This window comes from Polynucleobacter sp. Nonnen-W13 (assembly GCF_018881735.1).
Lineage (GTDB): Bacteria > Pseudomonadota > Gammaproteobacteria > Burkholderiales > Burkholderiaceae > Polynucleobacter.
Genome location: NZ_JACVPU010000003.1, coordinates 1 through 57,230, shown reverse-complemented (window position 1 = coordinate 57,230; position 57,230 = coordinate 1). Strand labels below are relative to the sequence as shown.

The 57,230-nt window shown below is 47.4% G+C and carries 51 protein-coding genes and 1 tRNA gene (1 of these 52 running past the window's edge); 27 read left to right on the top strand and 25 right to left on the bottom strand.

Translation table 11 applies throughout. The annotated features are described in order from the left end of the window. A protein-coding gene (locus ICN27_RS08860; RefSeq protein WP_215308363.1) for a DUF3579 domain-containing protein crosses the window boundary here: on the bottom strand, positions 1-284 show its 5' portion. 31 nt of this gene lie to the left of the window's left edge; 284 of the gene's 315 nt are visible here — the first part of the coding sequence; the start codon lies at positions 282-284; the stop codon falls past the left edge of the window. A gap of 152 nt (positions 285-436) precedes the next feature. Between ICN27_RS08860 and argF the strand changes: the two genes are divergently transcribed. The 4 genes from argF to ICN27_RS08840 all read left to right on the top strand — a co-directional run bounded on the left by argF (position 437) and on the right by ICN27_RS08840 (position 3,837). After that, a complete protein-coding gene (gene argF, locus ICN27_RS08855) occupies positions 437-1,384 on the top strand; it encodes an ornithine carbamoyltransferase (RefSeq protein WP_216269768.1) in 948 nt (315 codons plus the stop codon). A 58-nt stretch (positions 1,385-1,442) separates the two neighbouring features. After that, positions 1,443-2,672 (top strand): argininosuccinate synthase, encoded by a 1,230-nt coding sequence (locus tag ICN27_RS08850; RefSeq protein WP_216269767.1) that lies wholly within the window; start codon positions 1,443-1,445, stop codon positions 2,670-2,672. Positions 2,673-2,717: 45 nt separating this feature from the next. Beyond that, positions 2,718-3,023, top strand: a complete 306-nt coding sequence (locus ICN27_RS08845; RefSeq protein WP_215308360.1) for a pyrimidine/purine nucleoside phosphorylase — start codon at positions 2,718-2,720, stop codon at positions 3,021-3,023. A gap of 73 nt (positions 3,024-3,096) precedes the next feature. Beyond that, positions 3,097-3,837 carry a hypothetical protein gene (locus tag ICN27_RS08840; RefSeq protein ID WP_216269766.1) on the top strand — a complete coding sequence of 247 codons (741 nt, stop codon included), beginning with the start codon at positions 3,097-3,099 and terminating at the stop codon, positions 3,835-3,837. A 4-nt stretch (positions 3,838-3,841) separates the two neighbouring features. On the opposite strand, the gene ICN27_RS08835 is transcribed toward ICN27_RS08840, so the two are convergent. Beyond that, positions 3,842-4,282: a DUF192 domain-containing protein gene (locus tag ICN27_RS08835; protein WP_216269765.1), complete on the bottom strand. Its 441-nt coding sequence runs from the start codon at positions 4,280-4,282 to the stop codon at positions 3,842-3,844. Between the two features lie 136 nt (positions 4,283-4,418). Next, a complete protein-coding gene (locus ICN27_RS08830) occupies positions 4,419-4,622 on the bottom strand; it encodes a cold-shock protein (RefSeq protein ID WP_011903586.1) in 204 nt (67 codons plus the stop codon). A 276-nt stretch (positions 4,623-4,898) separates the two neighbouring features. On the opposite strand from ICN27_RS08830, the gene clpS reads away from it, so the two are divergent. Beyond that, positions 4,899-5,255, top strand: coding sequence for an ATP-dependent Clp protease adapter ClpS (clpS, locus tag ICN27_RS08825; protein ID WP_046331280.1), 357 nt, complete (start codon positions 4,899-4,901; stop codon positions 5,253-5,255). Next, entirely contained in the window at positions 5,252-7,558 is a 2,307-nt protein-coding gene (gene clpA / locus ICN27_RS08820) for an ATP-dependent Clp protease ATP-binding subunit ClpA (protein ID WP_215308358.1), read from the top strand. Before clpS ends, clpA begins: the two co-directional genes overlap by 4 nt. A gap of 58 nt (positions 7,559-7,616) precedes the next feature. Here the strand turns inward: clpA and dut are convergent, their stop codons facing one another. Genes dut through ICN27_RS08795 form a run of 5 tightly spaced genes read right to left on the bottom strand, consistent with a single transcriptional unit; the run spans position 7,617 to position 13,636 of the window. Further along, on the bottom strand, positions 7,617-8,066 hold the full coding sequence (gene dut, locus ICN27_RS08815) for a dUTP diphosphatase (protein ID WP_216269764.1): 450 nt from the start codon (positions 8,064-8,066) through the stop codon (positions 7,617-7,619). A 19-nt stretch (positions 8,067-8,085) separates the two neighbouring features. Continuing rightward, on the bottom strand, positions 8,086-9,297 hold the full coding sequence (gene coaBC, locus ICN27_RS08810) for a bifunctional phosphopantothenoylcysteine decarboxylase/phosphopantothenate--cysteine ligase CoaBC (protein ID WP_216269763.1): 1,212 nt from the start codon (positions 9,295-9,297) through the stop codon (positions 8,086-8,088). A 9-nt stretch (positions 9,298-9,306) separates the two neighbouring features. After that, positions 9,307-9,801 carry a signal peptidase II gene (gene lspA, locus ICN27_RS08805; RefSeq protein ID WP_046330735.1) on the bottom strand — a complete coding sequence of 165 codons (495 nt, stop codon included), beginning with the start codon at positions 9,799-9,801 and terminating at the stop codon, positions 9,307-9,309. 30 nt (positions 9,802-9,831) lie between these two features. Then, entirely contained in the window at positions 9,832-12,711 is a 2,880-nt protein-coding gene (gene ileS / locus ICN27_RS08800; protein WP_370624507.1) for an isoleucine--tRNA ligase, read from the bottom strand. Next, a complete protein-coding gene (locus tag ICN27_RS08795; RefSeq protein WP_216269761.1) occupies positions 12,686-13,636 on the bottom strand; it encodes a bifunctional riboflavin kinase/FAD synthetase in 951 nt (316 codons plus the stop codon). The genes ileS and ICN27_RS08795 overlap by 26 nt, the downstream gene beginning before the upstream one ends. Positions 13,637-13,687: 51 nt before the next feature. Here ICN27_RS08795 and purN point away from each other — a divergent pair, with 51 nt between their 5' ends. Genes purN through ICN27_RS08780 form a run of 3 tightly spaced genes read left to right on the top strand, consistent with a single transcriptional unit; the run spans position 13,688 to position 17,125 of the window. Next, complete coding sequence (gene purN, locus ICN27_RS08790) at positions 13,688-14,317, top strand: phosphoribosylglycinamide formyltransferase (protein WP_216269760.1); 630 nt, start codon at positions 13,688-13,690, stop codon at positions 14,315-14,317. Beyond that, positions 14,314-15,891: an RsmB/NOP family class I SAM-dependent RNA methyltransferase gene (locus tag ICN27_RS08785; protein ID WP_216269759.1), complete on the top strand. Its 1,578-nt coding sequence runs from the start codon at positions 14,314-14,316 to the stop codon at positions 15,889-15,891. Before purN ends, ICN27_RS08785 begins: the two co-directional genes overlap by 4 nt. 40 nt (positions 15,892-15,931) lie before the next feature. Then, on the top strand, positions 15,932-17,125 hold the full coding sequence (locus ICN27_RS08780; RefSeq protein WP_215308351.1) for a fatty acid desaturase: 1,194 nt from the start codon (positions 15,932-15,934) through the stop codon (positions 17,123-17,125). A 76-nt stretch (positions 17,126-17,201) separates the two neighbouring features. Here ICN27_RS08780 and rpmG read toward each other — a convergent pair whose 3' ends face one another. The 3 genes from rpmG to radC form a co-directional block, all read right to left on the bottom strand. Next, positions 17,202-17,369: a 50S ribosomal protein L33 gene (gene rpmG / locus ICN27_RS08775; RefSeq protein WP_015421876.1), complete on the bottom strand. Its 168-nt coding sequence runs from the start codon at positions 17,367-17,369 to the stop codon at positions 17,202-17,204. 11 nt (positions 17,370-17,380) lie between these two features. Then, on the bottom strand, positions 17,381-17,614 hold the full coding sequence (gene rpmB, locus ICN27_RS08770; protein WP_011903570.1) for a 50S ribosomal protein L28: 234 nt from the start codon (positions 17,612-17,614) through the stop codon (positions 17,381-17,383). 144 nt (positions 17,615-17,758) lie between these two features. Continuing rightward, entirely contained in the window at positions 17,759-18,454 is a 696-nt protein-coding gene (gene radC / locus ICN27_RS08765) for a DNA repair protein RadC (protein WP_370624501.1), read from the bottom strand. Between the two features lie 30 nt (positions 18,455-18,484). Between radC and ICN27_RS08760 the strand changes: the two genes are divergently transcribed. Beyond that, positions 18,485-18,931, top strand: coding sequence for a peptidylprolyl isomerase (locus tag ICN27_RS08760; RefSeq protein WP_215308349.1), 447 nt, complete (start codon positions 18,485-18,487; stop codon positions 18,929-18,931). Positions 18,932-18,934: 3 nt separating this feature from the next. After that, positions 18,935-19,900, top strand: coding sequence for a 4-hydroxy-3-methylbut-2-enyl diphosphate reductase (ispH, locus tag ICN27_RS08755; RefSeq protein WP_216269758.1), 966 nt, complete (start codon positions 18,935-18,937; stop codon positions 19,898-19,900). Between the two features lie 85 nt (positions 19,901-19,985). On the opposite strand, the gene ICN27_RS08750 is transcribed toward ispH, so the two are convergent. Together ICN27_RS08750 and ICN27_RS08745 are read right to left on the bottom strand one after the other, a co-directional pair. After that, on the bottom strand, positions 19,986-21,179 hold the full coding sequence (locus tag ICN27_RS08750) for an acetylornithine transaminase (RefSeq protein ID WP_216269757.1): 1,194 nt from the start codon (positions 21,177-21,179) through the stop codon (positions 19,986-19,988). Positions 21,180-21,230: 51 nt separating this feature from the next. Further along, complete coding sequence (locus tag ICN27_RS08745) at positions 21,231-22,271, bottom strand: 2Fe-2S iron-sulfur cluster-binding protein (protein ID WP_216269756.1); 1,041 nt, start codon at positions 22,269-22,271, stop codon at positions 21,231-21,233. A gap of 36 nt (positions 22,272-22,307) precedes the next feature. Between ICN27_RS08745 and ICN27_RS08740 the strand changes: the two genes are divergently transcribed. Then, positions 22,308-23,195, top strand: coding sequence for an SDR family oxidoreductase (locus tag ICN27_RS08740; RefSeq protein WP_216269755.1), 888 nt, complete (start codon positions 22,308-22,310; stop codon positions 23,193-23,195). On the opposite strand, the gene ICN27_RS08735 is transcribed toward ICN27_RS08740, so the two are convergent. The 3 genes from ICN27_RS08735 to ICN27_RS08725 all read right to left on the bottom strand — a co-directional run bounded on the left by ICN27_RS08735 (position 23,176) and on the right by ICN27_RS08725 (position 27,015). Beyond that, a complete protein-coding gene (locus tag ICN27_RS08735) occupies positions 23,176-24,948 on the bottom strand; it encodes a glutamine--tRNA ligase/YqeY domain fusion protein (RefSeq protein WP_216269754.1) in 1,773 nt (590 codons plus the stop codon). The two genes, ICN27_RS08740 and ICN27_RS08735, sit on opposite strands and share 20 nt — an antisense overlap. 84 nt (positions 24,949-25,032) lie before the next feature. After that, positions 25,033-26,535 carry a tripartite tricarboxylate transporter permease gene (locus ICN27_RS08730; protein WP_216269753.1) on the bottom strand — a complete coding sequence of 501 codons (1,503 nt, stop codon included), beginning with the start codon at positions 26,533-26,535 and terminating at the stop codon, positions 25,033-25,035. 18 nt (positions 26,536-26,553) lie between these two features. Beyond that, entirely contained in the window at positions 26,554-27,015 is a 462-nt protein-coding gene (locus ICN27_RS08725; RefSeq protein ID WP_216269752.1) for a tripartite tricarboxylate transporter TctB family protein, read from the bottom strand. Between the two features lie 123 nt (positions 27,016-27,138). On the opposite strand from ICN27_RS08725, the gene alaS reads away from it, so the two are divergent. Both alaS and ICN27_RS08715 read left to right on the top strand, forming a co-directional pair. After that, a complete protein-coding gene (alaS, locus tag ICN27_RS08720; RefSeq protein WP_216269751.1) occupies positions 27,139-29,763 on the top strand; it encodes an alanine--tRNA ligase in 2,625 nt (874 codons plus the stop codon). A gap of 8 nt (positions 29,764-29,771) precedes the next feature. After that, the gene (locus ICN27_RS08715) at positions 29,772-29,999 is read left to right on the top strand and encodes a sulfurtransferase TusA family protein (protein WP_215298710.1); all 228 of its coding nucleotides are present in this window, start codon (positions 29,772-29,774) and stop codon (positions 29,997-29,999) included. Between the two features lie 89 nt (positions 30,000-30,088). On the opposite strand, the gene galU is transcribed toward ICN27_RS08715, so the two are convergent. Continuing rightward, positions 30,089-30,973, bottom strand: a complete 885-nt coding sequence (galU, locus tag ICN27_RS08710; protein WP_216267574.1) for a UTP--glucose-1-phosphate uridylyltransferase GalU — start codon at positions 30,971-30,973, stop codon at positions 30,089-30,091. A 28-nt stretch (positions 30,974-31,001) separates the two neighbouring features. Continuing rightward, on the bottom strand, positions 31,002-33,902 hold the full coding sequence (locus tag ICN27_RS08705) for a valine--tRNA ligase (protein WP_216269750.1): 2,901 nt from the start codon (positions 33,900-33,902) through the stop codon (positions 31,002-31,004). 24 nt (positions 33,903-33,926) lie between these two features. Here ICN27_RS08705 and ICN27_RS08700 point away from each other — a divergent pair, with 24 nt between their 5' ends. After that, complete coding sequence (locus ICN27_RS08700; RefSeq protein WP_216269749.1) at positions 33,927-36,278, top strand: UvrD-helicase domain-containing protein; 2,352 nt, start codon at positions 33,927-33,929, stop codon at positions 36,276-36,278. On the opposite strand, the gene ICN27_RS08695 is transcribed toward ICN27_RS08700, so the two are convergent. Genes ICN27_RS08695 through ICN27_RS08685 form a run of 3 tightly spaced genes read right to left on the bottom strand, consistent with a single transcriptional unit; the run spans position 36,275 to position 38,448 of the window. Continuing rightward, entirely contained in the window at positions 36,275-37,057 is a 783-nt protein-coding gene (locus tag ICN27_RS08695; protein WP_216269748.1) for a BPSS1780 family membrane protein, read from the bottom strand. The two genes, ICN27_RS08700 and ICN27_RS08695, sit on opposite strands and share 4 nt — an antisense overlap. Then, positions 37,054-38,031, bottom strand: a complete 978-nt coding sequence (locus tag ICN27_RS08690; RefSeq protein ID WP_216269747.1) for a homoserine kinase — start codon at positions 38,029-38,031, stop codon at positions 37,054-37,056. Before ICN27_RS08690 ends, ICN27_RS08695 begins: the two co-directional genes overlap by 4 nt. A gap of 9 nt (positions 38,032-38,040) precedes the next feature. Continuing rightward, positions 38,041-38,448, bottom strand: a complete 408-nt coding sequence (locus ICN27_RS08685; RefSeq protein ID WP_255535098.1) for a hypothetical protein — start codon at positions 38,446-38,448, stop codon at positions 38,041-38,043. A gap of 81 nt (positions 38,449-38,529) precedes the next feature. On the opposite strand from ICN27_RS08685, the gene polA reads away from it, so the two are divergent. The 3 genes from polA to ICN27_RS08670 are packed head-to-tail and all read left to right on the top strand — an operon-like array spanning position 38,530 to position 43,047. Beyond that, on the top strand, positions 38,530-41,355 hold the full coding sequence (gene polA / locus ICN27_RS08680) for a DNA polymerase I (protein WP_216269746.1): 2,826 nt from the start codon (positions 38,530-38,532) through the stop codon (positions 41,353-41,355). Between the two features lie 16 nt (positions 41,356-41,371). Next, positions 41,372-42,268, top strand: a complete 897-nt coding sequence (locus ICN27_RS08675) for a dienelactone hydrolase family protein (RefSeq protein ID WP_215308335.1) — start codon at positions 41,372-41,374, stop codon at positions 42,266-42,268. Between the two features lie 5 nt (positions 42,269-42,273). Further along, complete coding sequence (locus tag ICN27_RS08670; RefSeq protein WP_216269745.1) at positions 42,274-43,047, top strand: ZIP family metal transporter; 774 nt, start codon at positions 42,274-42,276, stop codon at positions 43,045-43,047. Here ICN27_RS08670 and ICN27_RS08665 read toward each other — a convergent pair. Both ICN27_RS08665 and ICN27_RS08660 read right to left on the bottom strand, forming a co-directional pair. After that, complete coding sequence (locus ICN27_RS08665) at positions 43,044-43,874, bottom strand: sulfurtransferase (protein WP_216269744.1); 831 nt, start codon at positions 43,872-43,874, stop codon at positions 43,044-43,046. The genes ICN27_RS08670 and ICN27_RS08665 overlap by 4 nt on opposite strands. Positions 43,875-43,912: 38 nt before the next feature. Continuing rightward, the gene (locus ICN27_RS08660; protein ID WP_215308332.1) at positions 43,913-45,019 is read right to left on the bottom strand and encodes an aromatic ring-hydroxylating dioxygenase subunit alpha; all 1,107 of its coding nucleotides are present in this window, start codon (positions 45,017-45,019) and stop codon (positions 43,913-43,915) included. A 162-nt stretch (positions 45,020-45,181) separates the two neighbouring features. Between ICN27_RS08660 and xseB the strand changes: the two genes are divergently transcribed. From xseB to folE2, 4 genes are read left to right on the top strand one after another with little or no spacing between them, the layout of a single operon-like run. Continuing rightward, the gene (xseB, locus tag ICN27_RS08655; RefSeq protein ID WP_215308331.1) at positions 45,182-45,415 is read left to right on the top strand and encodes an exodeoxyribonuclease VII small subunit; all 234 of its coding nucleotides are present in this window, start codon (positions 45,182-45,184) and stop codon (positions 45,413-45,415) included. Positions 45,416-45,437: 22 nt separating this feature from the next. Next, complete coding sequence (locus ICN27_RS08650) at positions 45,438-46,340, top strand: polyprenyl synthetase family protein (RefSeq protein WP_215308330.1); 903 nt, start codon at positions 45,438-45,440, stop codon at positions 46,338-46,340. Between the two features lie 16 nt (positions 46,341-46,356). Further along, on the top strand, positions 46,357-48,261 hold the full coding sequence (dxs, locus tag ICN27_RS08645) for a 1-deoxy-D-xylulose-5-phosphate synthase (protein WP_216269743.1): 1,905 nt from the start codon (positions 46,357-46,359) through the stop codon (positions 48,259-48,261). Positions 48,262-48,286: 25 nt separating this feature from the next. Continuing rightward, positions 48,287-49,114, top strand: a complete 828-nt coding sequence (gene folE2, locus ICN27_RS08640) for a GTP cyclohydrolase FolE2 (protein ID WP_216269742.1) — start codon at positions 48,287-48,289, stop codon at positions 49,112-49,114. Between the two features lie 16 nt (positions 49,115-49,130). Here the strand turns inward: folE2 and tsaD are convergent, their stop codons facing one another. After that, positions 49,131-50,204, bottom strand: a complete 1,074-nt coding sequence (tsaD, locus tag ICN27_RS08635; RefSeq protein WP_216269741.1) for a tRNA (adenosine(37)-N6)-threonylcarbamoyltransferase complex transferase subunit TsaD — start codon at positions 50,202-50,204, stop codon at positions 49,131-49,133. A gap of 76 nt (positions 50,205-50,280) precedes the next feature. On the opposite strand from tsaD, the gene rpsU reads away from it, so the two are divergent. The 5 genes from rpsU to ICN27_RS08610 all read left to right on the top strand — a co-directional run bounded on the left by rpsU (position 50,281) and on the right by ICN27_RS08610 (position 55,901). Then, positions 50,281-50,493 (top strand): 30S ribosomal protein S21, encoded by a 213-nt coding sequence (gene rpsU / locus ICN27_RS08630; protein WP_011903537.1) that lies wholly within the window; start codon positions 50,281-50,283, stop codon positions 50,491-50,493. 118 nt (positions 50,494-50,611) lie between these two features. Next, positions 50,612-51,058, top strand: coding sequence for a GatB/YqeY domain-containing protein (locus tag ICN27_RS08625; protein WP_216269740.1), 447 nt, complete (start codon positions 50,612-50,614; stop codon positions 51,056-51,058). 29 nt (positions 51,059-51,087) lie between these two features. Continuing rightward, entirely contained in the window at positions 51,088-53,037 is a 1,950-nt protein-coding gene (dnaG, locus tag ICN27_RS08620; protein WP_216269739.1) for a DNA primase, read from the top strand. Between the two features lie 224 nt (positions 53,038-53,261). Next, a complete protein-coding gene (gene rpoD, locus ICN27_RS08615; RefSeq protein ID WP_216269738.1) occupies positions 53,262-55,811 on the top strand; it encodes an RNA polymerase sigma factor RpoD in 2,550 nt (849 codons plus the stop codon). Between the two features lie 13 nt (positions 55,812-55,824). Further along, positions 55,825-55,901, top strand: a tRNA-Ile gene (locus tag ICN27_RS08610). Positions 55,902-55,972: 71 nt separating this feature from the next. Here the strand turns inward: ICN27_RS08610 and ICN27_RS08605 are convergent. Further along, positions 55,973-57,154 (bottom strand): integrase core domain-containing protein, encoded by a 1,182-nt coding sequence (locus ICN27_RS08605; protein ID WP_216268528.1) that lies wholly within the window; start codon positions 57,152-57,154, stop codon positions 55,973-55,975. Positions 57,155-57,230: the final 76 nt, after the last annotated feature.

The window sequence follows — 57,230 nt, the reverse complement described above, 5'->3', positions numbered from 1 at the left end:
TCGCAGGCTTCTTCGATTGGCAGGCAATTGTCTTTGGCAAAGTTGATGACAAAGTCGAGCGCTCTCGGATCGAGGTCTCTTAGCCTGGTATCAATTACAACGCATGTTACTTTTGCAATAACCACTGGTCTGGCATAAGGTGAGTAAGAGAAGCGGGGGTCGCCAGCATCGCCTGGTGGGCGAAAAGTGGCCATCACTCCGCAAAGTCGTTCGGCCCAGTCACTGGGCCGAAAAGGTTTGCCAGAGGTTGTAATGCCTTGAATGAAAAGCTTTTTGTGGTTCAAGTTGGCGTAGAAATCGTAGTAAGGAATCGGTGTTACTTAGACCTTAGCTTAACAGTCTGCGAAGGTCTTAAGATGACTTTAGGAACTATTTTCGTGCAGTTCGATGCCCCAAACAAAAAATGCAAGCTAAAACTCTAGTAGAAAGCTCAACAATGACATCTTTGGCAAAGCCCCAAGTGCCTGGCCAGGTTAAGCATTACTTGCAGTTTGCTGACCTGACGCGCGCAGAATACGATTACCTCCTCAAGCGCTCTGCTTGGCTTAAGACGAAGTTCAAAAGTTACGAGACTTGGCATCCCTTACATGATCGCACTCTAGCAATGATCTTTGAGAAGCATTCGACTCGTACCCGCCTTTCTTTTGAGGCGGGCATACACCAGCTTGGTGGCCATGCCGTATACCTCAATACCCGAGATACCCAGTTGGGTCGTGGTGAGCCTGTAGAGGACGCTGCGCAGGTGATTTCTAGGATGACGGACATCATCATGATTCGTACCTTTGGCCAAGAGATTATTGAGCGCTTCGCAGCAAATTCTCGTGTGCCCGTAATCAACGGCCTGACCAATGAGTACCATCCTTGCCAAGTATTGGCTGATATCTTTACTTTTGTAGAGGCCCGCGGTCCGATTCAGGGGAAAATAGTTGCTTGGGTAGGCGATGCCAACAACATGGCCTATACCTGGATTCAGGCGGCGGAATGTTTGGATTTTCAAATTCGCTTCTCCGCTCCTAGTGGTTATCAGTTAGATAGTTCCAGATTGACCGAGAAGGCTTTAAAGCATCTGACGATTTGCGCTGATCCAAAGGAAGCTTGTAAAGGTGCCGATTTGGTCACCACTGATGTATGGACTAGCATGGGCTACGAGGATGAAAATACTTCTCGTATGACTGCTTTTAAAGACTGGATGGTCGATGAAGAGTTAATGGCATTGGCAAAACCAGATGCCTTGTTCATGCATTGCTTGCCAGCGCATCGTGGTGAAGAGGTTTCTGCAGAAGTGATTGATGGTCCTCAAAGCATCGTTTGGGAAGAGGCTGAAAATCGTTTGCATGTTCAAAAAGCCTTGATGGAGTATTTACTCTGCGGCCGTTTGGACTAAGTGTTTAAGTAATTTATCTTGGTTCTTTATTGATTCATTTTTTGATTGAATAGAAATTATGTCTGATATTAAAAAAGTAGTTTTAGCGTATTCCGGCGGTCTTGATACCAGTGTGATTCTCAAATGGCTTCAAGATACCTATCAATGTGAGATCGTTACTTTCACAGCTGACTTAGGTCAGGGTGAAGAGTTGGAGCCGGCACGCGCCAAAGCGCTGCAGTTTGGCATCAAGCCAGAAAATATTTTTATCGACGACTTGCGTGAAGAGTTTGTACGTGACTTTGTGTTTCCCATGTTCCGCGCCAATACGATTTACGAAGGCGAGTACCTTTTGGGTACCTCCATCGCGCGTCCATTGATTGCTAAGCGTCAAATTGAAATTGCTAGCGCGACTGGTGCGGACTCTGTATCGCATGGCGCTACTGGTAAAGGTAATGACCAAGTACGTTTTGAGTTGGGCTATTACGCACTCGAGCCTGGAATTAAGGTAATTGCACCATGGCGCGAGTGGGATTTACTCTCCCGAGAAAAATTGATGGCCTATGCAGAAAAGCATGGCATCCCAGTAGAAATGAAGCATAAGCAAGGTGGCTCACCGTATTCCATGGATGCCAATTTATTGCACATCAGCTACGAAGGTCGTCATCTTGAGAACCCGAATGCTGAAGCGGAAGAATCCATGTGGCGTTGGACGGTCTCTCCAGAGAAGGCTCCAGACGCCCCAGAAATTATTGAAATTGAATTCCGTGCTGGTGATGCAGTGGCGATTAATGGTAAAGCTTATAAACCACATGAGTTGCTTGCTGAACTCAATCGTATTGGTGGCATGCATGGCATTGGTCGTCTTGACTTAGTTGAGAACCGCTTTGTAGGCATGAAGAGCCGTGGCTGCTATGAAACCCCTGGCGGCACTATCTTGTTGAAAGCGCACCGCGGTATTGAGAGTATTACTTTGGACCGTGAAGTCGCTCACCTCAAAGATGATCTCATGCCCCGTTACGCAAGCCTCATTTACAACGGCCTGTGGTGGGCACCAGAGCGCCTAGCTCTGCAAACCTTGATCGATCACACGCAACAAATGGTTAACGGGGTTGTGCGACTGAAGCTCTACAAGGGATCCGTCTCTGTCATATCACGCGATTCAGCGAATACTTTGTTTGATCAGACAATCGCCACCTTTGATGATGATGGTGGTGCGTACAACCAAGCCGATGCGGGTGGATTTATTAAGCTCAATGCTTTGCGTATGCGAATTGCTGAAACTGCAAGACGTAAGCGTGCTAAATAATCAAGATAAACAACAAACTAGTAATTCAGATTAGAAAGAATAAAGATGCAATTTGATCAAGTTTCTGTAGGCAAAAAAGCCAATGTATTTTTCGATGGTAAGTGCGTATCTCATACTGTGACTTTGCCAAATGGCGTTCGTAAATCAGTTGGCGTGGTATTGCCAAGCACTTTACGTTTTGACCTCAGCACAAAGGAAGTTATGGAAGTAGTTGATGGTAATGCGTTTGTCAGTATTAACGGCGCCCCAGAGGTCGAGTTCAAAGCGGGTCAAAGCTGGGAAGTGGAAAAAGGTGGTTATTTCATCATTCGTGCCGAGTCTCCAGTTCATTATGTTTGTCATTTCGAATAAAGCCACATTGGTTAAAAGTAGAAAAACCACCCACGGGTGGTTTTTTCATTTGGATCGGTGTAAAAAAGAGAATATGAAACTAGCTCAAATCGTCCTTTTCACGGGGATTGCATTGTCTAATTTGGTGAGCGCACAAGTTTTTGACGTTCCGTACAAGGATGATCCGCCTACAAGAACGCTGCTGGTGCCGGCACCAAATGCAAAGGCGGTAGTCCTATTATTTCCTGGTGGCGGTGGCATGTTGCGCCTTCAGAATGATGGATCCAGTACCAACTTCCACACTTTCGTGCGCTCAAAGAATTTATGGATTCAATACGGAATAGACGCCGTATTAGTTGATACCCCCTATGACTTGGGCGGGGGAATGAGAAACTCCAGATCTATTCGCGATCACCAGCAAAGAATTTTGAATGTTGTGCAATATTACAAAGAGAGGCTTAATTTGCCTATTTGGATTTTTGGGCACAGCATGGGAACCGTGAGTGTTACTGAGTTTGCAAATGGTGGAAAAGATCAGGCTGGGCTAATTTCTGGAGTGATTATTGCTGGTACTTATCGATCGGCTTCTATTGACTCAGATGTGGCTATGCCGGTACAAGCTATTCATCATGTAGACGACGGCTGTGCAAACACGCCTTTTTCTGCCTCAGAAGGAATTATTAAAAATAGGTCTGGCAAATCTCGATCCCAGTTTGTTGCGATGGAGGGTGGTGTGAGCGAGGGCGATGTCTGTGGCTCAAAGGCCTATCACGGGTTTAATGAGAAAGAGTCTGAGTTTATTAAGACTGCCGCCCAATTTATTCTCAAGAACTAGTGCCTCACCTCCTGGGTAAGCCTTGAATGACTGTGCCAGGCACGATCACTCTCTCAGAGAACCACTGCTTATTCATCTCAAGTGCATAACGTACTGCTGCCTTAGGGCAATGGTTGTTGGTAGTCTCAGCTTGCATCTCTTCGATATTCACAATCTTGCCATCATCAGCAATAAAGGCAATCGATAGAGGAATCTTTGTGTTGTTCATCCAGAAGCAATGTCCTGCTTTTTGCTCAAAGATAAAAAGCATGCCAGAGTTCGTGGGCATACTAGTACGATTCATGAGCCCGACCTCGCGTGCTTTGGGTGTATCAGCTAACTCTGCCTGAATACGATAGATCCCAGTTTTGAGTTCAACTGTAGGTAGGCCGACATTCTGTTGTGCAAACAATGGTGCTGAAAAGACCCCAGCTGTCGCCGTAAGAGAAAAAATGAATTGTTTCATATGGGGTAAATGCATGGTGTTCTGAGTGTACTTGGTGGGTGAGGGTCATTCTAAGGCAGGGCTGGCAAGACAAGAAAATGCAGGCGAAAAAAAACCCAGGAACAAGTCCTGGGTTTTAGTAATGATCTAAAGCAGATTAAGCTGCTTGGATATTAGTAGCTTGTTTGCCCTTAGGACCTTGGGTAATATCAAACGTTACCTTTTGGTTTTCCTTGAGTGTTTTAAACCCAGGCATTGTGATTGCGCTGAAATGCGCAAACAACTCTTCTTCACCATCATCAGGTTTGATAAAGCCAAAACCTTTTGCATCATTGAACCACTTAACAATTCCGGTCGCCATGCGAACTCCATTACATAAACTTAAAACAACCGTGATGAGGGTGAATACTTTTTAATCAGTCTCGCTCTACAACACGCCTAAATAGGACTTCAAATGAAGCCTACCCCCTGATTGTTTGCCCTTTATGGTGGGGTGTCAAGGGGGTGGGTAAATATAGTTACTATTTAACCCCCCTTTTTTTATCGAAAAATGCCCCAATATAGTGTTTAAGGCACTTTCTGGATGGTTTTTATGCAACAAAGCCACCAAATCCTAATTTTCACATCTGTGTTTAGAATGTTTCATATGAGTCGTACAACGAAAAATCCAACGGTTGGCAATCCAAACAACCCCCACATTGAAGACACTATTCTTCTCGAAAAGCAGGCCGAGAAACTAAAGTCGCCTTCGATGTATAAAGTTTTACTATTAAATGACGATTACACCCCAATGGAATTTGTGGTGATGGTCATTCAGGAGTATTTTAATAAGGATCATGAGACAGCTACACGGATCATGTTGCAGGTTCATTTGGTTGGGAAAGGCATTTGCGGTTTATTTACACGTGATGTTGCAGCAACAAAAGTGCATCAAGTTATCGAGCTCTCCCGCGAAGCGGGTCACCCACTACAGTGCACTATGGAGGAAGCATGATTGCCCAGGAATTAGAAGTAAGTTTGCACATGGCGTTTGTTGATGCGCGAGCTTCAAGACATGAATTTATTACGGTAGAGCATTTGCTTGCCGCGTTACTAGACAACGCGACTGCAGTGGAGGTTTTAAAAGCCTGCGCTGTCAATATTGCTGAGCTTCGTGCCCAGCTCAAAAATTTTATTAACGACAACACGCCCGTAGTTCCGGGTAATGATGAAGTCGATACCCAGCCAACTCTGGGTTTTCAGCGCGTGATCCAACGCGCCATCATGCATGTGCAATCCACCTCCAATGGGAAGAAGGAAGTTACGGGGGCGAATGTTCTAGTGGCTATCTTTGGTGAAAAAGATTCTCATGCGGTGTATTTCTTGCAGCAGCAAGGGGTCACTCGTTTGGATGTGGTGAACTTTATTAGCCACGGCGTACGTAAAGATCAAGTTGAGAGCGTTAAGCCTGCTGAGGCAAGCCAAGAGACCGAGGATGCATCGTCTGGCGGCAAGGAGAGTCCTTTAGAGCAATACACTCAGAACCTCAATGTGCTGGCTAAGCAGGGCAAGATTGATCCGCTGATTGGCCGCGATAGTGAAGTCGAGCGCGTGATTCAGGTGCTCTGCCGTCGTCGTAAAAACAATCCGCTATTGGTAGGCGAGGCAGGCGTAGGTAAGACTGCGATTGCTGAAGGCTTAGCTTGGAGAATTGTGAAGGGTGATGTCCCTGAGATCTTGGCTGATGCCACAGTCTATTCATTAGATATGGGCGCGCTTTTAGCAGGCACTAAGTACCGTGGAGATTTTGAGCAACGCTTGAAGAGTGTTCTGAAGTCTTTAAAAGACAGCGCCCATGGCGTTCTATTTATTGATGAGATTCACACCTTAATTGGTGCGGGTGCTGCATCTGGCGGTACATTGGATGCGAGCAATTTATTAAAGCCTGCGCTCTCGAATGGCCAGCTCAAGTGTATCGGTGCAACTACCTTTACTGAGTACCGAGGCATTTTCGAAAAAGATGCGGCTCTGTCGCGTCGCTTCCAGAAAGTGGATGTGGTTGAGCCAACTGTCGATCAGACCGTGCAAATTTTGCGTGGTTTGAAGTCACGCTTCGAAGAACACCACGGTGTTAAGTACGCCTCTGCTGCATTGGTAGCCGCAGCTGAATTGTCTTCACGTTATATCAATGATCGTCATTTACCAGATAAAGCAATTGATGTGATTGATGAGGCTGGTGCTGCACAGCGCATTCTGCCCAAGTCTAAGCAAAAGAAAACCATTGGTCGCCCGGAGATTGAAGAGATCGTCGCAAAAATCGCTCGTATACCGCCACAATCTGTAACGGTGGATGATCGTAGCAAGCTACAAACATTAGATCGGGATATTAAGAGCGTGGTGTTTGGTCAAGATCCTGCCATTGAGGCCCTAGCGAGCGCAATCAAAATGACTCGTGCCGGTCTTGGCAAAATCGATAGACCGATTGGATCATTCCTATTCTCCGGCCCAACTGGGGTTGGTAAAACGGAAGTTGCCAAACAGCTCGCTTACATCTTGGGCATCGAGCTCCTGCGCTTTGATATGTCGGAGTACATGGAGCGTCATGCGGTTAGTCGTTTAATTGGCGCGCCTCCAGGATATGTAGGCTTTGATCAAGGTGGCTTGCTAACTGAGGCCGTAAACAAGAAGCCGCATTGCGTCCTCTTGCTTGATGAGGTTGAAAAAGCACATCCAGATATTTTCAATATTCTCTTGCAGGTCATGGATCATGGCACTCTCACGGACAACAATGGTCGTAAGACGGATTTCCGTAATGTCATCATCATCATGACAACCAATGCTGGTGCTGAAGCAATGCAGAAGTCCACCATCGGCTTTACTAATGCGCGTGAGTCCGGTGATGAGATGGCGGATATTAAAAAGTTCTTCACGCCAGAATTCCGTAATCGTTTGGATGCGATTGTTTCCTTCAAGGCGCTCGATGAGACCATCATTATGCGTGTGGTGGATAAATTCCTGATGCAGCTAGAGGAACAACTCCATGAGAAGAAGGTGGATGCTACATTTAGCCCAGCATTGCGTGCGCATTTAGCTAAACATGGCTTTGATCCGCTCATGGGTGCAAGACCAATGCAGCGAATCATTCAAGACACGGTACGCAAAGCACTTGCCGATGAATTGCTATTCGGTAAATTGGCCCAGGGCGGTCATGTGGATGTCGATATTGATGCTGATGGCAAAGTTCAACTTCAGTTTGATGCCCCAGTTGTTCCGGGTAAACGGCCAAAAGCTGATGTAGCCCCAGTCGAGGAGATTTAAGGAAAATAAAAAACCACCTAAGGGTGGTTTTTTATTAGCTAACTCCAAAAAATCTAAATCAACTGCGACCTGTACTTCCAAACCCACCAGCCCCACGACTACTCTCAGTGAACTCCTCAACGACCTTGAGCTCTACCTGTTGAACTGGCATCACTACCAGTTGCGCTAAGCGCTCCATGGGCTCTAATTTGAATGCGGTAGAGCCACGATTCCAAGTGCTCACCATCAGTTGACCTTGGTAATCCGAATCGATCAGTCCCACTAAATTACCGAGAACGATCCCATGCTTATGGCCAAGACCAGAGCGCGGCAAAATGAATGCGGCATAGCGTGGATCTTCTACATAAATCGCTAAACCCGTTGGGACAAGGACTGTTTGTCCAGCAGCAATTTCAATGACTTCATCAATGCAGGCGCGCAGATCTAATCCAGCGCTTCCAGGGGTTCCATATGCAGGCAATTGATCGCGCATGCGCTCATCGAGAATTTTGACTTGAAGTTGTTGCATAGAATTTCCTAAAACGAGATTAAATTTTCTTGGCGACTAACTGAATCAGCTGACGTGCAAGCTGAAGCTTTTCGGCCTTGGCCATTTTCTTGCTACTACCTTCATCAACGATGAGTAGTTGGTTAAGATCACTGCCAAAGGTATCTGGACCAATATTACCGACGATCATCGGAATGCCTTTGCGTTTGCGCTTTTCTTCTGCATGCTTTTGGAGTTCAGTAGACTCGGCTGCAAAGCCAACGCAGTATGGGCGCAACTTACCGCCTTTGGTTTTGACCGTTTTAGCTACATCAGCAAGAATATCTGGGTTGGTCACAAATTCTAAATTCGGGGCCTGCTTGGCTTGACGCTTCATTTTTTCTTTAGCTGGCTTAGCAATTCCCCAGTCAGCCACTGCAGCAACCGCAAAGAAGACATCACAGTCACTAGATTGCATTGTGGCCGTATGCATTTCTTTGGCGCTGACTACATTAGTGCGGGTAATTTTTCCAGTTGAGGCTAATGGTGTGGTGAGATCACATGGGCCTGCTATTAAGTGCACTTCTGCACCAGATTCAACAGCTGCGCGGGCAATTGCAAAACCCATCTTGCCTGAGCTACGGTTAGTGATGCCGCGCACCGGGTCAATCGCTTCAAAAGTGGGTCCAGCCGTAATCAGTATTCGCTTACCGAGGAGCGGTTTCTTTTGAAAAAAGGCTATGAGTTGCTCGGTAATTTCTGCAGGCTCAAGCATGCGCCCAAAGCCGACTTCACCACACGCCTGGAATCCGCTGGCTGGGCCTAGTAATGTGACTTTGTCAGCAATGAGCCGTTCTGCACTTCTATGTGTGGCCGCATGCTCCCACATTTGCTTGTTCATGGCAGGAGCCAAGAGAAGCGGACAATCTCTTGCCAGGCATAAGGTGCTGAGCAAATCATCAGCCAAGCCGAGCGAGAGCTTAGCCATCAGATCTGCACTTGCTGGCGCAATCAAAATTGCATCTGCAGCCCTAGAGAGTTCAATATGTGCCATGTTGTTGGCAATACTGCTATCCCATTGGCTTGTGAATATAGGATTGCCTGTGAGTGCCTGCATGGTGACGGGCGTAACAAATTGCTGAGCAGCTTCTGTCATTACCACTTGGACGCTGGCACCTTCTTGTATCAACTGACGTGCTAGCTCTGCAGACTTATAGGCCGCAATACCACCAGAAATGCCGAGAACGATTTTCTTATTTAAAAGTGATTGCATTACGCCAGCTTAAAGGGATTGGGGGTTTTTGCCAAATGACTTACGTAACTCGCCCCAAATGATGAGGGCTGCACCGATACAAATGGCGCTATCGGCAATATTGAAGGCTGGCCAATGCCAGTTAGCGTAATGTAGGTCAATGAAATCTACTACTGCGCCATACATGATGCGGTCTAAGACGTTCCCTAGTGCACCTCCCAGAATGAGGCTAAGAGCCCAGCAAAGCATCTTGTCACCCAAGCTCTTTCGTAGTAGCCAAAGAATGTAAGCGGATGCCGCTAAGCCCAGGACTGTAAAGAACCACCGTTGCCATCCAGAGCTTTGCGCTAAAAATGAAAACGCTGCACCTGGGTTAAACAGCAACAACCAGTTCATAAATGGCAAAACAGGTTCAGGAACGCCCAGCTGTAAATTACTCAAGGCAGACCATTTACTCAGTTGGTCTAGCAAGAGCGTAACAATTGCAATTGCTAGATAACGGAGAAAAGAGAGGTTTGTGCTCATGGTGTAGTGGCGATCTTTTTACTATATTGATTATGCAAAAAGGCGGGATTCACCGCTTCCGAAAAGATTGCTGATGCAGCGACCACATAACTCCGGATGTTCAGTGTTGAGGCCAATATCTTGAGTGTGATGCCAGCAACGACCACATTTCTTGTATTGACTACCGCGAACAAGCACCTCGAGGCCTGCATTGCTGAGTTCTAGATTGGCACTAGAGGTGATGGTCACAAAACGCAGATCGTCTTCGAGAGAATGCAGAATTGCAAAATCGATATCACCTACCTTAATGGTGAGTTCAGCTTGCAGAGATGAGCCTATATTACCGGCTTCACGCTCAATCTCAATGGCTTTAGTTACCTCAGAGCGGATTTCTCGAACACGATTCCATTTGGCAAGGAGTTCAGTAGTCTGGGTAATTTCTGGGAAAGCGCCGAACTCTTCCATGAAGATAGACTCTTTGGCTTTTTCATTCATATCATGTGGAAATGATAGCCAAGCCTCTTCAGCCGTAAACGAGAGAAAAGGAGCCAGCCATTTGAGTAGGTTACGGGTGATGTGGAAGAGGGCGTTTTGCGCTGCACGCCGCTCTTTCGAATCCGGCGCACTCGTATAGAGGCGATCTTTCAGAATATCTAAGTAGAAGCCACCTAAATCTTCTGAGCAGAAAGTCAACATGCGCGCTACAACAGGTTGGAACTCATAAGCCTTGTAGTGGGCTTGAACATCTTGCTGTAACTGATTGGCGAGTGCAACAGCGTAGCGATCAATTTCTAGCCATTCACTTGCAGGCATCGCATGCTTGCTTGGATCAAAGTCAGATAGGTTGGCTAATAAAAAGCGCAATGTATTACGAATACGGCGGTAACTTTCCACTACACGTTTCAGAATTTCATCGGAGATGGTCATCTCACCAGAGTAGTCAGTAGAAGCTACCCACAAACGAATAATCTCCGCACCTAACTTATCAGCAACTTGTTGCGGAGCAATCACGTTACCTACAGACTTACTCATCTTGCGGCCTTGGCCATCAACCGTGAAGCCGTGCGTAAGAAGTGCTTTGTAGGGTGGCTTGCCATCTAGCATGGCGCCAGTGAGTAAAGAGGAGTGGAACCAGCCGCGATGTTGATCTGAGCCCTCTAAATAAAGGTCGGCTAAACGACCCTCTGCATTTTCAGATTCTGGGCGATAGAGTTCCGCACGATGCGAGCCACGAATAACGTGCCAATGCGTAGTACCAGAATCAAACCATACATCCAAGGTGTCACGATTCTTTTCATATTGAACAGCTTCTTCACCAAGTAGTTCGGCTACTTCAAGTTTTTGCCAAGCTTCAATACCTTCTTTTTCAACACGCTTTGCAATTTCCTCAAGCAGCTCTACCGTACGAGGATGAGGCTCACCACTTTCCTTGTGAACAAAGAAAGCCATTGGTACGCCCCATTGGCGTTGACGAGATAGTGTCCAATCAGGACGGTTAGCAATCATGCTGTTCAGGCGTTGCTTACCCCATGCCGGGAAGAACTCAGTGCTTTCAATGCCGGCTAAGGCTAATTCACGCAGACTGGCTTTGCCATCAGATGGTTTTTTATCCATGCTCGCAAACCACTGCGAGGTCGCACGATAAATAATCGGCGACTTATGACGCCAGCAATGCATGTAAGAGTGGGTATAGGTCTTATCTCGCAAGAGGCTGCCTGCTTCACGCATGGCCTCCACAATCTTGGGATTGGCTTTCCAAATATATTCATTGGCAAAGAGAGGGAGCCAAGAGGCATAAACACCATTGCCCATGACAGGGTTCAAGATATCTTTATCAGCCAAGTGGTTTGCTTTGCAAGACTTAAAGTCTTCCTCGCCATAGGCTGGTGCAGAGTGCACTACGCCAGTACCAGTATCTAAGGTGACGTATTGGGCAGGGTAGATTGGCGAGAGGCGTTTGTATCCTTCATGCAATGAAGCTAGTGGATGCCAGAAAGAAATATTTGCCAGCTGACTACCTAAGCAAGTGGCAATTACTTTTCCTTCAAGTCCAAAATCTTCTAGGCAAGTTTCTACTCGGTCTTCTGCCAAGATGAGCAATTTATCGCTAGCGTCTACTAAGGCATAGCTGAGTTCGGGATGAACATTCAGTGCTTGATTGGAGGGGATAGTCCAAGGTGTTGTTGTCCAAATCACAATCATTCCAGGCTTGACTGGAATCTCAGCAAGGCCAAATGCTTTGGCGAGTTGTGGGCGTTGCGCATCATCAAAAGCAAATCCCACATCTACTGTTGGGTCAGTCTTGTCTTGGTATTCCACTTCAGCTTCAGCTAATGCGGAGCCGCAATCGAAACACCAGTTCACTGGTTTGAGGCCACGAAAAACATAGCCTTTGTCCCAGATCTTCCCGAGTGCACGAATTTCATCAGCCTCATTGCGGTAGTTCATGGTGAGATAAGGATTATTCCAGTCACCCAAAACGCCTAAACGCTCAAAGTCGACTTTTTGCTTGTCCACCTGCACTTTTGCATATGCGCGTGCTTTAGCTTGTACTTCAGCTGTCGGTAGATTCTTGCCAAACTGCTTTTCAATCTGAATCTCAATTGGCATACCATGGCAATCCCAGCCAGGAACGTATGCAGAGTCATAGCCCATTAACCAGCGGGACTTTACGATCATGTCCTTAAGAATCTTATTTACTGCATGACCAATATGAATGTCACCGTTTGCATAGGGAGGGCCATCATGCAAAATAAATTTTGGCTGATGAGAATGCGCTGCACGAATCTTCTCGTAGAGTTTATTTTTCTGCCACTTTGCAACCCATTGCGGTTCACGTTTTGGCAAATCTCCTCGCATCGGAAACGATGTTTCTAGAAGATTAACGGGATAAGAGTTTTCTTTTTCAGACATAAGATTTTTTCTTGAAATAATTTCTAGCATGCGCTGCATCAGATGCAATCGCTTTGGTAAGTGTATCGAGGTCAGAATACTTTGCCTCATCACGAATTTTTTCTAAGAGCTCCACGGTAATAATTTTTCCGTAGACATTTGCGTTGTAATCAAAGATGTGAGTCTCAAGTAATACACGACCTTCATCTTCAACCGTTGGTCTCACACCGAGACTGGCTACAGCAGGCAGTGGCTTATCTCCAAGCCCCAAGACTTGGGCAGTAAAGATGCCAGAGCAGGCGGGCTTGCGGTGATGCAGGTGATTGGCAACAGCGAGATTTAATGTTGGGAATCCTAAAGTACGACCCAGCTTTTGCCCATGAATGACGTGACCGGAGATGCCGTAAGGACGACCTAATAATGTATGAGCTTGATCCATATCTCCGTTAGCCAAGGCATTGCGTAACGCAGAGCTAGAAATTCTTTCGCCATCTTCTTGCACGGTGTGAATGCTAGAAACTTCAAAACCCAATTGTTCACCTGCTGCTCTGAGACTTGCAAAGTTGCCGGCACGTTTTGCGCCATAGCAAAAATCGTCCCCGATCAAAATCCATTTGGCATTGAGTTGCTTGACAATAATCTCAGAAACAAATTCTTCGGGAGTGAGGCGAGCAAATGCGGAATTAAAGTGCTCCACTACTACGCGATCGATACCAATGCCGGCAAAGGCAGCAAGCTTGTCCCGCAAATTCAAAATTCGTGGCGGCGCTTGTTCTGGAGAAAAGAATTCCTTGGGATGTGGTTCAAAGGTCATGACACAGCTAACTAAACCACGCTCTTGCGCGCCATCCTTCAGCTTCTTGAGGAGGGCGTGATGACCCCTGTGCACGCCATCGAAATTACCAATGGTTAAGGCACAAGCCGGTCCTGCAGAAAACTGGGTGGGGCCGCGGAATACGTTCACTAAATCGCTTTCAGGGTCGCTTTCGGGGTAACCATCAATTATATTGTGGGCATGCCATCTATCGTCACCTTAATCTCAGGCCGCGGATCTAATTTCGAGGCTATCGTCAAAACAGCTCAAAAAGAGCGGTGGTCGGTTACTTTTACCGGGGTAATTGCCAACCACTCTGCTGCCAAAGGCCTTGATTTTGCTCGCTCTCAGGGCATTCCGGCCTTTGCCATTGAACATCGCGAACACGCTACTCGCGAATCCTTTGATGCCGCTCTCATGGCAAAAATCGATGAATTAGGGGCTGATTTAGTGGTTCTAGCGGGTTTTATGAGAATTCTGACCCCGGGCTTTATTCGCCATTTCGAGGGTCGTCTGATTAATATTCACCCAGCTTTGCTGCCAGCTTTCCCAGGATTGCATACTCATGAACGGGCATTGGAGGCTGGGGTGGCTGAACATGGTGCCAGCGTGCATTTTGTTACCGAGGGCGTGGATGAGGGCCCTATTATCTGCCAAGCCTCAGTTCCTGTGCTTCCCGGCGATGATGCGGATAGCTTAGCAGCGCGAGTTTTGGCTGCGGAGCATCAGATTTACCCACGGGCCGTAAAATGGTTCCTAGATGGACGATTGCGAATAGAAGGTAATCAAGTTCAGGTTAAACCACCGGAGTCGCAATTAATAAAATTATGAGTAAAGAACGTTCATCTCGCGCAGCTAGCGCTGGCAGTAAATCTGGATCAAGATCTGGGTCACGCTTAGGTCCACAAAAAAGTTATGCCGCTAAATCTAAAGATCCATTACGTCGCCCAGAGCGTCGTAATGCGAGTGGCAACATCATTGCACCAGAAGGTCAAAAAAACTTTTCTAATGCCAAGGCTCTACCTCAGCATGCGATTCATTTGGAGCGCCTGCTTCCAGAGCTCCTCAATTTTGAGCAACCGGCCGATCGTGTAGTAAGTCGCTATTTCCGCTCAGAGCCTCAGCTGGGTAATCGTGATCGCGCCTTGATTGCTGAGAGTGCTTTTGCCATCCTGCGTCGGAAGAATGAGTTCTCACAATTTGCTTCAAGTGGCGAGGGTTCTCAGGCTAGACGCTTAGCCCTATTGGGTTTGCTGTCTGCTCTTTCTGAAGGCGGCCTGGGCTCTGCTAACCGTGCAGAGAGCGCTATTGCTGACTTAGCTCATGTGTTGAAAACAGGTGAATACGAATGGTTGCAGCGTTTTGCAACGGTTGATCCAGCGGCACTCAATTCCTTGGTTCGTAATAATTTGCCTGAATGGCTTTGGGATGCATTTGGAAAGTACCCCGGCGAAGAATCACGTGAAGCATTAGCTAAATCACTCATGCATCCAGCCCTTTTGGATTTACGTGCGAACACCATGAAAACGACTCGCGAGCAATTGCTGGCCGAGATGAATGCTTTAGGTGGTCGATATCAAGCTATTCCAACTCCGTACGCACCAGATGGTATTCGCATTATGGGTAAGCCTGCTTTGCAAAATACCGTTAGCTTTAAGGCGGGAATGTTTGAGGTTCAAGATGAAGGTAGTCAGCTATTGGCTTACTTACTGGCACCTAAGCGTGGCGAGATGGTGGTGGACTTTTGCGCCGGCGCCGGCGGCAAGACTTTGGCTATTGGGGCAATCATGCGCTCCACAGGCCGTCTGTATGCTCTCGATACATCCGAACGTCGCTTAGCTAATTTAAAGCCTAGACAAGCCCGTAGTGGCCTGTCTAATGTGCATCCTGTCTGGATTGATAGTGAGAATGATTCCAAGATCAAGCGCTTGGCTGGAAAGATTGATCGCGTCTTAGTGGATGCTCCTTGCAGTGGCATGGGTACATTGCGACGCAACCCAGATCTCAAATGGCGCCAGACCCCAGAAGGCGTCTTGGAGCTGAATCAAAAGCAGATGAATATTTTGGCCTCTGCAAGCCGTTTACTTAAACCCGGTGGCCGCTTGGTTTATGCCACCTGCAGCCTGTTGCCACAAGAAAACCAGCAAATTGCAGAGGATTTCTTGGTAAAGCATCCTAATTTTGAAGTGGTTCCTGCAGCTGAAGTTCTTAAAGCATTATTTCCAAAGGATAAAATGCCTTTGGGTTGCAGTCCTGACAACCCGTGGTGGCAGTTATGGCCACATATTCATGGAACTGATGGCTTCTTTGGGGCTGTTTTTCAGAAGAAAGTAGCTATTTCAGCGCTAACTGTCGATAAAGATGACGAAAAGTCGGTAAAAGTCAAAAGCAAGAAAGCTGATTAAGAACTAAAATAAGGGTTTAGATCTCTTTGGGGATACCCTTTTGAACACAGTTTCTGGCTTTGATTTATTCCTTAATTGGCTTTCCAATGGCTATTTAAATTGGGCTTGGTGGCAAATCCTTGTGTTTACTTTGATTGCCACCCACATCACCATTGCTGCAGTGACTATTTTTCTGCATCGCTGCCAAGCGCACCGCGCTTTGGAGCTGCATCCGATTGCATCCCATTTTTTCCGTTTTTGGCTTTGGCTAACAACTGGCATGGTAACCAAAGAGTGGGCAGCGATTCATCGCAAGCATCATGCCAAATGTGAGACTGTGGATGATCCACATAGTCCGCAAATTTTGGGTATCAATACTGTGCTTTCTCGTGGCGCTGAGTTATACAAAAAAGAGTCACACAATCAAGAGACCTTAGACAAGTTTGGCCACGGTACTCCAGATGATTGGCTTGAACACAACCTCTATGCAAAGTATTCATGGCAAGGTGTGGCCTTGATGTTGATTATCGACGTACTCTTGTTCGGTGCCATTGGCTTGACTGTGTGGGCGGTGCAGATGTTGTGGATTCCCATTACTGCCGCTGGAATCATTAACGGTATTGGCCACTTCTGGGGTTACCGTAATTACGATTGCGAAGATGCCTCAAGAAACATTTTGCCTTGGGGTATTTTGATTGGCGGAGAAGAGTTGCATAACAACCACCATACCTTCGCCACAAGCGCTAAGCTCTCGAGTAAATGGTATGAGTTTGATATTGGTTGGATGTACATTCAAATCATGAGTGCCGTTGGCCTGGCCAAGGTGAAAAAGACTTCTCCAAAGCCGGTGCTGAGCAATTTACGTCCTGCAGATCAGAGCACACTCGAAGCCGTCATTGCCAACCGTTATGAAATCATGGCCCGCTATAGCAAGACCTTGAGTAATTTCTTTAGTAATGAAGTCCAGCATATGCAGGTATTGGCCGCTCACTTAAAAGACGCGCGCACTTGGTTGGGTAAGGATGAATCTCGTTTAACTACCGAAGAAAAAATGAAGCTTGAAGAGTTGATGGCAACCAATATTCAGCTACGAAAGATGGTTGAGATGCGCCGTGACTTGCAAGCGATTTGGAGTCGCTCTAATGCCACAGGTGATCAACTGTTAGCTCAATTGCATGTTTGGTGTCAGCGCGCTGAGGAGAGTGGTTTATCGAGTCTGCGCGACTTCTCTTTGAGATTGCGTCGCTACGCCTAGTGGAAAATTAAAGGCAATAAAAAACCCGCTGTAGTAGCGGGTTTTTTATTGCCGAAATAAATATCAAATCGATTAATTACTTCAGCTTGGTTTCTTTGTAAGCAACGTGCTTACGAATGGTTGGATCGAATTTCATGATCTCCATTTTCTCAGGCTTTGTACGCTTATTTTTTGATGTTGTATAGAAGTGACCAGTACCAGCTGATGACTCTAATTTAATTTTTTCTCTGCCGCCTTTAGCCATTTGTGCGCTCCTTAAATTTCGCCACGTGCACGCAGATCAGACAGCACAGCATCAATGCCGTTTTTGTCGATAACGCGCAAACCAGCATTGGTTAAGCGCAAGCTAATCCAACGGTTTTCAGATTCAACCCAGAAACGACGGTTTTGCAAATTCGGCAAAAAGCGACGCTTCGTTTTATTGTTTGCATGGGATACATTGTTGCCAACCATCGGCTTCTTCCCAGTGACTTGGCAAACTTTTGCCATGACATAACTCCATTAATTGCGAAAAAAGAAGATTGTATCAGTCTCCAGCTACTTTGATCTACCCCTTATTGGCTTTAGTTTTGAGGGTGAGGAAAAATAGTTGCTAATACTGGGCACAATATACCATTAAGTTAGTGATCACTTCTATTTATCATCATTTTTCATAAGACCCTCATCAGAAAATGAGAAAAAACCGCCATCGCTCACAATGCAGTGATCAAGCAGGGGGATATCTATCAACTGCAAGGCTTTTGCCAGTGTCTTGGTTAATTCTTGATCAGCAATGCTCGGTCGTGGGTTTCCACTGGGGTGGTTATGTGCCACGATCAGGGCGCTAGCATTCCTGGCAAGGGCCTCCTTGAGGATTTCTCGCGGGTAGACGGCAGTGTGGCTTAGAGAGCCTCTAAAGAGCTCCTGGCATTCAATCAGGCGTAAGCGGGAGTCAAGGTATAGGCACAGGAAGACTTCGTGTGGCAGGCGCCCAAACCTAGCCTGCAAGAACTCGCGGACATAGCTTGGAGACGTAAGGACGGGTTCCTGGGAGAGGGTTTCCTCAAGGCTACGCTTGACAAGCTCATGGGCCGCTTGGATTTGTGACCACTTAGAAATGCCCATGCCATGAATCTGGGTTAATTCTTCAGGGGTGCAGGACATTAGACGCGGCAAATTGCCGAAATGGTGGAGAAGGTCCTCAGCTAGGGCTACGGCAGTTTTACCTTTGATGCCAACACGCAGAAAGATCGCAAGTAACTCGGCATCGCTCAGGGCTGCCGCACCAAGAGCACGCAGTTTTTCGCGAGGTTGCTCTATTTTTGGCCATTCCGTAATCGGCAAGTGCACGCTCCGGTCGGGCCTAGATACAATTACCTTATGACTAAGCTTACGGTTTTGCCCAATTCCTTTCTGACCCTCAACTATCGGCTGACTTTGCCGAGCGGGGATGACTACATCAATACTTTTATCGATCGCCCTGCGACGGTGTTGATGGGTTCTGGACAATTTGCGCCTTGTTTTGAAAAGGTATTAATCGGACTGGCTGTGGGTGATAAGAAGAGCGCCCTATTGCCGCCAGAAGAAAGTTTTGGTGAGCGCAAAGAAGAATTAATTCAGTGGGTTTCTCTGAATGCACTTAAAGAGGGTCGGGATGAAGATGTGGAATTTAATCCTGGTGATGTCATTGAATTTAATGCGCCAGGTGGCGCTCAATACGCGGGTGTATTGCAATCGATTAATGAAGAGGGTGCTTGGTTTGATTTCAATCACCCGCTTGCTGGAAGACCTGTTACCTTCGAAGCTCAAATTGTTGCGATTTTGTAGCCTATGAATAAGCAAACCATTACACCAACAGCCGCAGAAAGCGCTGCTGAAATTTTGATGGCGCAGCCCCGTGGCTTTTGTGCGGGTGTTGATCGTGCAATCAATATTGTGAATGAAGCGCTGACACGCTTTGGTGCACCAATTTATGTGCGTCATGAAATTGTTCACAATGCTTATGTCGTGAACGAGCTGCGTGAAAAGGGCGCTGTGTTTGTGGAAGAGTTGCATGAAGTTCCTAAAGGCGGCATTGTGGTGTTTAGTGCCCACGGCGTCTCTCAAGAAGTTCGGCAAGATGCTGAGGCGCGTGGCTTGCAGGTATATGACGCAACTTGCCCTTTGGTTACAAAGGTACATGTTGAGGTCATCAAGATGTGCAAGGATGGATTTACAGTGTTGATGATTGGCCATGCGGGGCACCCGGAGGTCGAGGGGACGATGGGGCAGGTTAAGGAAGGTGTTCATCTGATTGAGAAAGTAGCAGATATTGCTAAGTTGCCTTTTACTGAGAATGAAAAAATTGCCTTTGTCACGCAAACGACACTCTCCGTCGATGAGACCAAAGAAATTGTTGATGCCTTAATTCAAAAATTCCCGAATATTGTGCAACCCCGCAAGCAAGATATTTGTTATGCCACTCAAAATCGCCAAGATGCTGTGAAATTTATGGCTCCTCAGGTTGAGGTAGTTATTGTGGTCGGAAGTAAGGCAAGCTCCAACTCGAATCGCTTGCGTGAATTAGCTGAAAAACTGGGTGTACCGGCCTACATGGTCGATGCGCCAGAGCAGCTGCAGGCCGAATGGTTTGTAGGTAAGAGGCGCGTAGGCCTCACCGCAGGCGCATCAGCCCCCGAAAGCCTAGCCCTCTCGATTGTGGCAAAGATTCAAGAATTTGGGCCGCGCAGTATTCGTAACCTGGAAGGCGTGGTGGAGGATGTCACGTTCTCGCTGCCAAAAAATTTAGTTGGCTAGCAAGTGGCGCCATTGTTAGAGTGATTGCTGCAATAAAAGATAAAGGGGCTTAGAGCCCCTTTATTACATTCAATCAAAGTATTGTTTAGCGTACTTGCTTGAGTAACTCCCTTAAAATATTGCACATCTGACGGATTTCATCATCAGTAACATTGAGTGCTGGCATAAAGCGTAGCAAATTAGGTCTCGGTGAATTAATTAATAAGCCCTCTGGAGTTCTATCGCGAGCTAGTTCAACCAGCTTCCCGCCGATATCACTACTCAACATCAGGGCGCGCAACAACCCCTCACCGCGCTCGCCATCCAGATTAAATTCTGCGGAGATGGCAAGGAGTTCTTTGCTTAGCAGTTCACCCTTGGCACGCACAGACTCTAGAAAGCCTGGTGCCAATAATTGCTCGATCACACTGATCCCTACTGCGACCATCAATGGATTGCCGTTATAGGTGCCGCCCTGATCGCCAGGCACAAAACAAGCAACCGCATCGGTTGCCATCAGTGCGGCTAATGGCACGCCACCACCAATGCCCTTGCCCAAGGTCATGATGTCTGGTTCGATACCGTAGTGCTGATAAGCAAAGAGGGTGCCAGTTCGGCCACAGCCGGCTTGGACTTCGTCGACGATTAACAGAATATTATTTTCTTTAGTGAATTTACGCAGGCCTTGCATAAATTCTTTGGTAGTGGGAATGACGCCACCTTCACCTTGTACTGGCTCAAGCATGACTGCAACTGTTTTATCGGTTACCAGTTTTTTGACAGAATCTAAGTCATTTAAATCGGCTTTAAGAAAGCCGGGAACTTGTGGGGCAAACATAGTGTCCCAGCCTGGTTTGCCAGATGCGCTCATCGTTGCTAAGGTACGACCATGAAAGCTGTGGTCAAAAGTAATGATTTCAAAGGCGCCTGATTTATTCAGTTGCCCCCATTTGCGCGCCAACTTGATGGCGCCTTCATTAGCCTCAGCTCCACTATTGGCGAAAAATACTTTGTTAAAGCAACTGTTTTCAGTCAGAAGATTCGATAAGCGAATCATTGGCTCGTTATAAAAAGCAGGACTCGGATTAATGAGCTTCTTTGCTTGTGTGTTGAGCGCTTCAATCATGCCAGGGTTGCTATGGCCGAGACAGTTCACTGCCCAGCCTTGCAAGAAATCTAAATAACGCTTGCCGTTGTTATCAGTCAGCCATGAGCCTTTACCCTCAACCATAGTCAACTCTGGTCGCGGGGTAATAAACATCACTGAGTGGGCATCTACGGATTGGGCTGGCTTATTCATATCGTATGCAAAGTGAAATCAAATGAGGTTTCTATTATCGCGCTTAGCAGATTAGTTTGTCGCAAGATCAGCAGCGCTGGTAAAGGAGTCTGCAAAAAATTCCTCTTCGGGCAGACTGCACTGGGATGCAAAGTCCTGGCGAGCCGCATTGACCATCATAGGAGCGCCGCAGGCATAGACCTGGTAAGGGCTCATATTGAGATGGTCGGCCATCACGGCTTGGTGTACAAAGCCTGTGCGCCCAGTCCATTGATCCTCCGGTAGGGCATCCGAAATGACTGGGATGTATTTGAAGTTTGGAATATCTTTTGCCCATGACTGGCAGAGCTGATTGAGGTAGAGATCACTTGGGCGCCGCCCACCCCAATACAGATGAATTGGGCGCTGGATTTTTTTGAGCCGCATTTGCTCGACAATGGATTTAATCGGCGCAAAGCCTGTACCTGCTGCAACAAAGATGATGGGTTTCTTAGAATCTTCTCTTAAAAAGAAGCTGCCCAATGGACCTTCAAAACGCAGAATATCTTTCTCTTTTAAAGCGGGGTCTTTTGCACCAAAGACTTGGTCGGTGAAGAGTCCGCCTGGCAAGTGGCGAATATGCAATTCAAGGGGGCCTTCTTGATCGGGTGCACTGGCAATAGAGTAGGCGCGGCGCTGCCCATCCTTGAGAAGAAATTCTAAGTACTGTCCGGCTAAAAATTGAAAGCGCTCAGCAGCGGGTAATTGCAATTGAAGAATGGCCACATCTGCGCTCGGTTTTACGATAGTGTTGACGCGACAAGGTACTTTCCGAATGGCGATATCACCAGTACCCTGAACTTCACGAGCTTCAATGAGAAGGTCGGATTTGGGGTGGGCGCAGCAAAACAAGGTGCCACCGGCAGCTTCATCGGTTGGACTTAGGGCAGTAGCACTATGTTGGCCATGTTCTACCTGACCTTCCAGAATCTTGCCTTTACAGGATCCGCAGGCACCATTTTTACACCCGTAGGGCAGGGTGATGCCCTGTTGTAATGCTGCTTCTAGAAGGGTTTCATCCTTTTGTACAGTAAATTGTTTGCCGCTCGCCTTGAGCGTGACTTGATAAGACACTCTCATTCCTTTCAATAAATCGTTACGATGTGATCTATGCAATCTTTTGGTAAACCTCGAATCCTGATCGTTGGCTGCGGTGACATTGGTCTGCGTGTTGCCAAGCAGCTCGCTCGAAGTCATCACATATACGCCTTAACTTCCCAGAAAGCACGTTTTCAGGAGTTGAGAGCGGTTGGCGCGATTCCGATTTTGGGGGATCTGGATAAGCCCGATAGCTTGTGGCGTTTAAGTGGATTAGCGCAAACCGTGATCCACTTGGCACCACCCCAAAATACAGGTCATCGTGATTGCCGAACTCGCAACCTCCTCCGAATTTTAGCCCAAGGCTCCGATACCGTTGGGCGCTTGATTTATGTGAGTACAACAGGTGTCTATGGTGATCACGCGGGCGGTAAGGTGAGTGAAGTAACACCGGTTAAACCTCAAAGTGAGAGAGCTAAGAGAAGGGTGGATGCAGAACAATGCCTGCGTCTTTGGGCGCCGGCTCATGGTGCAGTCCTTACCATTCTGCGTGTGCCGGGTATCTACGCTGCCGACCGCTTACCAGTTGAGCGCATTCAGGCAGGAACGCCTGCCCTCATTGCGGAGGAGGATGCCTACTCAAATCATATTCAGAGTGATGATTTGGCAAGATTGATTTGTGCCGCCGTCTATCACGGTAAACCACAGCGTGTCATTAACGCCTGTGACGGTGGTGAAACCAAGATGGGTGATTACTTTGATGAAGTGGCTGATACCTTTGGTTTGGAGCGACCCCCCAGATTGCCGGCTGAGCAGTTAGAGAAAATCGTATCCCCCATGCTTTGGTCGTTTATGCGGGAGTCACGGCGCGTAACGAATACGAGGCTTTCTGAATTAAAAACTCCCTTACGCTATCCCAGCGTTGCCGAGTTTCTAAAAACTATTTCCAAGAATCCTTAAGGCCGACCGCACGATTAAATACCGGTTGACCTGGTTTGGAGTCGCTTTGATCCGCAACAAAGTAGCCATGGCGCTCAAACTGAAAGCGGTCTTCAGCTTTAGCGTCTTTCATACAAGGTTCTAAGTACGCAGTAATCGCTTCCTTCGAGTGAGGATTGATTGCGTCAAGGAAATTTTTATCCCCGCTATCCGGATGCGGGTCATTAAACAGGTGATCGTAGAGGCGCACTTGTGCAGGCACAGCTTCTGCTGCACTGACCCAATGAATATTGCCCTTTACCTTGTAATTATTTGAGCCAGGGGTACCGCTCTTGCTATCTGAAAAATGCATTGCATTCACCTGAATCACCTTGCCATTGGCATCCACTTCAAATCCGGTGCACTCAATCACATAGCCATGACGCAAACGCACGCGTCCACCGGCTTGATCACCAATTGGTGGATAGAGTCTGAAGAAGCCTTTGATGGGCTCTTTCATGAAATCATCTTCTTCAATCCACAATTCTTTTGTGAAATGAAACTCGCGATTACCCCACTCGGGATGCTGTGGATGGCGCGGTGCTGAGCAAGGCTCGCTTGCGGATGTATCCCAGTTTTCAATAAGAAGCTTGAGAGGCTTGAGGACCGCTGTGGCTCTCGGCGCCTTAGCTTCAAGATCGTCCCGTAAAGCTTGATCTAGGGTGCTCATGTCAATCCAGCTATCTGCTTTAGAGACGCCAATGCGTTCACAGAACAAGCGAATACTCTCCGGCGTGTAACCTCTGCGACGAATGCCAACGATGGTTGGCATTCGTGGATCATCCCATCCATCCACATGCTTTTCTTCTACCAATTGCAAGAGCTTGCGCTTACTAGTGATGGTGTAAGTTAAGTTGAGGCGGGCGAATTCATATTGATGCGGAACAGGATTTTTGAAGATCCCCAGTTCGGCTAATGAGGCAACAATCCAATCGTAGAGTGGGCGATTATTTTCAAATTCCAGAGTGCAAATGGAGTGAGAAACATTTTCTAGGGCATCAGAAATGCAGTGTGTGAAATCATATAAAGGATAGATGCACCACTTGCTGCCAGTGCGGTGGTGATCCGTATGACGAATACGATAAACCACGGGATCGCGCATCACGATATTTGGATGCGCCATGTCGATCTTTAAGCGCAGTACATGCTCACCATCTTTGTATTTACCATCACGCATCTCGCGAAATAAAGCTAGGTTTTCATCGGGCGTGCGATCGCGGTACGGACTATTCTTTCCAGCTTGGCCAAAGTTTCCACGATTAGTGTGGATGTCATCTGCACTCTGACTATCAACATAGGCCTTGCCATTTTGAATCAGAATTTCGGCAAACTCATAGAGTTGATCAAAGTAATCACTCGCGTGATACAAATGTGTACCCCAATCAAATCCAAGCCATTTGACTGCATCCAAAATGCTGTCAGCGTACTCAATATCTTCTTTGACTGGATTGGTGTCGTCTAAGCGCATATTACAACGCGCACCAGCTGCTTGATTGTTGTAATCAGCGGCTAAGCCAAAGTTCAGGCAAATACTTTTAGCATGGCCAATATGAAGATAGCCATTGGGTTCTGGTGGAAAGCGCGTAATGATGGAGGGGATGGCTTGACCATCTCGATTGCTACGGTTCTGGTAGGCGCCACTCGCCAGGTCATGATCGATGATCTGGCGCAAAAAGTTAGAGGGCTCAGCAAGAGTGCCGGCAGGTGATTTGGATGATTTGCTATCTTGGGACATCTGCCCATTGTAGAGAAAACCCCCGCTTGTAAAGAAAAAAGCCCGCAAACTGCTGCGGGCTCGTTTCTGGAAAGCGCTCGAGAATTAATCTTCTACGAAAGCCTCTTCACGGGTTTTCTTAACTGCAGGCAAGGCCACGATCACCACTAAGAGGGCTGCTGCAATGAGCAAACCTAATGAGAGTGGTCGCGTTACGAAGGTCGTGAAGTCGCCACGTGACAACAAGAGGGCGCGACGGAAATTCTCTTCCATCATCGGCCCAAGCACGAAGCCAAGGAGAAGTGGAGGAGGCTCACAACCTAACTTGAAGAAGAGGTAACCAATTAAACCAAAGGCTGCGGTTACATAAACGTCAAATACGGTGTTGTTGACGGTATAAACGCCGATGCAGCAGAACACCAAAATGGCTGGGTAGAGAAAGCGATAAGGAATCTTCAAGAGCTTTACCCAAATACCAATGAGTGGCAAGTTCAAGAGAATCAACATCACGTTACCGATCCACATCGAAGCAATCAGACCCCAGAACAAAGCTGGGTTGCTTGTCATGACTTGAGGGCCAGGCTGAATGTTATGAATCGTCATCGCACCAACCATCAAGGCCATAACAGCATTCGGTGGAATACCTAAGGTCAGCAATGGGATGAAGGAGGTTTGAGCGGCAGCATTATTTGCTGCTTCAGGACCTGCAACACCCTCAATCGCACCCTTACCAAACTCATGGCTGTACTTAGAGGATTTCTTTTCAACTGAGTAAGCGCCAAAGGCCGCCAAAGCTGCGCCACCGCCTGGCAGAATACCCAAGATGGAGCCGATAGTTGTGCCGCGCAAGATGGAGGGAATCATGCGCTTGATATCTTGCTTAGAGGGGACCATGCTGGTGAGTTTGTTGAGGAAGCCCTCGTCATCACCGGTTTTTTCTAAGTTACCCATAATTTCCGCAAAACCAAAGACGCCCATTGCTACGGCTACGAATCCAATGCCGTCACTTAATTCAGGGATATCAAAAGCGTAACGGGATACGCCAGAGTTCACGTCAGTACCGATCAAGCCCATCAAAAGACCGAGGATGATCATGCCGATCGCCTTAATCAAGGAGCCTGAGGCTAGTACGACCGCACCAATCAATCCAAGAACCATTAAGGAGAAGTACTCAGCAGGACCGAACTTAAAAGCTAGCTGAGAGAGTGGTGCAGCAAATGCAGCCAAAACCAGAGTTGCTACGCAACCAGCAAAGAATGAACCCATGCCGGCAGTAAAGAGAGCTACACCCGCTCGACCATTTCTGGCCATTTGGTAGCCATCAATCGCCGTCACTACCGAGGACGTTTCTCCTGGGATGTTGAGCAAAATCGCAGTAGTAGAACCGCCGTACTGTGAACCGTAGTAAATACCGGCCAACATAATCAAGGCAGCAATTGGAGGCAATGCATAGGTTGCTGGCAAGAGCATCGCAATTGTGGCGATTGGACCTAGACCTGGCAGAACACCAATTAAAGTACCCAAAATACAGCCAATCAGGCAGTACATCAGGTTTTGTAAGGTAAACGCTGTGTCGAAACCGAGCGCTAAATTAGCAAATAAATCCATTTTTAGAGTCCCGGTTCGTTATTGTTGTAGAAATACTGGTAGGAGTGGGAACTGAAGCTTGAGGCCCACAACAAAGACTGAGTAAGTAAAAGTCACCAGGAAGGCTGCATTGATCAAGGAACCTTTCCAGGTGAACTCTTTGCTGGCGCTAGCTGAAACTAGTACCAAGACCACTACCGCGACTAAAAAGCCCATGCGTGGCAGTAATAGACCATAGAGGACTACGGAACCTGTAATTTGCGCAATGATCTTCCAGTTGAACTTGGGAATTTTTTCGATAGCTGCTTTTGCACCTAAGGACTGCACTAGAACCAATAGTCCCAAAGCAGTCATCAGTATGCCGAGGCAGAATGGGAAGTAGCCTGGCCCCATCTTGGCTGCAGTGCCCATAGGGTACTGGGTAGCTACGATGGTAAAAAATAGGCCAATAACCATATACATGATTCCGGCACCAAAATCCCGTTGATTGCGAATTTTCAAGTTGAGCTCCTTATATCGACTTAAAGGTCGATCTATTTATTGATGTTACGGGATTGTAAGGCAGGATTGAGCTGATTTACCCAAGGTTTGCCCCCGACTAGTGCCAATGCGATAATTATTTGCATGAAAGTCTCTCAAATTCGCCAGGCGTACCTGGACTACTTCGCCCAAAAAGGTCATCAAATTGTCCCATCCAGCCCAGTGGTGCCTGGAGACGACCCAACCCTGTTATTTACCAATGCGGGGATGAACCAGTTTAAGGACGTATTTTTAGGCTTTGATAAGCGCCCCTACAACCGAGCTACAACCGCCCAGAAATGTATTCGTGCCGGTGGCAAACACAATGACTTAGATAACGTTGGCTATACAGCCCGTCATCACACCTTTTTTGAAATGCTGGGCAACTTCTCTTTTGGGGATTACTTTAAGAAAGATGCTATTCAGTTTGCTTGGGGTTTGCTGACTGAGGTCTTTAAATTGCCAAAAGAAAAGCTGCTCGTCACCGTTTATGCGGAAGACGATGAGGCATATGAGATTTGGAATAAACAAATCGGTGTTCCGGCAGAGCGCATTATTCGCATAGGTGATAACAAAGGCGCTCGTTACGCTTCAGATAACTTCTGGATGATGGGTGATACAGGCCCATGTGGCCCCTGTACTGAAATCTTCTATGACCATGGCCCACATATTGCTGGCGGCCCTCCTGGAAGTCCTGATGAAGATGGCGATCGCTATATTGAGATCTGGAATAACGTATTCATGCAATTCAATCGCGATGAAGCGGGCAATATGAATCCATTGCCCAAGCCGAGCGTCGATACTGGCATGGGCCTTGAGCGTATTGCGGCAGTGTTGCAGCATGTGCACTCGAACTATGAGATTGACCTCTTTGTGAATTTGCTTAAAGCAGCTAAAGAGGCTGTTGATGCAGCAGGTGGTGAGAATTGCGATCCAAGTAGCCCATCCCTTAAAGTCATTGCCGATCACATTCGCGCCTGTAGTTTTATTGTGGTGGATGGTGTGATTCCAGGCAATGCTGGTCGTGGCTATGTTTTGCGTCGCATTACGCGCCGTGCGATTCGTCATGGCTATAAATTGGGTGCACGCAAACCGTTCTTTTATCAACTCGTTCCCGCCCTCGTACAGGAGATGGGTCAAGCTTATCCGGAGTTGCAGGCAGCGAAAGATAAAGTAAGTGAAGTGATTAAGCAGGAGGAAGAGCGTTTCTTCCAAACAATTGCTAACGGTATGGAGATTTTGGAGAGCGCACTTACGGGTGGCGCTAAGACGGTTGATGGTGAGACTGCCTTCCGCTTGCACGATACCTTTGGTTTCCCATTGGATCTGACTGCGGACGTATGTCGTGAGCGCGATGTCACAGTCGATGCCGAAGGTTTTGACTTAGCAATGCAAAAGCAGCGTGATCAAGCAAGAGCAGCTGGTAAGTTCAAAGTGGCTCAAGGCTTAGAGTATTCGGGTAAGCCAACCCAGTTCCACGGCTACGACTCCTTGAAACATGAAGGCGCCAAAGTAACTGCGCTCTATGTGGATGGTTCTGCAGTGCAGTCTATCAAGGCTGGTGATGCAGCAGTAATCGTTTTAGATAACACGCCTTTTTATGCTGAGTCTGGTGGACAGGTTGGCGATAAAGGTGAGTTGCGTAATGACGCGGTGCGTTTTGCAGTTGAAGATACCTTTAAGATTCAGGCGGATGTTTTTGGACATCAGGGCGAAGTACACGAAGGCGAACTCAAGGTGGGAGATACGCTGAATGCCTTAGTAGATGCTCAGCACAGAACAGAAACAATGCGTAACCATAGCGCTACACATATTTTGCATAAAGCATTGCGTGAAGTATTGGGTGACCATGTACAGCAAAAAGGCTCTTTGGTTGATGCCGCTAAAACCCGCTTTGACTTTACTCACAACGCACCTATTACTGCACAAGAAATTCGTCGGATAGAAGATATTGTGAATGCCGAAATTTTGGCAAATACTGCGACCTCTGGAAAGGTGATGCTTCTAGACGATGCTCAAAAAACCGGTGCCACGATGCTCTTCGGAGAAAAGTATGCTGACGAAGTTCGCGTGCTAGAAATCGGTAGCTCTAAAGAGCTGTGCGGTGGAACTCACGTTGGACGCACCGGTGATATCGGCAGCTTGAAGATTGTCTCTGAGGGTGGTGTAGCGGCTGGTATCCGTCGTGTTGAAGCGGTGACCGGTAAAAATGCCCTGAATTTCTTACAAGGTTTAGAAGACAAAATTAATGAAGCGGCTGCAGTTCTTAAAACTCACCCTGGTGATTTAGTCAGTCGTGTTACTCAGCTTCAAGATAGTTTGCGTCAGGCTGAAAGAGAGTTAGATAAGGCCAATTCCAAGCTCGCTGCTAGCCAAGGTGATGAGTTGGCAATGCAGGCGATTGATGTTAACGGCATCAAGGTCTTGGCAGCTCGCTTGGATAGCGCAGATGCTCAAGTCTTGCGCGAGACAATGGATGCCCTGAAAGCAAAGTTAAAGACTGCAGCAATTGTTTTAGCTTCAGTGCAGGGTGATAAGGTGAGTCTGATTGCTGGTGTGACCGCGGATTCGATTGCTAAGGTAAAAGCAGGTGACTTAGTGAACTTTGTTGCCCAGCAAGTTGGCGGCAAGGGCGGGGGTAAGCCGGAGATGGCGATGGCCGGCGGTACCGATCCAAGTAAGTTGGGGGTGGCTTTAGCTGGTGTAAAAGATTGGGTGGCATCTAAATGAGCGATGTCATCGAATTTAATCTCGAGGTCGATGCGATTGGCATGAATTGCCCGCTCCCAATTTTGCGCACCAAGAAAGCCCTAGCTACCATGCAATCAGGCGAAGTTTTGAAAGTGAAGGCCACTGATGCTGGTGCTGCACATGATTTTCCTGCGTTTGCTAAGCAGACTGGCAATGAACTACTCTCTAGCACTACTGAGGGTGATGTATTAGTTTTCTTTCTCAAGAGAAGATGAGATGTTTTGAAACTACTGGCACCAAAGAAAAAGGCAGAAATTGATTTCTGCCTTTTTGCTTTTCTCGCCCTAGAGATTCACCGTGATGCTTAGGTTAAAGAACGATTCTTTAAGTAAGCCGCAAACTCAGTCTTCACTTCTGGATGACGTAAAGCAAACTCTACTGAAGCCTTGAGGTAGCCAAGCTTGCTGCCGCAGTCATAGCGCACACCGTCGTATTCATAAGCAAATACGGGGTCTTCTTTGAGTAATGAGGCAATCGCATCAGTGAGCTGGATCTCACCACCAGCACCGGGTTTCAGATTGCGAATGTGATTAAAGATATCTGAAGAAAGAACATAGCGACCTACTACCGCTAAGTTAGATGGCGCATCCTGAGGCTGTGGCTTTTCCACAATGCCATTTAAGCGATAGATGCCTTTGGATACTTCTGCTCCAGAAATAATGCCGTAGGAGCTGCTTTTAGAGGGGTCAATTTTTTCCACTGCTAAGACAGAGCCGTTTTGCTCATCAAATACTTTGAGCATTTGCTTAAGTACTGGCGGCTGGCCATCGAGCAAGTCATCCGCAAGGATGATGGCAAAAGGCTCATCACGCACGAGCTTTTCTGCGCATAAAACTGCGTGACCCAAGCCCAAAGCTTCAGGTTGGCGTACGTAGACACAATCCACATGACTGGGTTTTACGCTTCGAACGATCTCTAAAAGAGCTTGTTTATTTTTTGCTTCAAGTTCAGCCTCAAGCTCATAAGCCTTATCAAAGTGATCTTCAATGGCGCGCTTACTGCGGCCGGTCACGAAAATCATTTCGGTAATGCCAGCAGCAATCGCTTCCTCAACCGCATATTGAATGAGCGGTTTATCTACCACATTGAGCATCTCTTTCGGGCTAGCCTTGGTGGCTGGCAAGAAACGTGTGCCCAAACCTGCAACAGGGAAGACAGCTTTGGTAACGGCTTTAGTGCTTAATGGCATTGCAATTCCAATCAGTTTTATGGATGCTTTACTTCAGTCGTTCTAATTGTGCAACAAGTTTCTCGTGGTTTTGCTCAAAGCCAGCAAGACGCTGCTTTTCTTGAGCTACCACCTCTTCCGGGGCGCGAGCTACAAAGCTTTCGTTACCAAGCTTACTGCGTGCCTTGGTGATCTCATTTGCTAAGCGCTCAATTTCTTTGCTTAGACGAATTCTTTCGGCGGCCACATCTACTTCAATTTTGATTAGTAACTTGAGATCGCCGACCAGGGCCATTGGGGCGCCAGGAGCATCCCTCTCTAAGGCAGACTCATCATCGTAGATTTTGACTTCGGACAATTTGGCTAAGGCTGTGAGGTACGGACTTGCCTTTTTCAAGAAAGCTTGCGGGCCACTAATCCAGAGGGGAACCTTAAGTGCAGGTGAAACTTGCATCTCGCCACGTAGATTGCGGCAGGCATCCACAATTGACTTAATCTGGGCGACCCAAGCTTCGCTTTGCTCGTCAATCTTATCGAGTTGAGCAACTGGGTATGGTTGCAGCGCAATGGTTTGCTTATCTTGTTTGGCAAGTTCTTTACCAACCTTCGGTCCAACAGTTTGCCAAAGGGTTTCAGTGATGAATGGAATGAGTGGATGCGCCATGCGTAAGATAGTTTCTAAAACGCGTAGCAGAGTGCGACGAGTGGCGCGTTGTTGTGCAGGCGTTCCAGTCTGGAGTTGTACCTTGGCCAACTCTAAATACCAATCGCAGTACTCATCCCAAACAAACTGATAGATGCTGGTTGCAATATTGTCAAAGCGATAGTTTTGGAAGCCTTTAGCAACATCCGCTTCTGTTCTTTGCAGTTGAGAAACAATCCAACGATCTGCTGGAGAAAAATCTAGCTGCCCTTCTGGACCGCATTGGCTGTCACAAGGAGCAAAGCCATTCTCTTCTTCATTGCCAGGGCAGTTCATGAGAACAAAGCGGGTGGCATTCCACAGCTTGTTGCAGAAGTTGCGATAACCCTCGCAGCGTTTCTGATCAAAATTAATATTTCGTCCAAGTGACGCAAGGGAGGCAAAGGTGAAGCGCAGAGCATCTGTACCAAATGCAGGAATGCCTTCTGGAAACTCTTTCTTAGTTTTTTTACCAATACTTTCAGCTTGCTTTGGATTCATCAAACCGGTTGTGCGTTTAGCAACTAGATCTTCAATTTTGATGCCATCAATGAGGTCAATGGGATCCAAAGTATTGCCTTTGGATTTACTCATTTTCTGACCTTCAGCATCGCGAACTAAGCCATGTACGTATACGGTATGGAAAGGTACCTTGCCAGTGAAATGGCAGGTCATCATGACCATTCTGGCTACCCAGAAGAAGATGATGTCAAAACCAGTAACCAAGACTGATGACGGTAAGAAATGGTTTAAGGCAGGCGTTTCTTCTGGCCAGCCTAATGAACTAAATGGCACCAGTGCAGAGCTAAACCAAGTGTCCAAGACATCGGGGTCGCGATTGAGTTGGCCGGTATAGCCAGCAGTAGCGGCCTTAGTTTTAGCTTCTTCTTCAGAGCGAGCTACAAAGATCTGCCCATCATCGCCATACCAGGCAGGGATTTGATGCCCCCACCAGAGTTGTCGAGAGATGCACCAGTCTTGAATATTTTCCAACCACTGAGAGTAGGTGCTGATCCAGTTTTCTGGAACTAGCTTGATGTCACCATTTTTTACTGCATCTAGCGCAGCGCCAGCAATAGAAGAGCCTGGTTGATATTGGTTATCTGGACTTGGTTTGGAAACTGCGACAAACCACTGGTCAGTGAGCATCGGCTCAATAATAGTTTGGGTGCGATCACCACGTGGCACCATTAATTTATGTGGCTGTACTTTTTCTAATAAACCAGCTGCATCTAAATCGGCAACGATTTGTTTGCGGGCAGCAAAGCGCTCAAGACCTTGATAAACCGCAGGTGCATTTTCATTTATCTTGGCGTCAAGAGTCAAGATATTGATGAGTGGCAATTGATGGCGCTGTCCAACGGCATAGTCGTTGAAGTCATGCGCAGGCGTCACTTTAACCACACCAGTACCAAAAGCTAAATCAACATAGTCGTCCGCAATAATCGGAATCTCACGCTGACATAGCGGTAGCTGCACTGATTTACCGATGAGGTGTTTGTAGCGCTCGTCCTCTGGGTTGACCATGACGGCAACGTCGCCCAGCAAGGTCTCCGGACGTGTGGTGGCAACGGTCAGGTGTCCGGAGCCATCTGCTAATGGATAGCGGATGTGCCACATCGAGCCATCTTCTTCCTCGCTCACTACCTCTAGATCTGAAACAGCAGTACCGAGTACTGGATCCCAGTTCACTAAACGTTTACCGCGATAAATTAATCCTTGTTCATGTAGGCGAACGAATACCTCAACAACTGCTTTGGACATCTTGCTGTCCATCGTGAAATATTCTTTACCCCAATCAATTGAGGCACCCAAACGACGAATCTGACGGGTAATCGTGTTGCCAGAAGTTTCTTTCCACTCCCACACCTTTTCCAAGAATTTCTCACGACCTAAATCATGGCGAGAAATCTCCTGTGCATCGAGTTGACGCTCAACGACAATTTGCGTAGCGATACCAGCATGATCTGTACCTGGAACCCACAAGGTATTTTTGCCAGACATGCGCGCATGGCGCACTAAACCATCCATGATGGTTTGATTAAACGCGTGACCCATGTGTAAGGTGCCTGTCACATTTGGTGGCGGCAACTGAATTGAGAAATCTCCCTTGCCCTCATCTAGAGTGGCGTCGGCAATGCCTCGGCGTTCCCATTCCGGACCCCAATAAGCTTCAATTGGGGCGGGTTCGTAGGATTTGGCTAGTTCGTCTAAAGAACTAGTTAATGGGGAGTCGGGTGAATTAGGGGTATTCGAAGCATTTGGCATAAGAGGCAAATTATAATTGGGGCGATGTACTCAGACCTACTCGCAAACCTTAATCCAGAACAACGCGAGGCAGTGACCCTCCCGCCGGTAAATGAAAATGGCCAGGCCCAGTCGGCCCTGATCTTGGCTGGTGCTGGCAGTGGAAAAACCCGCGTTCTGACGACCCGTATAGCTTGGTTGATCCAAACAGGCCAGGTTTCACCCATTGGCGTCCTAGCGGTGACCTTTACCAATAAGGCAGCTAAAGAGATGATGTTGCGTCTAAGCGCAATGTTGCCCATTAACACCCGAGGCATGTGGATCGGCACTTTTCATGGCCTTTGCAACCGTTTATTGCGTGCACATCACAAAGAAGCAGGCTTGCCATCCACTTTTCAGATTTTGGATACCCAAGATCAGCTTTCTGCCATTAAGCGGCTTTTGAAGGGCTTAAAGGTCGATGATGAAAAATACCCCCCAAAGCAGTTGCAATACTTCATTGCCCACGCCAAAGAGCGTGGTCAGCGCGCTAAAGAATTATCCGTAGGGGACGACTTTCAGGCCAAGATGGCGCAGTTGTATGAGGCTTACGACGAGCAGTGTCAGCGTGAAGGCGTAGTCGACTTTGCTGAACTCTTGTTACGCAGTTATGAATTGCTCAAACATAACGAGGCTATTCGGACACATTATCAAGAGCGCTTCCGTCATATTTTGATTGATGAGTTTCAAGACACCAATGCCTTGCAATACGCTTGGCTCAAATTACTCTCTGGTCACGATGCTAGTCGTATCAATGTCAGCGGCATGGGAAGTAGTGCGGTTTTTGCAGTAGGTGATGATGATCAAAGTATTTATGCTTTCCGCGGCGCGGATGTAGAGAACATGCGTCTGTATGAAAAGCAATATCACCCGATGATGGTCAAGCTTGAACAAAACTATCGCTCACATGGCCATATCTTAGATACAGCCAATTACCTCATTTCTAATAATACGGATCGTCTAGGTAAGAACTTGCGTACCGATGCAGGTCATGGTGAGCCCGTTCGCATCTATGATGCGCCGAGTGATCATGCTGAAGCTGCATGGCTAGTAGATGAAATTAAAGCCCTGGTTAATAGCGGTATTAAGCGTACTGAAATTGCTTTGCTTTATAGAAGCAATGCTCAATCACGCATTATTGAGCACGCTTTATTTTCTGCGGCGATTCCGTATCGTGTGTATGGTGGATTACGCTTCTTCGAGCGCGCTGAAATTAAGCATGCCTTGGCGTATTTACGTTTACTGGAAAATCCAAATGACGACACCTCCTTCTCTCGTGTCGTCAACTTCCCGACACGCGGTATTGGGGCGAGATCGATTGAGGCTGTCCAAGATGCAGCTCGTGCACAAAATAGTTCTTTGTATTTGGCGGCATCGACATTAGACGGCAAAGCTGGTGCATCCTTGGGTGGCTTCGTGCGCTTGGTAGACCATATGCGTGAGGCCACTCGTCACAACACATTGCCTGAGACAGTGGAATTCGTGATTCAAAATAGCGGTCTGATTCAGCACTATCTCTCAGAGCGCGAAGGTCAAGACCGTGTAGAAAACTTACAAGAATTAATTAATGCTGCAACCGCATTTATTGCGGAAGAAGGTTATGGCCAAGATGCAGCAGCCGCCACACTGCCGGGTGAGAATGCGCCTGGCGTAGTAGATGTATCACCATTGGCTGCATTTCTCTCGCACGCCTCATTGGAGGCTGGTGATAATCAAGCTCAGGCAGGTCAAGATGCTGTGCAGTTGATGACGGTGCACTCAGCTAAAGGCTTAGAGTTCACCTCAGTATTTATTACCGGCTTGGAAGAGGGATTATTCCCACATGAGAACAGCATTAATGAGCAGCATGGTTTGGAAGAAGAGCGACGTTTAATGTATGTGGCAATTACTCGCGCAAAAGAACGTCTCTATCTCTCTCATACGCAGTCACGAATGCTGCATGGTCAAGTTCGCTACAACATGCCATCGCGCTTCTTGGAGGAGTTGCCATCTGATTCGCTGAAGTGGCTCACTCCAAAAGTGAAGGATGCGCGTTGGGGTGGGGCTAGTAATGGCTATACACGTCAGCGCGAGTTTGGATCGAATGATTTCTTTGACACTGGTAACGAGCGTGAGCGACCTGCAAGGCAAATTGGCCGAGTAGGCTCTGCCTCAACCGCCGTTACCAGAATGGCCTCACCACCACGAGGAAATTACCCATTTACGATCGGGCAAAATGTGTTTCACACCAAGTTTGGTGAAGGGCGCGTTACGGGCTTAGAGGGTAATGATGCTGATGCGCGCGCTCAGGTAAATTTCAAGCGCCATGGTGTGAAATGGCTGCAGCTTAGTATTGCTAAGCTTGCAGCGATAGATTAGGCGATTAAATTAGCTGATTCTTTTTCAGCAAAGCATGCTTTCCAGGTGGCGAAGAAAGAGCAGTGCATCACAGTCAGCCCTGCCATGGAAATAGGGGCGATGATGAATGATGCGGCTTGACCTAAGTCGAGAGCATCAAAGATAGAGCCAATTGTCAAAGGAATGGCGATTAAGATCGCACCCCAAATTGCGAGATATAAACAGAATGCGCCTCGATTGGTCCAGCAAGCAACAGCGCTGGAAAAAAGCGCTTGTGCTATGGGCATATCAGACCAAGCAACGAGTACGGGAGAAAACCACATCAACATTGCCACTGGCACATAAAGAAGTCCACCAAAAAAGAGAATCAGATAAATCTGATTGATAACTTCTGGAGTAATGGGCTTGTCGTTAGTCATTAGTGGAATGAGCAACTCAAAATCTACCAACATACTTAAGATAAAGCTGAGGGCCAGAATCAGCGCGGCATAGACCAAACCTAATTGGAGAATGCGTTTACGAACCATGGGGGTGGATTGCAGTGCAATCACGTATACCGAGGGCCGAATACGCTCTTTTTGAATTGCTAGGCGACAGGCAGTCATAAAGCCAACTGACAAAGTAGGCGTGAGCAATAAGACGGCAAAAATCCCAATCACGGGTACAAGTACCGCAAGTTGCGCCAAAAATATGTACATAAATACCAGCATCAAAAAACCCAAAGGATTTTGTTTGAAAAGCCAAATACCTTGACGTATCCAGGTGTAACCCTCTTTTGGGGCGACGGAATTGAGTTTCATATTACCTTGCGACTTAAGAGAATATTTTCGAAATGACGAGGGTCATGTGGGGTGAGCATTTGCGCATCACGTGGTAAATAAAAATCCCACAGGCGGGAGATCCAAAAACGCAGAGCTGCAGCGCGCAACATGAGTGGCCAACTTGTTTGCTCTTCAGTGGTGAGTGGTCGAACAGATTGATAGGCATCCATTAGCGCCTTAAGACGAGCAGGATCTAAATCTTGCTTATTGTCAGCAAGACACCAGTCATTTGCAGTAACTGCTAAATCAAATAACCACTTATCTGTTCCAGCGAAATAAAAGTCGAAGAAACCGCCAAGCTGATCTTGAGAGCTATCACCTGTGCCTTGAGGATCAAATAGCACGTTATCTCTAAAGAGATCGCAATGACTTGCCCCTTGCGGCAGTGATTTATAAGCTTCAGAGCTAAAGAATTGCTCTTGGGTTAAGAGCTCGCTAGTCAGTAACTCTTTTTGTGCGTCACTCAAGTGTGACAACACTTGTGGAACTGTTTTTTGCCACCAAGAAAGACTGCGAAGATTCTCTTGAGTTTGCTTAAAGTCGCTGCTGGCTAAATGCATTTTGGCTAAAGACTCTCCAACCAAGGCGCAATGCTTAGCTTCGGGCGCAAGCCTAGAAAGGCCGGGAAGCTTGCTCACAATTGCTGCAGGCTTACCTTTGAGATTAAATAAAATTTGCCCCCGCTTATTTTCAAGCGGCTTAGGTACTGGAATATTTTTATTGGCCAAGTGGCGCATCAGCTCTAGGTAGTAAGGAAGCTGCTCTGCAGAGAGTCTTTCAAAAATAGTCAGAACATATGCTTGTTTCTTGCCATCTTTCTCGGTGTCGAGAAAGAAATTGGAATTCTCAATGCCTCCATGAATTCCACGAATATCGATGGCCTGCCCGATATCAAAGTCGCTTGAGATCCAAGCGGAGATATCGCTTAGTTCAATGGGGGTGAAGACGGCCATGAATAAAGATTAAAAAGGAATGCTGATGCTCGGTACGCTGATCAGGTCAGTTTCTTTTGGTACGCCAGGCATCACTGTTGCCGGGGGCGCCATTTCGTAGCTGGTATAGCGTGTCTTAACGTCCACCTGGGTGGGTGCATTGGTATCTTTGTATTCGGTAATTTCAGTGCCAGTAGCTTCTTTGTGTTGAAAGCTCGGTTTACGACCTTCAGGTGCGCTGGTTGCTTGAGAGGCGCTCACTGCGGGTGCTAAAGGCTGACTATTGATACGCTGCAACTCGGAGGGGCTCAGAGCTTGAGAATTGTTTTGGGCGTGTGCAAAATTCTGGCCAAAAGAGGCAAAAGCCACAAAAAAGCTTGTCAGAACAAGGGTTTGGCTCAAAGAAGAGTGGAGTAAGTTAGTTAGAGCGTGCATCATTTTTCACCTTTTTAGGCCTCTTTTCAGGTGGATTTGAACCTGATCTGTAGGCAGTTAGCAACTAGATTGTACGATTGCGGTATGACTAAACATAGACTCTTGTTGGTAGACGGCTCTAGCTACCTCTATCGCGCCTTCCATGCCATGCCAGACCTCAGAAATGGGGTAGGCGACCCAACTGGGGCCATCTATGGAATGGTGAATATGATGCGCCGAGCTCGCTCGGAACTCAAGGCTGACCACATTGCTTGTGTTTTCGACGCTAAAGGCAAGACTTTCCGGGACGAAATGTATCCTGAGTACAAAGCACATCGCTCGCCCATGCCTGAAGATTTAGTCAAGCAGATTGAACCGATCCATGCCATGGTGAAGGCTTTGGGTTGGCCGGTATTAATGGTTTCCGGGGTTGAGGCCGATGATGTGATTGCCACCTTAGCTAGCCAAGCAACCCAAGCTGGCTGGGAAACGATTATTTCTACTGGCGATAAAGATTTGGCTCAGCTAGTGAACGCTTCTGTCACCTTAATTAATACGATGACCAATGAGAAGTTGGATATCAATGGCGTCATTGAAAAATTCGGAGTGCCTCCAGAGCGCATCGTAGATTACCTTTCCATCATTGGTGATGCGGTTGACAACGTACCAGGCGTTCCTAAAGCCGGCCCCAAAACCGCAAACAAATGGTTGGCTGAGTTTGGTGACTTGGATAACCTGATGGCAAATGCTGACCAAGTGAAGGGTGTTGTTGGCGAGAACTTGCGAAATAGTTTGGAGTGGCTGCCGCAAGCGCGTCAGCTCATTACCGTCAAAACCGATTGCGATTTATCTCCACATCTTCCGGGTTTAGATGACCTGCATGCAAAACCAGAAGATGCGCCGCTTTTGCGTGAGTTGTTTGAGCGCTACGCGTTTAAGACTTGGTTACGTGACGTTGAGAAGCAATTGGGTGGAGCGGTTCTTGAGGCCAATAGCGACTTTGATTTAGCCGGTAGTCCCATTAAAAATGCTGCTGAAGGGAATGTAAAAGGCGCAACCAAGAAATTTGGCCCCACTGCTACAGAAGCGACCGCTGCCTTATCTCAAGAAACGACGGATTTGCAAGGTGCGATTGCAAAACACTATGAGTGTGTAGTTGATGAAGTGACGCTAGATCATTGGATTAAAAAAATTCAAGGAGCTGATCTTACGGCGGTGGATACCGAAACCACTAGCTTAGATGCACTGGCTGCTGAGCTTGTTGGTATCTCGCTTTGCATCACTCCTGGAGAGGCATGTTACATACCAGTAGCGCATCGCAATGGAGAAGCTCAGCTTAGCCGCGAACTGGTGTTGGCGCGCATGAAGCCTTGGCTAGAAAGCGCTACCAATCTAAAGGTAGGGCAAAACCTCAAGTACGACAGTCACATCTTTGCGAACTATGGCATTGCTTTGCAAGGCATTACTTTTGACACTATGTTGGAATCTTATGTACTCGAATCGCATATGCCACACAATATGGATAACTTAGCTGAGCGACATCTCGGCATGAAGACCATTAAGTATGAAGAGGTATGTGGAAAGGGTGTGCATCAGATTGGCTTTGATCAAGTCGACCTGAAGATCGCTACCGACTACGCGGCAGAAGATGCTGACATTACCTTACGATTGCATCAAGTGTTGTGGCCACAAATTCAGGCAAGTCCTGGTCTCCTATATGTTTATGAAAATATAGAGATGCCAGCAATGCGGGTCTTGGGCATTATGGAGCGTAATGGAATTCGGATTGACTCTGCCTTGCTAGCTCAGCAAGGTCAAGAGGTCGGCAAACGTTTGCTTGCTCTAGAAGGCGAGATTCATAAGTTAGCTGGGCAACCTTTTAATATCCAGTCCCCCAAGCAGATCGCAGAGATTTTATTTGGACAGTTAGAGCTTCCCGTAATTAAAAAGACGCCATCCGGTGCGCCATCGACTGATGAGGAGGTGTTGCAGAAGTTGGCAGAAGACTATCCCTTGCCTGCGCGTATCTTGGATTATCGTAGTCTCGCTAAGTTGATGTCGACCTACATCGAGAAGCTCCCGCGTATGGCAGACTCTAAAACAGGACGAGTACATACGAGTTTTTCTCAGGCGACTGCGGTGACGGGGCGTTTGGCTTCAAGTGATCCGAACTTGCAAAATATTCCTGTACGCACGGAAGAGGGTCGTCGAATTCGAGAGGCGTTCATTCCGGCCGAGGGTTGTAAGTTGCTTTCCGCCGACTATTCACAAATTGAATTACGCATCATGGCGCACATTGCTGAGGATGAAAACTTATTAGCTGCATTCGCTGCAGGTAAAGACGTACACCAAGCTACAGCTGCCGAGATCTTTGGGGTGCCCCTGGAAACTGTGACATCCGAGCAGCGTCGCTATGCCAAGGTCATTAACTTTGGCTTAATTTATGGCATGAGTGCCTTTGGCCTAGCCGGTAATCTTGGTATCGAGCGTTCAGCAGCCCAGAACTATATTGCCAAGTACTTTGATCGCTATCCAGGAGTTGCTCAGTATATGGAGCGCACTCGTTTGGAGGCTAGAGAGAATGGTTATGTTGAAACAGTCTTTGGTAGACGGCTATGGCTCCCAGAAATTAAGGGGAGCGGTCCTCGCCGCCAAGGAGCAGAGCGGGCCGCAATTAATGCGCCAATGCAGGGAACTGCAGCTGATCTGATCAAATTGGCCATGATTGCGGTCGAAAACTGGTTGGAAAAAGAGCAGCTCAAGACTCGCATGTTGCTCCAGGTCCACGATGAGCTGGTATTTGACGTACCACTAGATGAGCTGGCGCTTTTACAAGCAAAACTACCCGATTTAATGTGTAAGGTGGCTGAGCTGAAGGTTCCACTGGTAGTGGGTATTGGGATTGGCGATAATTGGGAAGAAGCGCACTAAATCAGGAGACTAAGAGATGACAACTAAAAAAGATCAGAGTTCAAAAATGGTGTCTAGCGATAGAAGGGGTTTTATGAAAGCCTCCGCTATTACAGCAACAACTATGGGAATTGGATTTGTAGCCGCTTCTGAGCCAGTCATGGCCGCAGCGATCGAAACGGATTTCACCGGCATTAAAGCAGGCGAGCAAATGATTCCAGTGGGAAGTTTTCAGATGCCTGCTTATGTTTCACGCCCAGAAAAAGCCAAAGGTGCTTTGCCGATTGTGATTGTTGCCAGCGAAATCTTTGGCGTACACGAATACATTGCCGATGTCACGCGACGTTTTGCTAAATTGGGTTACATGGCAATTGCTCCGGAATTCTTTACACGTGCTGGCGATCCGAACACTTACGGCACTATTGCCGAGATTCAAAAAAATATCGTTGCCCCAACTGGTGATACTCAAGTTCTTAATGACTTACAAGCAGCCTTAGTATGGGCCGGCAAGAACGGTGGCAACTTGAAAAAAGTTGGCGTTACTGGATTTTGCTGGGGTGGTCGCATTACTTGGCTATCGGCCACGCTCCCTCAGGTGAAAGCTGGTGTAGCTTGGTATGGCCGCGTCATTGGTGAAAAAACAGAAGGTAATCCGCGCCACCCAGTGGACATTGCCGCTGACCTCAAAGCCCCAGTGCTGGGCTTATATGGCGGTGCTGATACCGGAATATCCTTAGAGAGTGTTGAGCAAATGCGTGAAGCACTTGCAAAAGCAGCCCCCAAAAATCCAGCAGCCAAAGCCTCTCGTTTTGAAATCTATCCTGATGCACCACATGCTTTCCATGCAGACTACCGCGCTACCTATCGTGAAGGTCCTGCAAAAGATGGTTGGGAAAAATGCATTGCCTGGTTTAAACAAAACGGGGTTGCCTAATTTCCATGTCAGTATTGCAAAGCATCTTGTTGGTAACAGCGCTAGCGGGGACTACTAGCGTTCTCGTTGCTGCAAGTTTTTCTTTGTCTTTGCTATCAAAGATGGTTCATAGCATGGTGAGTGTGTCAGTGGGTATTTTGCTGGCCACTGCCTTGCTTCATTCATTGCCTGAAGCCTTCACGATGCCGGGCGTGAACCCGCAGCTACTATTTGCAACCTTGCTTGCAGGGCTTTTAGGTTTTTTCTTGCTCGAGAAAATTTCTTTATTACGTCATAGCCATCATCACGAAGGAGATGGCCATGATCATCACCATGGTCATGATGCAGAAGTTGCGGGTCGTAGTGGCTGGATGATTTTGGTCGGCGATGGCATACACAATTTTGTTGATGGTGTCTTGATTGCCGCCGCGTTCATGGCTGATTACCAGGTGGGTATCTTTACTGCGATTGCCATCATTGCTCACGAGATTCCGCAAGAGATTGGTGATTTCATCGTATTACTGAACGCTGGATTTACCCGCACTCGTGCTTTGATGTACAACTTCATTTGCGGCTTAGCTGCAGTACTGGGTGGTGTATTGGCTTACTTCTTTTTGGAGCGGGCTCATGCGGTAATGCCTTATTTATTGGTCATTGCCTCAAGTAGTTTTATTTATATTGCGGTAAGTGATCTGATTCCACAGATGCACCGGCGCCCACATTGGGCTGAATCTTTGCGTCAAACGATTTTGATTGCCTGCGGCGTTGGCTTGGTAATTCTGCTTTCACTCTTGCATTAAAGGGCTACCGGTCGGCTTGGGTCAGCACACCATTCACTCCAGCTACCTGCGTATACGCGTGAGCCCTTAAGGCCAGCAACTTCCATGGCTAGCAGGTTATGACAAGCCGTAACTCCAGAACCGCACTGATGAATGACTTCAGAAGCTTTGGTCGAGCCCAAGAGATCTACAAAGTCTTTGAAGAGTTGTTCTGGAGCCTTAAAACTTTTTCTGGAAAGATTTTCTCTGAAGCAATAATTGATTGCATTGGGGATGTGTCCGCCAACCGGATCTAAAGTTTCATTTTGACCATGGAAGCGATCATTTGCACGAGCATCAACAATGACATTCATTTTAGTCTGGAGATTATGAACAACCTCTTCAACTGTCACTAAGCCAACATAAGGCATGGTGGGTACTGGTGTTGTTGTTGGTGTTGCTTCGCGTGGCATAGTGCCGATGGGACCATTCCAAGCATCTAGGCCGCCATCTAAGACTTGTACATTGGCATGGCCAGTGGCTTTGAGCATCCACCATAGGCGACTGGCATAGACAGAGCCCTGATTGTCGTAGGCAATGACTAAAGTGTTGGAGTCAATGCCTAAGCGAGATTTGGTTTGCGCCCAAGCCTGCGGACTAGGTAGCGGATGGCGACCATTTTTACCCGTCTTTTCACCTGATAAATCGTGGTCTAGATCGATATAGAGTGCCCCTGGAATATGACCTTCTAAATAAGACTTGCGACCCGCTAGTGGATCGACTAAATCAAAGCGGCAATCACAGAGCAATACATTCTCACCACTGTTAATAATTTCTTCTAATTGATTTGCAGTAATGAGAGGCGTCATGATGGCTTCCTATAGATAGCGTGATGGGTGTTACTGAATTATGCGCCTTGATAATTCATGGCTCGACGGTACCATTCATGAAAATGTTGCATGCCGTCTTCCATGGGGCTTTGGTATGGGCCCACTTCATTTTGACCGCGGGCTAGTAAGGCGGCGCGACCAGCATCCATGCGCTCTGCAATTTCATCATCCTCAATGCAGGTTTCCATATAGGCTGCGCGTTCTGCTTCTACGAATTCTCGTTCAAAGAGTGCGATTTCTTCTGGGTAATAAAATTCCACCACATTACGTGTTTTATTAGGGCCCAATGGATGTAATGTAGAAACACATAAAACACCCGGGTACCATTCGACCATCACATTGGGATAGTAGGTAAGCCAGATAGCGCCATGTCGGGGTGTCTTGCCTTGATGATGGCGCAACACTGCCTCATGCCACTTTTGATAGATGGGTGAGCCAGGTTTCTCTAAGTTCTTGTGAATACCAACCGTCTGCACGCTGTGCCAGTCACCGAATTCCCAGCGTAAGTCCTCGCAGGAAACAAACTTACCCAAGCCTGGATGAAACGGTACAACGTGATAGTCCTCAAGGTAGACCTCAATAAAAGTCTTCCAGTTGTAATTGCACTCATGGACCTCAACATGGTCTAGAACGTAGCCTTCAAAGTTGAGATCATCAGCTACGCCAAGCTTAGCAAGATCGGTGCGTACATCACGTGGACCCTCAAATAGAAGTCCTTGCCAATTCTGCAAAGGTGATTTACCGAGATTAAGGCAAGGCTTATCTTCAAAATGGGGTGCGCCCATGAGTTGACCGTTTAAATCATAGGTCCAGCGGTGTAAGGGGCAAACAATGTTATCTGCTCTCCCTTTGCCATTGAGCATGAGCGCTTGGCGATGGCGGCAGACATTAGAAAGGAGTTCAACGCCCGCTTGGTTTCGGACCAATAAGCGGCCTTCATTCTCGGATATCAAAGTTTGGTAAGAACCAATCTCGGGAACCATGAGTTCGTGACCAACATAGCCTGGGCCCTGCTTAAAAAGCAGTTCAATCTCACGCTGATAGAGATCAACGTCAAAATAGGCCGAAACCGGCAGTTGTAAGTTGGACGGCGCAAGCTGCTGCGCGGTAGCCAGATTAGTCATTCTCCCCACCCCCGAAAACGTCAGCCGAAGCTAAGCGGAATAACCAATCCAACTATCGACGGATCGATATTGGAAAGGAAGGAAGCGATTATACCCATCTGACCCCCATCTCGCTTTAATATATGGGACTATATCTCTTAGAAATTTGAAGGAAATAAGCCAATGCCAGCGAAGAAATCTGAAGATCAGAAGTCCGGTCTTGAGCTACAAATCGACCCTAATTTGCGTTATGAGCAGGCTGTTAAGGAGTTGGAAAAGCTGATTTCTGATATGGAATCAGGCAAATTCTCTTTAGAAGAGACGCTTTTGGCTTATCAACGTGGTGCAGCACTCCTAAAACATTGCCAGGCCATGCTTGCTCAAGTTGAGCAGCAAGTTCGGGTATTCGAGGCTTAAGCTGCCCTAAGACTTTACCTTTATGAACAACGTACTTTCATTTGAAGATTGGGTTCGTGCTCACGGGCAGCGAACTGAATTGGCTTTGGATAGTTTGCTCGATAAAGCGAATGCCAATCCCGCACGTTTACATGAGGCTATGCGTTATGCCGCTCAAGGTGGTGGCAAGCGTATTCGCCCCTTGTTGGTTTACGCCGCGGGTGAGTTGGGCGATGATTTCAGTGAAGAGAAAAAACATGCTTTAGATTCTGCTGCGTTTGCAATTGAATGTATTCATGCGTATTCCTTGGTGCATGATGATTTGCCTTGTATGGATGACGATGATTTACGCCGTGGACGTCCTACTGTGCATAAGGCTTATGACGAGGCGACTGCATTATTGGTTGGCGATGCATTGCAGACTCGCGCATTTGAGGTTTTGGCAAATACGCAGTGCGATGCTGAAACGCGCTTGGCAATGATCAGTGCATTGGCTAGCGCATCGGGTTCACGCGGCATGGCCGGTGGTCAGGCGATTGATTTGGAGAGCGTGGGCAAAAAATTAGACCTAGCTGGCTTAAAGCAAATGCATGCCATGAAAACAGGCGCTCTGCTTTCTTGCTCAGTTCAGATGGGTGGTATTGCGGCCAAGTTGAATCCAACTCAAATGCAGCATCTCAAAAACTACTCTGAAGCCTTAGGCTTAGCTTTTCAAATTGTGGATGATGTTTTAGATGCCACTGCAGACAGTCAAACTTTGGGTAAAACTGCAGGAAAAGACGCAGCTAATGACAAGCCGACCTATGTGACCTTGATGGGTTTAGACTATGCCAAGCAAGCAGCGGCAGATTTACAAGAAACGGCGATTGCTAGCTTAGAGGATTTTGGTGCTAAAGCTGAGGCCCTGAAAGATTTGGCTCTATTAGTAGTTAACAGAGGCAAATAAGATTACTAAAGATTTGATGACTTTAAATTCCATCCACTCACCTGCCGACCTAAAAAAACTCTCTCGCGAGCAGCTTCCTGCGCTTGCAGATGAATTACGTCAGTTTGTGTTGGAGTCGGTATCTAAAACGGGCGGACATCTTTCCTCTAACTTAGGTACGGTCGAGTTATCCATCGCCTTGCACTATGTATTTGACACACCGCATGATCGGATTGTGTGGGATGTGGGTCATCAAAGTTATCCACACAAAATTTTGACTGGTCGTCGTGAGCGAATGAGTAGTTTGCGCCAGTTGGATGGTTTGTCAGGCTTTCCACGTCGTGCTGAAAGTGAGTACGATGCCTTTGGTACCGGCCACTCTTCAACAAGTATTTCTGCGGCAATGGGTATGGCCCGCGCTTTCCAAACCAAAGGCGAGAGACAAGTCGCTGTTGCGGTAATCGGCGATAGCGCGATGACTGGCGGCATGGCATTTGAAGCTATGAATAATGCAGGCGTGTATGAGGACCTACCATTAGTGGTCATTCTGAATGACAACGATATGTCGATCTCGCCAGCAGTGGGCGCACTGAATCGACATCTCGCTAGACTATTGAGTGGCAATATTTACTCTGCAACCAAGAAGGGCATCGATAGTGTTTTATCCATTGCACCGCCTTTGCGCGAGTTTGCTAAACGCTTAGAAGATCATGCTAAGGGCATGGTTTCCCCATCCACTATTTTTGAAGAGTTTGGTTTTAACTACTTCGGCCCAATCGATGGCCATGATTTAGACGCGCTCATTCCGATGTTGCAAAATGTTCGGCGCTTAGCGCTTGAGGGGCGCGGTCCCCAGTTCTTGCATGTAGTCACTCGCAAAGGTCAAGGCTATGAGTTAGCTGAAGCAGACCCAGTGCTGTATCACGGCCCAAGTAAATTTAATCCAGAAGAGGGGGTTAGGAAGTCCGCCACTCCTTCTCCAAAAACCTTCACTCAAGTTTTTGGTGAATGGCTGTGCGATATGGCGCACGCCGATCCATTATTGATCGGTATTACGCCAGCAATGCGTGAAGGCTCTGGTCTGGTGGAGTTTGAAAAGAATTTTCCCAAACGTTATTACGATGTTGGTATTGCTGAGCAGCATGCAGTGACTTTTGCTGCAGGTATGGCATGTGAAGGTATGAAGCCGGTAGTAGCTATTTACTCAACTTTCCTGCAGCGCGCCTACGATCAACTCATTCATGATGTTGCGATTCAGGATCTGCCGGTGCTGTTTGCTTTGGATCGTGCAGGTTTAGTTGGTGCAGATGGCGCAACCCATGCTGGCGCTTATGACATTCCGTTCTTACGTTGCATTCCGAATATGTTGGTCTTGACACCTGCAGACGAAGCGGAGTGTCGTGATTTATTGACGACTGCATTTCATCAACCACACCCCAGTGCAGTGCGCTATCCACGTGGTGCTGGTATTGGAACCATTCCCTCCAAAGAATTACGTACTGTGTCATTGGGTAAGGGTGAAGTACGTCGTAAGTCAAGCGCGCCTGCAGGTCAGCGCATAGCGATCTTGGCTTTCGGAACTTTGCTCTATCCAGCGCTCGAGGTAGCTGAGCAAATGGATGCCTCAGTTGCGAATATGCGTTTTGTTAAGCCATTGGATCTTGAGCTTCTCAAATCTTTGGCGCAAGACCATGATTATTTTGTGACGATTGAAGACGGTGCGATTCAGGGGGGCGCAGGCAGTGCGTGTTTAGAAGCACTTTCTGCTATGGGGATAAACAAACCCCTTTTGCAATTAGGTCTACCTGATGTATTCGTGGAGCATGGCGATTACAAACTCTTGATGAGTCAGTGTGGCTTGGACGTTGCGGGGATTGCAAAGGCGATTTCCTTGCGTTTTCCGGCTAAAACTGTAGCAAATCCTGTGGCTGTGGGCAAATAAGTCATTTTTGCCTGAAAATAGAGTTATGAACGACATCAACACCGCCTTTCTTAAACCGCAATCCATGCCAGACATACAGTCTTCTCATGATGAGCGCGCTTTACCAATTGAGCAGGTGGGAATTCGGGGATTGCGTCATCCATTGAACATTCGTACTCAGACGGGTGTGATGCCAGCGGTTGGTAATTTTGAAATGGATGTGGCTTTGCCTGCGCATGTGAAGGGCACTCACATGTCTCGCTTCATTGCGCTTCTGCAAAAACACAATGAACCTATTGATAGTTCATCCGTGGTTGCTATGGTGCGTGAGATGTTGCCATTACTGAATGCAAGTGAAGGCCGTATTCAATTCACCTACACACACTTTGTAAAAAAAGCTGCGCCTGTATCTGGTGTTGAAAGTTTGATGGATTACGAGGTAACTTGGACTGCAAAGGCAAAGCAAAATGCGTCCGGTGCAATTGATGTTGAGTTAAACCTACGCGCTCTAGTTCCGGTGATGAGTTTGTGCCCCTGCTCTAAAGAGATTTCGGAGTATGGCGCGCATAATCAACGATCGCACGTGACCATGTCAGTAGAGCTTGATTCACAGACTAAGATGACGGTAGAAGATTTAGTTGCAGCCGCTGAGAGCCAAGCCTCCAGCGAGTTGTGGGGTTTACTAAAGCGCCCTGATGAGAAGTGGGTTACCGAGCGTGCCTATGACAATCCGAAGTTTGTGGAAGACTTGGTACGTGATGTAGCAGGTCAGCTTAAAGGTGATCAGCGTATTTTGTCTTTAGTAGTTGAGGCTGAGAACTTTGAGTCTATTCATAATCACAGTGCCTACGCCAAAATTAGTCTGACTAAGTAATAAACTCAGCAATAATCTAAGTCAGATTATTGCTCGCCAAATCCCAGCGGGGTTTGATATCAAAAGCACCTGAAGTAGTTGAGCCATTATTTTCTGCCAACATGCGCAGTGCCCCAGCAAATGCAATCATCACACCGTTATCGGTACATAGATCGACTGGTGGGTAGTGCACTTCAAATCGATTTTTCTTGGCGCTGGCGTTGAGTGCTACGCGTAATTGCAAATTGGCGCCCACACCACCTGCCAGCACTAGATGTTTGCAGCCAGTTTGTTTAAGTGCTTTTTCTGATTTACTCACGAGTACTGCAACTAAGGCATCGACAAAGCTACGCGCGAGATCCGCATGAAAGCCTGCTATCTCATCCGAATCCGTAACACCCAGTGCGTTAAATTTTTTCACCTGGTTCAGAACTGCTGTTTTGAGTCCAGAGAAAGAAAAGTCTAAATCTCCCGAGTGCAGCATTGGTTTGGGCAAGTCGAATCGTCCAGACTGCCCTTTTTCTGCCAATTTGGAGATAGCAGCTCCGCCCGGATAGTCCAAGCCCAGTAATTTGGCGGTTTTATCAAAAGCTTCGCCAGCCGCATCGTCCAAGGTTTCGCCTAGAAGTTGGTACTTACCAACCCCGCTTACCAGCATGAGCTGGGTATGCCCTCCGGAGACTAAAAGGGCGATAAAGGGGAATTCTGGTGTAGAAACCCCTAAAAGCGGTGAAAGCAGGTGCCCTTCAAGGTGATGCACCCCAATTGAGGGAAGATTGAGGCCCTGGGCAAGGGATTTTGCAAAAGCACTACCTACGAGCAGGGCGCCAGCCAATCCAGGCCCTTGGGTATAGGCGACCGCATCAAGATCCTTTAACTTGAGTCCAGCCTCATGCAAAGTGTCGTCCAGAAGAGGTAAAACCCGTTTTATGTGGTCTCTAGAGGCCAATTCCGGGACAACACCTCCGTAGTCCCGATGCATGGCAATTTGGGAGTGCAGTGCCTGTCCTAGGATGCCCTGATGGGCTGGGGCGTGTTTTTCCCAAGGGGTGGTGTCGTATATGGCTACCCCGGTCTCGTCACAAGAAGTTTCTATGCCCAAAACAATCATTTTTTACTTGGTCGTGCTAGAATCGCATTTCAGTTAATTTATCGATATTTTTCGAGCATATACGAGTTAAACAAGTATGACTACAGTCCGCCTCCGTGAGAACGAACCTTTTGAAGTGGCATTACGCCGTTTCAAGCGCACCATTGAAAAAAATGGCCTTTTGACAGACTTGCGTGCCCGCGAGTTCTACGAGAAGCCAACAGCTGAACGTAAGCGTAAGAAGGCTGCTGCTGCTAAACGCCATTACAAGCGTATTCGTAGCCAGATGTTGCCTAAAAAGCTTTACTAATCGAATTTAAAAGCTCTCCTCACCGAGAGGCTTTGAAACCCGCTGACGGTGAAACGCAGCGGGTTTTTGCTTTTGAATCACCAGCAATTTATGAGATATTGAATACCGGGAAAATGCCATGAGTCTGAAAGATCAAATTACTGAAGATATGAAAAATGCAATGCGTGCAAAAGAAGTGGTACGCCTTGGAACGATTCGTCTTTTATTAGCAGCCATCAAGCAGCGTGAAGTGGATGATCGCATTGTGATGGATGATGCCAGTGTCATCACCACTATTGAGAAGATGATTAAGCAGCGCAAGGACTCCATCTCCCAATTTGAAAAAGCCAATCGTGATGATCTGGTGGCAATCGAAGCAGCTGAAATGCTGATTCTCCAAGATTACTTGCCTGCACAGTTGTCTGATGCTGAAGTAGAGGCAGCTGTAGCTGCAGCAGTTGTCTCGACTGGTGCTGCCGGCCCACAAGATATGGGTAAAGTGATTGGCATTCTGAAAGGCCAGTTGGCTGGTAAAGCCGATATGGGCAAAGTTTCTGGTTTAGTAAAAGCGGCGCTGGCTAAGTAAGTTAACAAGCTCAGCCTCATACCTTACTGATGGCTCTCATACCTCAATCTTTCATTGCCGATTTATTAAATCGGGTAGACATCGTAGATGTGGTTGGGCAGCACGTGAAGCTAAAAAAAGCAGGTGCGAACTTTCAAGGTTTGTGCCCCTTTCATTCAGAAAAATCACCTTCATTTTCAGTATCACCCACCAAGCAGTTCTATCACTGCTTTGGTTGCGGAGCGCACGGCTCTGCTATTAGTTTTCTCATGGAGTATTCCGGTCTTGGTTATGTCGATGCTATTGAGGACTTAGCGCGTTCTGCAGGATTGGATGTGCCGCGTGAAGAGCGCACTGCGAATGATGTTGCCCGCCAACAGCAGACTATGGCATTAAGTGAAGTGATGAGTGCAGCTGCCGATTGGTATCGCCAGCAATTGAAAGCAGCGCCGCGTGCGGTGGAATACCTGAAGGGGCGCGGCCTTACCGGTGAGATTGCTAAACGTTATGCCTTAGGTTATGCACCCGATGGCTGGCAAGGTCTTGAAGCAGTCTTTGGCACTTATACCAATGATGAAGTGGCTAAGACTTTGCTTGAGGGTGGCTTACTGATTCAGAGCGAGCAGACTGACAATAATCAAACTGCAAGACGCTACGATCGCTTTCGTGATCGCATCATGTTTCCGATTCGTAATCCTAAGGGACAGACCATTGGCTTTGGTGGACGCATCTTGGATCAAGGTGAGCCCAAGTATTTAAATTCACCAGAGACACCATTGTTCTCTAAAGGTAATACCTTGTACGGTCTGTTTGAGGCAAGGCAGGCCATCCGCTCTCAAGAATATGTTCTTGTATGTGAGGGTTACATGGATGTCGTGGCACTCGCGCAATTGGGCTTTCCTAATGCTGTAGCCACACTAGGTACAGCCTGTACCGCAAACCACGTACGTATGTTGTTGCGCCAAACTGATCGTATTGTGTTTTCCTTTGATGGTGACTCTGCTGGACAGCGTGCGGCGCAACGTGCGCTGGAAGCGTGCCTCCCATTAATGTCTGATGACAAAGAAATTCGTTTCTTATTTTTACCGACGGAGCATGACCCCGATAGTTATGTCCGAGCTTATGGTGCATCTGCTTTTGAAAAAATCATCAAAGAAGCCATGTCGCTCTCAAGCTTCTTTTTTAAGATTGCAAGTCAAGACCACGAGTTGACAACGCCTGAAGGAAGAGCGCAAACGCATCATGCAGCAAAACCGATGCTGCTATCAATGCCACCAATTGCTCTGCGTACGCAAATATTGCGTGAGCTCGCCATTCGCACTAATTCAACGCCTGCAGAGTTAGAGTCTTTCTGCGGATTGACGATAGTGCCTGCACCAGTGCAGCAGGGTTCTTATGCGGCAACGAATCAACGCGCGCCTAATTTTGTGCAAGCTAATAACGGTAACCGGACTCAGGGTGCGCCTTGGCAGGCCTCTAAGGGTTCAGCGAAAAGAGCCCCGGTACTTAATATTCCACCTCCGCAAGCCCCTACTGATTTGGCGGAGCAGATGTTGCGAGTCTTGATTCAGTTTCCACATTTAGGAAAAGCTTTGGATGCTAATAAGAGGGCGCTTGCGTTGCAGGCTTCCGAGCTACGCTCAGAAAAAGCATTGGAGCTCATGAAGGATTTATTGATTCAATGTGATCAAGTTGAATTCATTCCCGGTGAGAACGGTAAGCCACCTACAGTGGGTGCCGGTGCATTCGCTTTGTTCCAAGAGCAGCTATCTCGCAGTGAGCTGGCCCCGCTCTATGAGGTGTTAAGAAAGCGGGTCATGGGCTCCGATTTAGAGATTGAGGGTGCGATTGCTGATTTAGATGGGGCTTTCAAAAAGCTGGAGCTGACTCACCTGAAAACAGAAATGACAGAAATCGCCCAAAAGATTGCTGGCAGCACCGCGACAGAGCAAGATCGAGCTCGATATCGCGAACTAGGCGAAAGATTGAAATTCTCCTAAGAATTTTCTGATTTAAGCCCAGAAAAACCCGAAATTGCCCACTTATTTTGAGTGATGAAGGGGGTAAAAAAGTCAGAATCGACTATAATCCTCTATTCCCAGAAAAAAACCGATTTAATTCAGCCACTTGCGCTTTATTTTGAAGAAATTTGGGGCAAGTGGACTAAGTGGCTGCGCCTAAGCAGTCGAGAACAATCATCAGTAACGTGAGTAAGTGCTAATAAATGCCTAATACCAAGAAAAAACCAGCAGCTAAACCAGCCAAGCCAGTAGCAAAAGCCAAAGCACCAGCCAAGCCAGCGGCTAAAGCCAAGGCGCCTGCTAAGCCAGTAGCTAAAGCAAAAACTCCAGCAAAAGCAGCAAAGCCAGTAGTGAAAGCCAAAGCACCAGCCAAGCCAGTGGCTAAAGCCAAGGCGCCTGCAAAACCGGCGGCTAAAGCTAAAGCGCCGGCAAAAGCAGCCAAGCCAGTAGCAAAAGCCAAAGCACCAGCCAAACCAGTTAAGACGGTAGCCAAAGCCAAGGCACCAGCTAAGCCAGTGAAGGCCCCTGCTAAAGCAGTAAAAGCTCCAACAAAGACTGCAGCAAAGCCAGCGGCAAAAGTGGCGGTACCTAAAAAAGGTAAGGTTGCCGCTCCTAAGGCTGAGGTAGCAAAGACAGCTAAGACTGCTAAAGCGGCTAAGGAAGTTGTAGAAGCTAAAGAAACTAAGGGCAAAAAAGCAAAAGCAGCTGAGGTAGGCGCTGAAGTTGCAGTGGCCGAAGAAGTAAAAAAAGGTCGCAAACCAAAAGCGGATGCTCCAGCGGAAGGTGCTGAGCCAGTTCTTACAGATCGTCAAAAAGCGCGTGAGCGTAAGGCAAAAGAAAAGGCGCTTTTAAAAGAATTCGCAGCACAACAGTTAGGCTCCGAAGAGCAACAAGAATTACGCCGTACTCGTCTGAAGACATTGATCAAGATGGGTAAGTCCAAGGGTTACTTAACTCATGGCGAAATGAATGACGTAATGTCTGATGAGTTGTCAGATGCCGATGCATTAGAAACATTGATCAGCCTCTTAAATGACATCAACATTACTGTGTATGAGCAGGCTCCAGATGCTGAGACGCTCCTCCTGAATGAGAATGCTTCAGCAACCACTTCCGAAGAAGAGGCTGAAGAAGAGGCCGAAGCCGCTTTAGCTACTGTCGATTCAGAGTTCGGTCGCACAACCGATCCAGTGCGTATGTATATGCGTGAGATGGGTACTGTCGATTTGCTGACTCGCGAAGGCGAGATCGTGATTGCGAAGAAGATTGAAGCAGGCCTCAAAGATATGGTGATGGCTTTGGCTGCTTGCCCTGTCACCATTGGCGAGATCTTGGCTAATGTAGACAAGATTGCTAGCGGCGAGATGGAGATTGATCAATTTGTTGATGGATTAGTTGATCCAAATGCCGAAGATATTAAGCTTGGACCTGAAGAGCCAGAAATCGACCCAGATGCTGAAGAGGGTGATGAAGAAGGCGGTGAAGACGAAGGTGGAGGCGGTGGCGGTGGCGCAGCTACGGCTAACGCTAAGCAATTAGAGGAGCTAAAGCAGATCTCTCTAGAGAAGTTTGCAATTGTACGTACCCAGTCAGACAAGATGCGTCGTGCTTTTGATAAAGAGGGCTATAACTGTCCAGCGTATATCAAGGCGCAAGAAGCTATTCGTGGCGAGTTACTTGGTTTCCGCTTGACTGCAAAGAGTGTTGAGAAATTATGTGACACCATGCGTTCACAAGTGGATCAAGTTTGGAAGCTCGAGCGCGGAATTGTGAGTTTGTTAGTGGATAAAGTTGGCGTTAATCGCGGCGAAGTATTAAAAGACTTCCCAAAAATGTCGATGAATCTAGAGTGGGTAAACAAGCTGCTCAAAGAAAACAAGCCATACTCAGCATTGCTGCAGCGTAACGTTCCAGCGATTCAGGAGTTACAGCAAAAGTTAATCGATATTCAGACGCGGGTCGTATTACCACTTCCAGAATTAAAAGAAGTGAACAAGCAGATGATCGCTGGTGAGAAGCGTGCGCGTGAAGCGAAACGTGAGATGACTGTTGCCAACTTACGTTTGGTAATCTCGATTGCTAAGAAATACACCAACCGTGGTTTGCAGTTCTTGGATTTGATTCAGGAAGGTAATATTGGTTTGATGAAAGCGGTTGATAAGTTCGAATACCGTCGTGGTTATAAGTTCTCTACTTATGCAACCTGGTGGATTCGTCAGGCGATTACCCGTTCGATTGCTGACCAAGCACGTACGATCCGTATTCCAGTTCATATGATTGAGACAATCAATAAGATGAACCGTATTAGTCGTCAAATCTTGCAAGAGACTGGTCATGAGCCGGATGCGGCAACTTTGGCTCTCAAGATGGAAATTCCTGAGGACAAGATTCGCAAGATTATGAAGATTGCTAAAGAGCCAATCTCCATGGAGACACCAATTGGTGACGATGCGGACTCAAACCTGGGTGACTTCATTGAGGATAGCAATACCTTGGCTCCAGCTGAAGCAGCCTTGCATGATTCGATGCGCGATGTAGTGAAAGACGTTCTAGACTCATTAACACCCCGCGAAGCAAAAGTATTGCGTATGCGCTTTGGTGTTGAGATGAGTACAGACCACACGCTCGAAGAAGTTGGTAAGCAATTTGACGTGACTCGTGAGCGCATTCGTCAGATCGAAGCTAAGGCACTCAGAAAGATGCGTCATCCAAGCCGTAGCGACAAACTCAAGACCTTCCTCGAAGAGGATTGATCCAAAGACTAACGGGCCTATAGCTCAGTTGGTTAGAGCAGAGGACTCATAATCCTTTGGTCGCTGGTTCGAGTCCAGCTGGGCCCACCAACAAAATCAAGGTACGTACCGGACACATGCTTTACGTCCGGTACCGACCACATGGTTTACACATTTACCAATCACATCCCCAATACTTTGGGACCAAATGGGTTTTCTAGGGCTTGTACCCTTGAAGACTCCATATCAAAGTAAGCCATATCGTAATCCATAAAGCTCACTAACCATACGTCGTCCTCGACTTGCCGCAGGCCCACGTCATGACCAGCGAACACCGTACTAAAGTGAATCTTCTTACCATCAAGGCAGATGCGTCCACAGTTGGTCACCGTGACCGTCTTATCATGGAAGGGATAACTGACATCTGGCAATCCTTCATATATTCGAGTCGAGGGGGTATAGAGTTGTGCCGGTTTTTTCATCTCTAGTGCTTGATGGGGACGCTCATAGTTGTACTCATGGATAAAGTCTTCGAACTTATCTTGTTGTTGCAACATCGTTTTGGCTGGCGGTTTAGTCGTGGCTTGCTTGAGTGTTAAATGCATGCGTTCATGGCGACCATTTTGCTGGGGATTACCGGGCTTAATGCGCTCAATGCCAATACCCAAGCGCAACCACCACACTGACAAACTGCTCAGGCCATAAAGCGCATTAGCGCACGCAAACGGTACGCCGTTGTCTGAGCGGATACTGCCCGGTAGCCCATACTCTTTAAAGAGTTGCTCAAAGACGGTAAAGGCCTGCGCTTCACGAGTACTCTCTAAACCTTCACAGCAAATCAAAAAGCGAGAGGCGTAGTCCGTTACGGTTAAGGGGTAACAATATTGCTTGTTACCCAGCATAAATTCGCCCTTGTAATCGACGCACCACAGAGCATTGGGCTCTTTGAGATCGGATAAGTTGGTCCCGGTAAGCTTGGGATGGCGGCGCATCCGTTTCTTCTTCACTAGACCATGGCGATCGAGAACTGCATGTACCGTACTCTTGGCTGGCAAAGACAGCTCGGGGTAGTGAGTATGGATGCGGTCTCGCAGTTTAGGAGCGCCCCAGGTCGGGAACTCTTTTTTCAGGTTCACAATCAATTGCTCAACCTGGAAGGGCAGCCGGTTGGCTTGTCTAAAAGGCCTTCTTGATCGATCGGTAAAGGCTTCTAAACCACTGTCTTTATAACGATCAATGATCTTATGGCCAGTCACTCTGGAGATGCCAAACTCCTGGCACAGGGTAGTAATTTTCTCGCCATCGAGGTAACGAGACACAAAACGTAGCTTTTCATCCATCTTCGTACTTTCATTCCACGGCATAGAGTGGTCCCTCCTATGCCAAAAACTGTAAAGTATGTGTCCGGTATAAAGTGTTAACTATGTGTCGAGTCGTACA

What these genes read in the sequence shown, in the direction of transcription:
- argF (WP_216269768.1), top strand. Translation starts at nt 437, where the DNA reads ATGACATCTTTGGCAAAGCCCCAAGTGCCTGGCCAGGTTAAGCATTAC.
- ICN27_RS08850 (WP_216269767.1), top strand. Translation starts at nt 1,443, where the DNA reads ATGTCTGATATTAAAAAAGTAGTTTTAGCGTATTCCGGCGGTCTTGAT.
- ICN27_RS08845 (WP_215308360.1), top strand. Translation starts at nt 2,718, where the DNA reads ATGCAATTTGATCAAGTTTCTGTAGGCAAAAAAGCCAATGTATTTTTC.
- ICN27_RS08840 (WP_216269766.1), top strand. Translation starts at nt 3,097, where the DNA reads ATGAAACTAGCTCAAATCGTCCTTTTCACGGGGATTGCATTGTCTAAT.
- ICN27_RS08835 (WP_216269765.1), bottom strand. Translation starts at nt 4,282, where the DNA reads ATGAAACAATTCATTTTTTCTCTTACGGCGACAGCTGGGGTCTTTTCA.
- ICN27_RS08830 (WP_011903586.1), bottom strand. Translation starts at nt 4,622, where the DNA reads ATGGCGACCGGAATTGTTAAGTGGTTCAATGATGCAAAAGGTTTTGGC.
- clpS (WP_046331280.1), top strand. Translation starts at nt 4,899, where the DNA reads ATGTTTCATATGAGTCGTACAACGAAAAATCCAACGGTTGGCAATCCA.
- clpA (WP_215308358.1), top strand. Translation starts at nt 5,252, where the DNA reads ATGATTGCCCAGGAATTAGAAGTAAGTTTGCACATGGCGTTTGTTGAT.
- dut (WP_216269764.1), bottom strand. Translation starts at nt 8,066, where the DNA reads ATGCAACAACTTCAAGTCAAAATTCTCGATGAGCGCATGCGCGATCAA.
- coaBC (WP_216269763.1), bottom strand. Translation starts at nt 9,297, where the DNA reads ATGCAATCACTTTTAAATAAGAAAATCGTTCTCGGCATTTCTGGTGGT.
- lspA (WP_046330735.1), bottom strand. Translation starts at nt 9,801, where the DNA reads ATGAGCACAAACCTCTCTTTTCTCCGTTATCTAGCAATTGCAATTGTT.
- purN (WP_216269760.1), top strand. Translation starts at nt 13,688, where the DNA reads ATGCCATCTATCGTCACCTTAATCTCAGGCCGCGGATCTAATTTCGAG.
- ICN27_RS08785 (WP_216269759.1), top strand. Translation starts at nt 14,314, where the DNA reads ATGAGTAAAGAACGTTCATCTCGCGCAGCTAGCGCTGGCAGTAAATCT.
- rpmG (WP_015421876.1), bottom strand. Translation starts at nt 17,369, where the DNA reads ATGGCTAAAGGCGGCAGAGAAAAAATTAAATTAGAGTCATCAGCTGGT.
- rpmB (WP_011903570.1), bottom strand. Translation starts at nt 17,614, where the DNA reads ATGGCAAAAGTTTGCCAAGTCACTGGGAAGAAGCCGATGGTTGGCAAC.
- ICN27_RS08760 (WP_215308349.1), top strand. Translation starts at nt 18,485, where the DNA reads ATGACTAAGCTTACGGTTTTGCCCAATTCCTTTCTGACCCTCAACTAT.
- ispH (WP_216269758.1), top strand. Translation starts at nt 18,935, where the DNA reads ATGAATAAGCAAACCATTACACCAACAGCCGCAGAAAGCGCTGCTGAA.
- ICN27_RS08750 (WP_216269757.1), bottom strand. Translation starts at nt 21,179, where the DNA reads ATGAATAAGCCAGCCCAATCCGTAGATGCCCACTCAGTGATGTTTATT.
- ICN27_RS08740 (WP_216269755.1), top strand. Translation starts at nt 22,308, where the DNA reads ATGCAATCTTTTGGTAAACCTCGAATCCTGATCGTTGGCTGCGGTGAC.
- ICN27_RS08735 (WP_216269754.1), bottom strand. Translation starts at nt 24,948, where the DNA reads ATGTCCCAAGATAGCAAATCATCCAAATCACCTGCCGGCACTCTTGCT.
- ICN27_RS08730 (WP_216269753.1), bottom strand. Translation starts at nt 26,535, where the DNA reads ATGGATTTATTTGCTAATTTAGCGCTCGGTTTCGACACAGCGTTTACC.
- alaS (WP_216269751.1), top strand. Translation starts at nt 27,139, where the DNA reads ATGAAAGTCTCTCAAATTCGCCAGGCGTACCTGGACTACTTCGCCCAA.
- galU (WP_216267574.1), bottom strand. Translation starts at nt 30,973, where the DNA reads ATGCCATTAAGCACTAAAGCCGTTACCAAAGCTGTCTTCCCTGTTGCA.
- ICN27_RS08705 (WP_216269750.1), bottom strand. Translation starts at nt 33,902, where the DNA reads ATGCCAAATGCTTCGAATACCCCTAATTCACCCGACTCCCCATTAACT.
- ICN27_RS08700 (WP_216269749.1), top strand. Translation starts at nt 33,927, where the DNA reads ATGTACTCAGACCTACTCGCAAACCTTAATCCAGAACAACGCGAGGCA.
- ICN27_RS08695 (WP_216269748.1), bottom strand. Translation starts at nt 37,057, where the DNA reads ATGAAACTCAATTCCGTCGCCCCAAAAGAGGGTTACACCTGGATACGT.
- ICN27_RS08690 (WP_216269747.1), bottom strand. Translation starts at nt 38,031, where the DNA reads ATGGCCGTCTTCACCCCCATTGAACTAAGCGATATCTCCGCTTGGATC.
- ICN27_RS08685 (WP_255535098.1), bottom strand. Translation starts at nt 38,448, where the DNA reads ATGATGCACGCTCTAACTAACTTACTCCACTCTTCTTTGAGCCAAACC.
- polA (WP_216269746.1), top strand. Translation starts at nt 38,530, where the DNA reads ATGACTAAACATAGACTCTTGTTGGTAGACGGCTCTAGCTACCTCTAT.
- ICN27_RS08675 (WP_215308335.1), top strand. Translation starts at nt 41,372, where the DNA reads ATGACAACTAAAAAAGATCAGAGTTCAAAAATGGTGTCTAGCGATAGA.
- ICN27_RS08670 (WP_216269745.1), top strand. Translation starts at nt 42,274, where the DNA reads ATGTCAGTATTGCAAAGCATCTTGTTGGTAACAGCGCTAGCGGGGACT.
- ICN27_RS08665 (WP_216269744.1), bottom strand. Translation starts at nt 43,874, where the DNA reads ATGACGCCTCTCATTACTGCAAATCAATTAGAAGAAATTATTAACAGT.
- ICN27_RS08660 (WP_215308332.1), bottom strand. Translation starts at nt 45,019, where the DNA reads ATGACTAATCTGGCTACCGCGCAGCAGCTTGCGCCGTCCAACTTACAA.
- xseB (WP_215308331.1), top strand. Translation starts at nt 45,182, where the DNA reads ATGCCAGCGAAGAAATCTGAAGATCAGAAGTCCGGTCTTGAGCTACAA.
- ICN27_RS08650 (WP_215308330.1), top strand. Translation starts at nt 45,438, where the DNA reads ATGAACAACGTACTTTCATTTGAAGATTGGGTTCGTGCTCACGGGCAG.
- dxs (WP_216269743.1), top strand. Translation starts at nt 46,357, where the DNA reads ATGACTTTAAATTCCATCCACTCACCTGCCGACCTAAAAAAACTCTCT.
- folE2 (WP_216269742.1), top strand. Translation starts at nt 48,287, where the DNA reads ATGAACGACATCAACACCGCCTTTCTTAAACCGCAATCCATGCCAGAC.
- tsaD (WP_216269741.1), bottom strand. Translation starts at nt 50,204, where the DNA reads ATGATTGTTTTGGGCATAGAAACTTCTTGTGACGAGACCGGGGTAGCC.
- rpsU (WP_011903537.1), top strand. Translation starts at nt 50,281, where the DNA reads ATGACTACAGTCCGCCTCCGTGAGAACGAACCTTTTGAAGTGGCATTA.
- ICN27_RS08625 (WP_216269740.1), top strand. Translation starts at nt 50,612, where the DNA reads ATGAGTCTGAAAGATCAAATTACTGAAGATATGAAAAATGCAATGCGT.
- dnaG (WP_216269739.1), top strand. Translation starts at nt 51,088, where the DNA reads ATGGCTCTCATACCTCAATCTTTCATTGCCGATTTATTAAATCGGGTA.
- rpoD (WP_216269738.1), top strand. Translation starts at nt 53,262, where the DNA reads ATGCCTAATACCAAGAAAAAACCAGCAGCTAAACCAGCCAAGCCAGTA.
- ICN27_RS08605 (WP_216268528.1), bottom strand. Translation starts at nt 57,154, where the DNA reads ATGCCGTGGAATGAAAGTACGAAGATGGATGAAAAGCTACGTTTTGTG.